We start from the raw sequence: 56,529 nt of genomic DNA, 5'->3' as shown, positions 1-56,529 counted from the left end.
TGATGCGCCTGGGGTTCTGAAGACCCACAACTGAATAGTCCATCCATCCACCCACGATCACCATCCACTCCGGCCGCACGGGCGGCCGGCCACCCGAGGAGGGGACCATGCTCCACCACCACGCCATCACCGTCCTGGCCGCCCTGCGCGCCCTCATCCACGACGACGTCCGCGACGAGCGCGGCGACGTCCCCGGCTGGGTGATGATCACCCTCATGTCCGCCGTGCTCGTGGCCGGCCTGCTGGCCCTCGCCCTGCCGGCGCTCCAGGGACTGTTCAACCAGGCCATCTCCCAGGTGTCCCAGGGCGGCTGAGCATGCCCCGGGGTGCTGCCCACGGCGCGCAGGCGCCCCGTGGCGGCCACACGGGTGTCCGCTGGCGGGACGACCGGGGCGCCGCGGTGGCCGAGTCCACCATGGTGATGACCCTGGTCGTCCTGCTCTTCGCGGCGCTGCTCCAGGCCGGCGTCGTGATCCACACGCGCAACGTGATGATCGACGCCGCCTCCGCCGGCGCCCGGTACGGGGCGCTCGCGGACCGGAGCCCCGAGGACGGCGTCCAGCGGGCTCGGGAGCTGCTCTCGGCCGGCGTGCCCGGCCAGTCCGGGGCCGACGTCGCCGCGGAGCTCACCAGCCAGGACGGGGTCCCGGTCCTGCGCGTCACGGTCTCGAGCTCGCTGCCCGGCCTGGGGTTCCTGCCGGGCCCGATCCCCGTGGAGGTGAGCGGTCATGCGTTCCGTCAATGACGTCCGCGACGAGCGGGGAGCGGCCACGGTCGAATTCCTGGGCCTCACCCTCGTCCTGTTGATCCCCGTGGTGTACCTGATGATCTACGTCTCCCAGGTCCAGGCCGCGGCGTTCGCCTCGGTCGCCGCCGCTGACCAGGCCGTCAAGGCCGTGGTCGCCGAGGCTGATCACCCCAGCGCAGGCGCCGCCCACGCCACCGTCGAGCTCACGCTGGCCGACTACGGCGTGGGCGCCGGCCAGTACGACCTGACCGTCGGCTGCGATCAGGGCGGCTGTGGCACGCTCGAACCGGGCGAGGTCGTCGCCGTGCGGGTGGACGTGGGGGTGCCCGTCCCTCTCACGCCGGCAGCGTGGTCGCTGACCCCCGTGACGGTGGGTTCCGACGCCCGGCAGACTGTGCCGAGGTTCTGATGCGCCGCCGCCTCACCGCTCGCCTGGGTCACGACGACGGGCAGACCACCGTCCTCACCGTCGGCCTGTGCGCCGTGCTCGTGGCCCTCATGCTGGTCATGCTCGCGGTCACCACCGTGCAGTTGCAGCACCGCCGCCTGCAGTCGCTCGCGGACTCGGCCGCCATCGCCGGGGCAGAGGAGCTCGGCTTCCGGCTGGGGGAGGACCCGGGCGTCGTGCTCTCCGACGACGACGTCGCCGCCTCCGCCAGCGCACACCTCGCGGCCGTCGGTGCCCAGGAGGCCGTGCCCGGGCTCGGCGGGATGAACGCCCGCGTGGCCGACGACGGCACCACCGTCGTCGTCACCCTCGACGCCCGGGCCGATCTGTTCGCCATGACCGGCCCGTTCGCGGGGACACTGCCCCTGTCGGTCCCCCTCGAGGCGACGGGCAGCAGTCGCACTAGCCTGGCCCGGTGATCCGCTTCCTCCACGGCATCGGTGGCCGGCCCGCCCACTTCGAGCCCCTTGCTGACGCCCTCGGCGCCGTGGCCGACCTCGCCGCCTCGCCCGCCCTGCCCGGCCACCCGGGCACGGACGCCGGCGGTCAGGGCCGCCCCCGGGCCGCACGGCCGGCGACCGATGCGGACCCCGTCCTCGACGCCGCCCGCACCTGGGCGGCGCAGGCCGGCCCCGTGCCGGGGCTGCTGATCGGCCACAGCACGGGCGGGGTCATCGCGCTGCGCGCCGTCGCCGACGGGCTGGTGCGGCCCCGCGCCCTCGTGGTCATCGACTCGAACGTCCCGGTGACGGACACCGCCCTGGCCGCCCGGGCGGCCAAGGCCCGCCTCGCCGCCCGCCCGGACTGGCGGAGCGTGCTCCGCGCCTCGCTCGCGCGGGACCTCCTCGTCCCGGAGCCGTGGCGCGAGCGGATCCTGACCGACCTGGACGCCACGCCGGACCATCCGATGCGCGAGCTCTGGGCCGCCGTCCTCGCCGCGGACACCCGTGCCCTCTGGGCCGGCATCACCGTCCCGACGCTATACGTGCGCAGCACCCGGGACGTCCACCAACGGGACCTGGACGCGGTCACGCAGCACGCCACCGTCGTCGATGTCAGCACGGGCCACTGGCCGCACGTCACGGAGCCCGAGGCCGTCGCGGCGGCGATCCGCCGCTGGCACACGACCGGCGTCCACCCCACGCGGTAGGCTGGCCGAATCATGGCTGACACTGACTTCTCCGCGGAGATCGACTCCCTGCGCCACACCCTGGCCTCCATCGAGCAGGTCTCGGACCTCGACCGCATCAAGGCGGACATCGCCGAACTGGAGCAGCAGGCCTCCGCACCGGACCTCTGGGACGACCCGGAGGAGGCCCAGAAGGTCACCTCCAAGCTCTCCCACCGTCAGACGGACCTCAAGCGCATCACCTCCCTGGAGAGCCGCATCGAGGACCTGGAGACCATGGTCGAGCTCGCCGCGGAGGAGGACGAGCCCTCCCTCCTCGACGACGCGAACCAGGAGCTGACCTCCATCCGCAAGGCCCTGGAGGAACTCGAGGTCGTCACGCTGCTCAGCGGCGAGTACGACCAGCGCGACGCCGTCGTGACCATCCGCGCGGGCGCCGGCGGCGTGGACGCGGCCGACTTCGCCGAGACCCTCATGCGCATGTACCTGCGCTGGGCTGAGCAGCGCGGCTGGTCCACCAAGGTCATGGACACCTCCTACGCGGAGGAGGCCGGCCTGAAGTCCGTCACCTTCGAGGTCAACGCGCCCTTCGCGTTCGGCACCCTCTCCGTGGAGGCCGGCACGCACCGCCTCGTGCGCATCAGCCCCTTCGACAACCAGGGCCGCCGCCAGACGTCCTTCGCGGCGGTCGAGGTGGTGCCGCTGATCGAGTCGGACGACTCCATCGAGATCCCCGAGTCCGAGATCAAGGTGGACGTGTTCCGCTCCTCGGGCCCCGGCGGCCAGTCCGTGAACACCACGGACTCCGCCGTCCGCATGACGCACCTGCCCACCGGCATCGTCGTGTCCATGCAGAACGAGAAGTCGCAGATCCAGAACCGTGCCGCCGCCCTGCGCGTGCTCCAGTCTCGCCTGCTGCTGCTGCGCAAGGCCGAGGAGGACGCGAAGAAGAAGGAGATGGCCGGCGACGTCAAGGCGTCCTGGGGCGACCAGATGCGCTCCTACGTGCTGAACCCGTACCAGATGGTCAAGGACCTGCGCACGGGCCACGAGGAGGGCAACCCCTCCTCCGTGTTCGACGGCCACATCGACGATTTCGTGGACGCCGGGATCCGCTGGCGCGCCGAGCAGGTCAAGGCCGCCCAGGAGGACTGAGCCCCGCGGCACGGCCCCGTCGCCCGGGCCACCACGACGCCGGCCCGCACCTCCGCAGTGAGGCGCAGGCAGGCGTCGCCGTTCAAGCCCCCGCAGGGGCCTCGGGCCTGGCCCGGGAGACCGGCCCGGTGGGATGCTCGAAGCACCGGGCAGGCGCCCCCGCGCGCCGGTCCGGCACCAGACTCCATTCCCACCCAGGAGGTCGACCAGCATGACCATGCGCGCCGCCCGTTGGCACGGCAAGAAGGACATCCGCATCGAGGAGATCGACTCGCCCACGGCCGGTCCGGGGCAGGTCCTCGTGGACGTCGCGTGGTGCGGCATCTGCGGCACGGACCTGCACGAGTACCTCGAGGGCCCGATCTTCATCCCGCCGGCCGGGCACCCGCACCCGATCTCCGGTGACGCCGCCCCCGTCACGCTCGGCCACGAGATGTCCGGCACCGTCGCCGCCCTGGGCGAGGGCGTCACGGACCTCGAGGTCGGCCAGAAGGTCGTCGTGGAGCCGTACATCGTGCGCGAGGAGGACCGGGACCGACCGGACTACAACCTCGCGCCGGACATGAACTTCATCGGTCTGGGCGGCGACGGCGGCGGACTGGCCGAGCAGATCGCGGTGCAGCGCCGCTGGGTCCACCCGGTGGCCGACTCCGTGCCCCTCGACCAGGCCGCGCTCATCGAGCCGCTCTCCGTGGCCCACCACGCGTGGGCGCGGGCCGGCTCGCCGACATCGGGCGTGGCCGTGATCGGCGGCGCCGGCCCCATCGGCGCGCTCACCGCGGCCGTGCTCAAGGGCAAGGGCCTGACGGTGTACGTCTCCGAGCTCTCGGAGCTGCGGCGGCAGAAGGTGCTCGAGGCCGGCGTGGTGGACGAGGCCTTCGACCCGCGCGAGGTGGACGTGCCCGCCAAGATCCGCGAACTGCACGACGGCCAGGGCGCGGACGTGGGCTTCGAGTGCACCTCGGTGGATGTGGTGCTGGACATGCTGCTGGACGCGGTGCGTCCCGGCGGCGTCATCGTCAACGAGTCCATCTGGGGTCACGAGCCCGCCGTGGCCCTGCACAAGCTGGTGATGAAGGAGATCGACCTGCGCGGCACGATCGCGTACGCGAACGACCACGCAGACACCATCCGCATGGTCGAGGACGGCGCCGTGGACCTCGCGCCGTTCATCACCGGCAAGATCGGCCTCGACGACCTGGTCGACCGGGGCTTCGAGACCCTCATCCACCACAACGAGACGGCCGTGAAGATCCTCGTCTCGCCGACCGGCCAGGGTCTCTGAGGCTCCGGCCCGACCCCCGGACGTCCCGACGACGGCCCGCGCCCGCAGCCGGCGGGTGCGGGCCGTCGTGGTCCCTGCGCCGCGGCGCGCCGTCACAGACGCGTCGCTCCCTGGCGCGCCTGTGACCGGGGTCATAGACTGCATTTGAGTGAATCGTGATGAACCGAGTTGAACGTCCCAGGAGGACCGCATGACCGCCGAGCTGCCCCAGCCTCAGCCCACCGATGCCGTGATCGTGGGCGGTGCCCGCACGCCCTTCACCCGGCTGCTCTCGCAGCAGGCCGACCTGCGCGCCGTGGACCTGGGCGCCCACGCGATCACGCACGCGCTCGAGCGCGCCGGCGTGGCCCCCGAGGACGTGGACATGGTCTACATGGGCCAGGTCGTGCAGGCCGGCGCGGGCCAGAACCCGGCCCGCCAGTCCGCGCTCGCCGCGGGCATCCCGTTGAACGTCCCGGCCATGACGATCAACAAGGTGTGCCTGTCCGGCCTCACCGCCGTGATCGACGCCGCCCGTCTCATCCGCCTCGGCGAGGCGGACGTGGTGGTGGCCGGCGGTCAGGAGTCCATGACCAACGCCCCGCACCTGCTGCCCGGCGCGCGCAAGGGCTTCAAGTACGGCCCGGCCACCATGCTCGACGCCGTCGCGTGGGACGGCCTCACCGACTCCCTGAGCCACGAGGCCATGGGCGAGCTGACCGAGTCCGGCAACGGCGAGCGGAACATCGCCCGCGCCGAGCAGGACGAGGTCGCCGCGGCCTCGCACCAGCGGGCCGCCCGGGCCCAGTCCGAGGGCGTCTTCGAGGGCGAGATCGCCCCGGTGGAGATCCCGCAGCGCAAGGGCGACCCGCTGGTCGTCTCCCAGGACGAAGGGGTCCGCCCGGACACGACCGCCGAGTCGCTGGGCGCCCTGCGCCCGGCGTTCGCGAAGGACGGCACCATCACGGCCGGCAACTCCTCGCCCCTGTCCGACGGCGCCGCCGCCCTCGTGGTGACCTCGCGGGCCTTCGCCGAGGAGAAGGGCCTGACGATCCTCGCCACGGTGGGCGCACCCGGCCAGACCGCCGGCCCGGACAGCTCGCAGCTGCACTCGCAGCCTTCGGACGCGATCGCCGCGGCGGTGCGGAAGCAGGGCTGGGACGTGGCCGACCTTGACTTCATCGAGATCAACGAGGCGTTCGGCGCGGTGGCCGTGCAGTCCCTGCGCGACCTCGGCTACCCGCACGAGAAGACCAACATCCACGGCGGCGCCATCGCCCTGGGCCACCCGATCGGCGCCTCCGGCGCCCGGCTGGCCCTGCACGCCGCCCTCGAGCTCGACCGGCGCGACGGCGGCCGCGCGGCCGTCTCGCTCTGCGGCGGCGGCGGCCAGGGCGAGGCCCTGATCCTCTTCCGCTGACAGACCGCCCCTGACAGAAAGGACCCCGGACATGGCTCTCGACAAGACCGTGGCCACGCCCGCCGAGGCGGTGGCGGACGTGCCGGACGGCGCGTCCCTGGCCGTCGGCGGCTTCGGGCTCTCCGGCAACCCCGTGCAGCTCATCGAGGCCCTGCTCGAGCAGGGCGCCACGGACCTGTCCGTCGTCTCCAACAACTGCGGCGTGGACGGCTGGGGCCTGGGCATCCTGCTCGGCGCGCGCCGGCTGCGGAAGATGACCTCCTCCTATGTGGGGGAGAACAAGGAGTTCGCCCGCCAGTACCTCAAGGGCGAGCTCGAGGTGGAGCTCGTCCCGCAGGGCACCCTCGCGGAGAAGCTCCGCGCCGGCGGCGCCGGCATCCCGGCGTTCTACACCCGCTCCGGCGTCGGCACCCAGGTGGCCGAAGGCGGCCTGCCCATGCGCTACGACGCGGACGGCACCGTGGTGAAGTCCTCGCAGGCCAAGCCCACGGACACGTTCGTGCTCGGCGAGGGCTACCTCAGCCAGACCCCGGACGAGCCCGAGACCTATGTGCTCGAACGCTCCATCGTCACCGACTTCTCCCTCGTGCACGCGTGGAAGGGCGACCGCCACGGCAACCTCGTGTTCCGCAAGGCCACCCGCCAGTTCGGCCCGCCCGCGGCCATGGCCGGCCGCGTGTGCATCGCGCAGGTGGAGGAGCTCGTCGAGCCCGGCGAGATCGACCCGGATGACGTGCACCTGCCCGGTGTCTTCGTGCACCGGATCGTGGAGGTCGGCACGGACATCGAGAAGCGGATCGAGAAGCGCACCGTGCGCGCGTCGGGGGAGGGGCGGGCATGAGCGAGCAGACCACCGGGCGTCCCCAGGGCCTGAGCCGCGACCAGATGGCGGCCCGCGCCGCGCAGGAGCTGCCGGACGGCGCCTACGTCAACCTCGGCATCGGCATGCCCACGCTGATCCCCAACCACATCCCCGCCGGGCGGTCCGTGGTGCTGCAGTCCGAGAACGGCATCCTCGGCACGGGCCCGTACCCCACGGAGGACGCCGTGGACCCGGACCTGATCAACGCGGGCAAGGAGACCGTCACCGTGAACCCGGGGGCGTCCTTCTTCGACTCCGCGCTGAGCTTCGGCATGATCCGCGGCGGCAAGATCGACGTCGCCGTCCTGGGCGGCATGGAGGTCTCCGCCGCGGGCGACCTGGCCAACTGGATGGTGCCCGGCAAGATGGTCAAGGGCATGGGCGGTGCGATGGACCTCGTCCACGGCGCCGGCCGCGTGATCGTCATGATGGACCACGTGTCCAAGGACGGCACCCCCAAGATCGTCGACCAGTGCACCCTGCCGCTGACCGGCCGCGCCGTCGTCGACCGCATCATCACGGACCTGGCCGTGATCGACGTCGTCGGCACCCCGGAACAGCCCCGCCTGGCGCTCGTGGAGACCGCGCCCGGCATCACCGAGGAGCAGGTCCGCGCGCTCACCGGCGCGCCGCTGGACTGAGCCGACGACGCCGCCCCGCGGCCCCGGCGCACCGCCTCGGCGGGCATCGGGCCGGCACGGGATAGACTGGACGGCCGCGCCCTGATCGGGGCGCGGCCGTCGCCGTGGACGCTGGAAGGACGTGAGGCCATGGGCAAGAACAGCAAGGGCAAGGCCGCCAAGCAGCCGGCCCCCGGCGAGCGCCAGGTGATCGCCAACAACAAGAAGGCGCGCCACGACTACACCATCCTCGACACGTACGAGGCCGGCATGGTGCTCACCGGCACCGAGGTGAAGTCGCTGCGCGAGGGCAAGGCCTCGCTCGTGGACGGCTTCGCGGTCTTCTACCGGGACGAGCTGTGGCTCGAGCAGGTCTACATCCCGGAGTACCTCAACGGCTCGTGGACCAACCACGCCGCCCGCCGCCGCCGCAAGCTGCTGCTGCACCGCGCCGAGCTGACGAAGATCTCCCGCCAGATCCAGGATCCGGGCCTGACCATCGTGCCGCTGTCCCTGTACTTCCTGAACGGGCGCGTGAAGGTGGAGATCGGCGTCGCGCGCGGCAACCGCGAATACGACAAGCGGCACAAGCTGCGCGAGCAGCAGGACAACCGCGAGGCCCAGCGGGCCATGCGGATGCGCAACCGGCGCGCCGGCGTGGCCTGAGCGCGGTGGACCCCTTGGGAATGCCTCGGGGGCGTGCTACGTTGTATCTCTCGCAGGGCCGGTTTCAGGACCGGCGGGCCTCGCGCCCTCCGCCTGCAGTGGTGATTGACAACCTCATAGAGGAGTCGCCCCCATGGGGCCGATCGGTTTCGACGGTGTGTGTCGCGTCGGGAGAAGCGGGCCGAGGATGCAGAGTCATCTCGTCAAACGCTCTCTGCAAACCAATAAGTGCCGAATCCAAGCGCACTGACTTCGCTCTCGCTGCCTGATCAGTGATCGAGTCCGTCACCCCGAGGTCGCTGTCGCCTCGGATCGTGGCGTCAGCTAGATAGCCACTGGGCGTCACCCTCGCCGGGGGTCGTGACGCCGACATCAATCCGGCTGGGTCCGGGTTGGCCGCCCGTCTGCGGGACGGCCAGGACCGAGCAACACCCACAGCAGACTGCGCCCGGAGAAGACCTGGCAACACCTCATCGGACGCGGGTTCAATTCCCGCCGGCTCCACTCACCACCACGGGAAGGCCCCGGAATCACCCCGATTCCGGGGCCTTCGTCGTGTCCATGCCGGTGTGCGGCGGCCCGCCCCTCAGCCGGCCAGGACGGCGTGCAGGCCCAGGCCGGCGCCCCAGCCGACGACGACGGCCACCAGCCCCAGCCCCAGATGCGCGGTCCACAGGCGGGCGGCTGTGCCCCATCGACGGGCGAGCGCGGCGTCAGCCGCCTCAGCGGCCACGGTGGACCACGTCCCCAGGGCGAGGCAGAACCCGGACACCACGGCGGACACCGCCGCGACGAGCACGAGCCCCTGCCCGTCGCCCCAGCTCTCGGAGGCGTACACCAGCTCCGGCACGGCCAGGCCGACGGTGACGCCGAGGAGCAGGGCCGCCGTCGTGTTGGCGGTGAGCAGACCCCGGGGGCCGAGCCGGTCGGTCAGGCGCCGGCGCACCAGGGCGCCGAGCGCCCCGCCCGCCGCGAGGCAGGCCAGGAGGGCCACCTGGAGGAGAGCGAAGACCTCGTATCCCGCGCCGCTCATGCGTCCTCCGCCGAACGATCCGTCCCGACCGCGCGCGACCCCGGGGCGCCACCGGCGCGCAGGCCGAGCACGGCCGCCGCCGTCGAGAGTGCAGCCATCAGCGCGAGCACCAGCAGCACCGCTACCGCCGCGGCGAGGACGCCACCCGCCCCGGACGCCGCGGCGCCCAGCCGCACCGGCCACAGCACCAGGGCGACGGCGCTGGAGATGGTGGTGAACGCACCGAGGAAGCCGGTTCCCAGCCCCGCCACCAGGCGTGGACGCCAGTCCGGCCCGCGGCGTCGCGAGGCCGCCCACAGCAGGCCGAGCAGGAACGAGCCGAGCACGTTCACCACGAACAGCGGCAGGGCCTGGACCAGCACGTCGACCGCCCCGAACGCGGCGCCGAACGTGCCGCGGAAGTTGGGCGCCCCGGCCAGCGCGGTCACCGCGTTCATCACCCCCGCACCGCACAGCACGCCCGCGGCACCGCCGAGGGCCACCGCACCCGCAGTGCCGGGCCGGCGATCTGTCCCGCGCCCGCCCCTCCGGTCGGCCGTCGTCTCCCCCCGCACTGCTATCAGGCGCCGCCCTCGGTCTCGTCACCCGCGCGGAGGCGGGCGAGGACGTCGTCGTGGAGCAGGCCGTTCGTGGCCAGCGCGTGCCCGCCGAACGGGCCGTCCTCGCCGTCCAGCGAGGTGAAGCGGCCGCCGGCCTCGCGCACGATCGGCACCAGAGCGGCCATGTCATGCAGCTCGAGCTCGGGCTCGGCCGCGATGTCCACGGCGCCCTCGGCGACGAGCATGTAGGACCAGAAGTCGCCGAAGCCGCGCACGCGCCACACGTCCGAGGTGAGCTGCAGGAACGCGCGGATCGAGCCGCGTTCGCGCCAGCCCTCGATCGAGGAGAAGGACAGCGACGCGTCCTCGACCCGGTCCACGCCGGACACGGTGATCCGCTGAGCACGCGTGAGCGAGGTGCCCGCGAAGGCGCCCTGGCCGGCCGCGGCCCACCAGCGACGGTGCAGGGCGGGGGCGGAGACGACGCCGACGACGGGCTCGCCGTCGATCAGCAGCGCGATGAGGGTGGCCCACACGGGCACGCCGCGCACGAAGTTCTTGGTGCCGTCGATGGGGTCGACCACCCACTGCCGGCCGGAGCGGCTCAGAGATCCGCCGAACTCCTCGCCCACGATGCCGTCGCGCGCCCGGGCACGGGACAGGGTCGAGCGGATGGACTCCTCGGCGGCGCGGTCCGCATCCGTGACAGGGGTGAGATCCGGCTTGGTGCTGACCTCGAGGTCCTGGGCCTTGAACCGGGACATCGTGATCGAGTCCACGTTGTCCGCCAGCATGTGGGCCAGCCGCAGGTCCTCCGTGAGGTCGCGGCCGCGGGTCGCAGGGTTCTCAGGTCGCTCCATGCCGCCCACGCTATACCGCGCGGGCCGCCTCAGTCCTCGGACGACGCCGCGTCCTCCGCCCCCGAGGGGGCCAGCCGGTTGCCGAGCAGACGCCGCAGCGAGGCCAGGCGTGCCGCTCCCGAGGGGCCGGCGTGGCCCGCGGCCACCCATGCGTCCAGGCCGCAGCCGGGGGAGTCGGCGGTGTGGGTGCAGCCGCGCGGGCAGTCCGCCAGCCCGCCGGCGAGGTCGTCGAACGCCTCCACCACGCGGTCCGGCTCGACCCAGCCCAGCCCGAAGGACCGGATGCCGGGGGTGTCCACCACCCAGGTGTCCGGCAGGGGGGCGCCGTCGTCGCCCGTCAGCGGCAGTGCGAGCGCGGACGAGGAGGTGTGCCGGCCCCGGCCGGTGACGGCGTTGACGTGGCCGGTGGCCCGTTCCGCGCCGGTGAGCGCGTTCAGCAGCGTGGACTTGCCGACGCCGGAGGGCCCCACGAACGCGCTGGTGTGCCCGATCAGCCGCTCGGCCACCCGGGCCACGAGCGAGGCGTCCAGGGCGGTGTCCCCGGTCTCGGCCTCGAAGGTCGCCGCACCGGAGGTCATCACCTCCAGGTCCAGGGCCTCGTAGTGCGCCACCAGCGCGGCCGGATCACGCAGGTCGGTCTTCGTGATGAGCAGCACCGGGTGGATGCCGGCGTCGTAGCAGGCGACCAGGGCGCGGTCGATGAAGCCGGTCCGGGGCTCCGGATTGGCCGCGGCCACCATGATCACCAGCAGGTCGGCGTTGGCCACCACCACCCGCTCGACCTCGTCCGAGTCGTCCGCCGACCGGCGCAGGACCGTGCTGCGCTCCTCGACACGGACGATGCGTGCGAGCGTGCCCTCGTCCCCGGAGAGGTCCCCGACGACGGCCACCCGGTCGCCCGTGGCGATCGGCGTGCGGCGCAGCTCGCGGGCGCGCATCGCCGTGATCCGCTCGTCCAGGCGATCCGGCAGCACCACGGCGTACCGGCCGCGGTCCACCGTGGTGACCATGCCGACCTGCGCATCCTCGTGCTTGGGCCGCTCCTTGGTGCGCGGGCGGGTGCCGCGTTTGGACGGGCGCACCCGGACATCGGACTCGTCCCACGCGGAGGGATCGAGGCGCCGGGCCATCAGCGGGCCTCCTCGGCCGCATCGCCGGGTGCCACGAGCGCGGTCCACAGTGCGGGGAAGTCCGGCATCGTCTTCGCGGTGGTCGCCACGTCCACGATGCCGGTCCCCGGCACGCGCAGGCCGACGACGGCGGCGAAGGTCGCCATCCGGTGGTCGTGGTAGGTCTCGAGGGCGGCGGGCGACAGCGGCCCCGACGCGTCCGTCCCCGGGAAGCCGAGCGACGTCTCGTCCTCGTCCACGGTGATCCCCAGGCGGGCGGCCTCGGCGGTGAGCGCGGCGAGCCGGTCCGTCTCATGGCCCCGCAGATGGCCGATCCCCGTCAGGCGGGTGGGCCCGGAGGCCAGCAGGGCGAGCGCGGCCGCGGTGGGGGCGAGCTCGGCCGTGTCCGCGATCTCACCGGCGCCGGTGATGCGGGGCGCGCCGTCGTCGTGGACCGCCCCCGTCACCGTGAGCCGGCCGCGGGAGCGGTCCGTGCGGTCGACCGTGAGGGCCACGCTCGCCCCGAACTGCGGCAGGATCCGCCGCCAGCGGTCGCCGATCTGCGTCGTGCGGGTGGGCCAGTCCGGCACCGTCACGGAGCCGCCCGTGGCCACGGCGGCGGCCAGGAAGGGGCCTGCGTTGGACAGGTCCGGCTCGACGGTCGCCTCGTGTGCCGGGATGCGCCCCGGGGCCACGGTCCACGCCCCGGGACCCGTCTCGGCGACGTCCACCTCGAGCGCGCGCAGCACCCCGACGGTCATCGCGACGTGCTCCGGGCTCGGCACGGTCTCCCCGGTGTGCCGCAGCCGAAGACCGCGCGGCATCCCCGCGGCCGCCAGCAGCGCGGCGGACAGGAACTGGGAGGAGCCGGAGGCGTCGACCGCGACCTCCGGCACGTCGCCGTCGGGGGCCACCGTGGCCGCGTCCGCGCGGGTCGTCGTCGTGAAGGGCAGGCGACCGGGCTCACCCTCCTCGACGACGGCCACCCCGAGCTGGCGCAGCGCGTCCAGGACCGGGGCCATCGGGCGCAGGCGCGCGCCGGTGTCGCCGTCGAAGCGGACCCGGCCGGGCCGCAGCGCGGCGACGAACGGGACGAAGCGCATGACCGTCCCCGCCAGTCCGCAGTCCACGGCGACATCCCCGGCCAGCGGCGCGCCGACCGGCATCGGATGCACCCGCAGTCCGCCGTCGGACAGGGGCTCGAACCGGGCCCCGAGCGCTGTGAGCGCCGTGCGCATCAATGCCGTGTCCCGCGACTCGAGGACGCCGTGCAGGACGCACGGACCGTCGGCGAGCGCGGCGAGCACGAGATGCCGGTTCGTCAGCGACTTCGATCCCGGCAGCCGCACCTCTCCGCGCACCGGGCCGCGCGCCACGGGCGCGGGCCAGGTCTCGGCGGCGTCGGGACGGGGGGCGGGGGAGTGCGCGGCGGCACGCGTGGGGCGGGTCACCGGACCAGCCTATCCGGCGGCTGTCGGCCGGGGTCGGCCTGTCGCGGGGGAATACCTGGAACGCTCCTGGCGCTCCACTGGACGACCCCGTACCCGTGTCGGCGCACCGGTCCCGCTCGCCGCGGACCGCAGCCGGAGAGGAGCCCCGCATGAGCGCCGCCCTGCTGACGCATCCCTCCCGGACCGTAGACTGGCCCGCGATGAGCACTGACAACAGCCGGCCGGAATTCGCCCGGCCCGAGGACGCCCCCGAGCACGACCGCGCCGACATCGACGTCGCCGCCGAGTCCGAACAGCAGCGCCGTGCCCGGTTCGAGCGTGACGCCCTCGAGTTCGTGGACCAGTTGTACTCCGCTGCGCTGCGCATGACGCGCAACCCGCAGGACGCCGAGGACCTGGTCCAGGAGGCGTACACGAAGGCCTACTCCTCGTTCCACCAGTACCGGCCCGGCACCAACCTCAAGGCCTGGCTCTACCGGATCCTCACGAACACGTACATCAACCTCTACCGCAAGCGGCAGCGCCAGCCCCTCGAGGCGGACAACCCTGAGGTGGAGGACTGGCAGATGGCCCGGGCCGCCGAGCACACCTCCGGTGGCCTGCGCTCGGCCGAGACGGAGGCCCTCGACCGGCTGCCCGACTCCCAGGTGAAGGACGCCCTGCAGGCGATCCCGGAGGAGTTCCGGCTCGCCGTCTACTTCGCGGACGTGGAGGGCTTCGCCTACAAGGAGATCGCCGAGATCCTCGACGTGCCGATCGGCACCGTCATGTCGCGGCTGCACCGCGGCCGCAAGCAGCTGCGCGAGCGCCTCGCGGACTACGCGGCCGCGCGCGGCATCAAGGCCCAGCCGAAGAAGAAGACCGGGCGCGGCGGCACGAAGCAGACCGAGACGAGCACGAAGGAGGCCACGCGATGACCGCGGACCAGCACGGCCATGAGTGCCGCGACGCCCAGGACGCCTCCCTGGAGCGGCTGTACCAGTACCTGGACGGCGCCCTGACGCCCGAGGACATCGAGCAGGTGCGCGCCCACGTGGCGGAGTGTCCGGACTGCCGGCACCAGAAGGAGCTCGAAGAGCTCATCCGCTCGGCGGTGCGTCGGTGCTGCCAGGAGAAGGCGCCCGCGCAGCTGCGGGCCACCATCATGACCCGCATCACCCAGATCTCGACGACGACCGTCACCTGGGGCTGACACCGCGACATGCGGACCCGTGGGCACCCGATCGGGCGCCCCGACGATGACGAAGGGCCGTCCCCTGAGGGGACGGCCCTTCGTGGTCTGCGGTCGCCGGGTGGCACCCGGCCGGTCCGCGACGCCGATCAGCGGATCAGGCGTTGGGACGCTTGCCGTGGTTGGCGCCGTTCCTGCGGCGGTCGCGACGCTTGCGTGCACGCTTGCTCATGACGTCTCCCTTCAACGAGTCGGTCGGTGGTCCATTCTGTCACATCAGGCCGTGGGCTCAGGCAGACCGAGCCACTGGTACCAGCCCCGGTGCAGCACGAGCCACGCGATGAGCCCGTGGCCCGCCTGGCCCGGCCGGCCCTGGCCGGAGGCGAGGTCCGCGCGCCACTGCTCGTGTCCCACCAGCGGGGTGAACGTGTCCACGTACACGTGGTTGCGCCGGTCGGCCACATCCAGGTAGGCGGCGTTGAGCTCGGCGAGCCGGGCGTTGCGCTGCTCGTCCAGGGTGGGCGTGGGGCCCACCACGAGCACCGGGATGTTCCGCTGCGAGGCGGTGTCCAGGACGTTGGCCAGGTTCAGCCGCGAGCGGGCGGTCGAGGTGGCCTCCAGGTCCAGGTCCGCGTCGGACAGGGCCACGACGAGGCGGTTCTCCGTCTCCTCGGAGAAGCGCCGCGAGGCCTCGCCCCACCAGCGCTCGTTGAGGTCCTCGGTGGTCTCGTGCGGCACGGCCAGCACGTAGTTCTCCAGCTCCACGTCGGGGGCCTGGGTGCGGGCGAGCACGCGGCCCCACCAGCCGATGGCGCGGGCGTCGCCCGCACCGGCCAGCAGCTGGTCGCCGACGGCGGCGATCCGGATCCGGCGGTTGTGCACAGTGTGTCCTTTCGTCGGCCGATCCGGCGCCGCCGCCGCACCGGAGGGTGCGGCGGCGGCGCAGGGTCGGTCCGGGTCAGCGGCCGAAGGCGGCGTCCAGCAGCGTGCTGAGCTCCTGGTCGTGGCGGCCCTTGGTGCCCGCGGAGGTCGCGGCCGAGGCCGGGCGGGACACGAGGGTCACGGGGCCGTCGAGCTGCGGCACGAGGTTCAGTGCCATGAACGGCCACGGGCCCTGGTTCGCGGGCTCGTCCTGCACCCAGGTGACGTCGGCGACCGGGTAGGCGCGGAGCGCCTTGCGGATCTCGTCGAGCGGCAGCGGGTAGAGCTGCTCCACCCGCACGATCGCGGTGGACGTGTCACCGGACTTCTCGCGGCGGGCGAGCAGGTCGTAGTACAGCCGGCCGGAGACCAGCACCACGCGCGTGACGTCCTTGGCGTCCACCCCGGCGTCCGGGATGACCGGCTGGAAGCCGCCCTCGGTGAAGTCCTCCACCGAGTTCGCGGCGGCCTTGAGGCGCAGCAGCTGCTTCGGGGTGAACACGATGAGGGGCCGACGCGGGCGGGCGTAGGCGTGCTCGCGCAGCAGGTGGAAGTGGTTCGCGCCCGTGGAGGGGTTGACCACGCGCATGTTGTCCTCGGCGCACATCTGCAGGAAGCGCTCGATGCGGGCGGAGGAGTGGTCCGGCCCCTGTCCCTCGTAGCCGTGGGGGAGGAGCAGGACCACGGACGAGGTCTGCGACCACTTCTGATCGGCCGAGGAGATGAACTCGTCGATGATCGTCTGCGCGCCGTTCACGAAGTCGCCGAACTGGGCCTCCCACAGCACGAGGGCGTCGGAGCGCTCCACGGAGTAGCCGTACTCGAAGCCGAGGGCGGCGTACTCGGACAGCAGCGAGTTGTAGACCCAGAACTTCGCCTGGTCCTCGGAGAGGTGCCTCAGCGGCGCCCACGTGTCGCCGGTGATCCGGTCGTGGAACACCGAGTGGCGCTGCGTGAAGGTGCCGCGCTGGGAGTCCTGGCCCGCCAGGCGGACCGGCACGCCCTCCATGAGCAGCGAGCCGAAGGCCGCCAGCTCGGCGAAGCCCCAGTCGATGCCGCCGTCGACGGCCATCTTGGCGCGGCGCTCGAGCAGGGCCGCGAGCTTGGGGTGGACCGTAAAGCCCTCGGGCACGTCGATGTGCGCCTGCCCGATGGCCCGCAGCGTCTCGGCCGAGATGGCCGTGGACGCCGGCGCCTCCGGGGCCGCGTCCCGGTCCTCGGCCGGGCGGAGGCCCTCGTCGCCGGAGGTGGGCGCGTCCTCGTGGGTCTCCGCGAAGACCCGCTCCAGCTGCTGCTGGTAGTCCTTCAGGGCGCTGTCCGCCTCCTCCTGCGTGATGTCGCCGCGGCCCACGAGGGACTCGACGTACAGCTTGCGGGTGGAGCGCTTCTGCTCGATGAGGTTGTACATGCGCGGCTGCGTCATCGACGGGTTGTCGCCCTCGTTGTGGCCGCGGCGGCGGTAGCAGACGAGGTCGATGACGACGTCCTTGTTGAACCGCTGGCGGTACTCGAAGGCGAGCTGGGCCACGTGCACCACGGACTCCGGCTCGTCGCCGTTGACGTGGAAGATCGGGGCCTGGATGGTCTTGGCCACGTCGGTGGAGTACACCGCGGAGCGCGCCTGGGTCGGCGGCGTGGTGAAGCCCACCTGGTTGTTCACGATCACGTGGATCGTGCCGCCGGTGCGGTAGCCGGGCAGCTGCGAGAGCTGCAGGACCTCGGTCACGACGCCCTGGCCCGCGAAGGCCGCGTCGCCGTGCACGAGGATCGGCAGCACGGAGAAGGAGTCCGGGCGCTGGCCACCCAGATCGAGGCGGTCCTGCTTGGCGCGCACGACGCCCTCGAGGACCGGGTCCACAGCCTCCAGATGCGAGGGGTTCGCGGCGAGATACACGCGGGTGCTGTTGCCGGCGTCGGACACGAAGGTGCCCTCGGTGCCCATGTGGTACTTCACGTCGCCCGAGCCCGAGGCGCCGCCCGGGGTGGCCCCCTCGAACTCGCGGAAGACCTGGCTGTAGGTCTTGCCGGCGATGTTGGTGAGCACGTTCAGGCGACCGCGGTGCGCCATGCCGATGGCGACCTCGTCCAGTCCGGCGTCGGCGGCGTCGCCGAGGATGCCGTCCAGCAGCGGGATGAGGGACTCGCCGCCCTCCAGGGAGAAGCGCTTCTGGCCGATGTACTTGGTCTGCAGGAACGTCTCGAACGCCTCCGCGGCGTTGAGGCGGCCCAGGATGCGCAGCTGCTCCTCGCGGGTGGGCTTGGCGTACGGCTGCTCGAGCTTCTCCTGCAACCAGGCGCGCTCGGCCGGGTCCTGGATGTGCATGTACTCGACGCCGATGGCGCGGCAGTACGCGTCACGCAGCACGCCGAGGATCTTGCGCAGGGTCAGGCTGCTCGCCCCGCCGAAGCCGCCGGTGGGCCACTCGCGGTCCAGGTCCCACAGGGTGAGCCCGTGCTCGCGGATGTCGAGGTCCGGGTGGTAGGCCATCGAGTACTCGAGCGGGTCCACGTTGGCCAGCAGGTGGCCGCGGTCCCGGTATGCGTGGATGAGCTGCTGGATGCGGGCGACCTTGCCGACCTGCTCCTCCGGGTTCACCTGCACGTCCTGGGCCCAGCGGACGGGCTCGTAGGGGATGCGCAGGGAGTGGAAGACCTCGTCGTAGAAGCCGTCCTCGCCCAGCAGGAGGCCGTGCACGATCTTCAGGAACTCGCCCGAGCCGGCGCCCTGGATCACGCGGTGGTCGTACGTGGAGGTGAGGGTGATCGTCTTGGAGATCGCCAGGTCGTGCAGCGTGGACTCGGCGGCGCCCTGGAAGGCGGCCGGATAGGTCAGCGCGCCGACGCCGATGATGGCGGCCTGGCCCTGGGACAGGCGGGGCACCGAGTGCACGGTGCCGATGCCGCCCGGGTTGGTCAGGGAGACCGTGGTGCCGGCGTAGTCGTCCATCGTCAGCTTGTTCTTGCGGGCGCGCTGGACGAGGTTGTCGTACGCCTTCCAGAAGCCGCGGAAGTCGAGGGTCTCGGCGGCCTTCACGTTCGGGACCACGAGCGCGCGGGTGCCGTCCGGGCGGGGCAGGTCGATGGCCAGGCCGAAGTTCACGTGGGCCGGCTCCACCATGGTGGGCTTGCCGTCGCGCTCCTCGTAGGTCACGTTCATCGAGGGCATGGCCGCGAGCGCGCGGACCACGGCGTAGCCGATGAGGTGGGTGAAGGAGACCTTGCCGCCGCGGGTGCGGGCCAGGTGGCTGTTGATGACCACGCGGTTGTCGATCAGCACCTTGGCCGGCAGGTCGCGCACGGTGGTGGCGGTGGGCATGGATAGGGAGGCGTCCATGTTCGTGGCCACGGCCTTGGCCATGCCCTTGAGGACGGTGGCCTTCTCCTGCTTCTCGTCCGCGGTGGTGGCGGTGTCGGCGGGCTCGGAGGGCACGGCCTGGGCCGCCGGGGTCTTCTTGGGCTTGGGGCCGGTGCTGACCGAGGTCTCCTTGGGCTGCGCACCCCGGGCCGGGGCGGTCGCCGCCTTCGGCTCGGTCACCTTGGCGGTGGCCTTCGGCTCGGCCTTGGCGGCGGTCTTCGGCTCGGTCTTGGCGGCGGCCTTCGGCTCGGCCTCGGCGGCGGGGGCGCTGGCCTCGAGACGGGCGAAGATCTGTGCCCACTGCCGGTCCACGGAACCGGAGTCCTCGCGGTACTTCCGGTAGATCTCGGCCACCAGCCGTTCGTTCCCCGGGAACTCCTGTGCGAGCCGGTCCGACGTGAGTTCTGGCACTGTGTAACGCCTCTTCCTGAGCCTTGGGATGCGATGTGCTGCGCCGGGCCACCCGCGCGGCGCGCGTGGGGCCGGGAACGCCTCGAGACATCATAGTTCTTCGACGCCCCCGGTCGGAATGCCGCGGCCTCGGCTCGACTCCGCTCCCGGCGGACGCGCGGGGGCCTCACGGCGTCCGCCTCGTCTGGGAGACTGACGCCATGCGCTTCCTCACCGACCCGGCCGTCGACCTGACGTACAACGACGTCTTCCTCGTGCCCTCACACTCGGACGTCGCCAGTCGCATGGACGTGGACATCGCCCCGGATGACGGCACGGGCGCCACCATCCCCCTGGTCTCCGCCAACATGACCGCCGTCACCGGGCGCCGGATGGTCGAGACCATGGCCCGGCGCGGCGGTCTCGGGATCCTGCCGCAGGACATCCCGGCGGACGTGATCCGGGACGTCGTGCGTCGGGTGAAGGCGGCCCACCCCGTGGCGGACACCGCCCTGACCGTCGGCCCGCAGGACACGGTGCTGGACCTGCTCCACCTCGTGGACCGCCGCAACCACGGGGCCGTCTGCGTGGTGGACGCGCACGGCGGGCTGCTCGGCGTGGTCCGCCCCCAGGACTGCGAGGACGTGGACCGCTTCACCTCGGCCGCCTCCGTCATGCACCCTCCGGTGGTGACCCTCACGCTCGCCGAGCTCGGCGGCACGGACGGCGCCCCGGACAAGGACGCGCTGCGGGCGGCCTTCGAGCGCCTGCACGCCGCGCACCAGGAGATGGCCCCCGTCGTGGACCCGGCGGTGGGCACCGCCGCCCCCGTGCTGCGCGGGGTCGTCACCGCGGCGGGCCTGCTGCGCTCGTCCTTGTTCACGCCCGGTCTCGACGACGGCGGACGGCTCCGGGTCGGCGCCGCCGTCGGCATCAACGGGGCGGTGGGGGAGAAGGCCGCCGCCCTGGTCGAGGCCGGCGTCGACGTGCTCGTCGTGGACACCGCGCACGGTCATCAGCAGACCATGCTGGATGCGCTCGCCGCCGTGCGGGCCCTCGACCCCGGTGTGCCCGTGGTGGCCGGCAACGTCGTCTCCGGCGACGGCGTCCGGGACCTGGTCGCGGCGGGCGCGGACATCGTCAAGGTGGGCGTGGGCCCGGGCGCGATGTGCACCACGCGCATGCAGACCGCGGTGGGCCGACCGCAGTTCTCGGCGGTCCTGGAGTGCGCCGCCGCGGCCCGCGAGCTCGGGGCACGCGTGTGGGCGGACGGCGGGGTGAAGCACCCGCGGGACGTGGCGCTCGCGCTGGCCGCCGGAGCCAGCTCGGTGATGATCGGCTCGTGGTTCGCGGGGACGCTCGAGTCTCCGGGCGACCTCGTGCACGGTCCGGACGGTCGGCGGTACAAGGAGAGCTTCGGCATGGCCTCGGCCCGCGCGGTCCAGCACCGCACCCGCCACGAGGACGCCTTCACCAAGGCCCGCAAGGCGATGTTCGAGGAGGGCATCTCCTCCTCGCGCATGTACGTGGACCCGCGCCGCCCCTCGGTGGAGGACCTGCTGGACACCATCACGTCCGGTGTGCGCTCGTCGCTGACCTACGCCGGCGCCCACGACCTGGCGGAGTTCCGTGAGCGCGCCGTCGTCGGCCTGCAGTCCGCGGCGGGCTACGAGGAGGGCCTGCCGGTCGCCTCGTCGTGGTGAGGCGGCCGCATGCCCCTGCTCGTTCCGCCGGGGCCTGACGCCCCTATACTGGGCGGACTATGGATCACCCTGACACCTGTGTGCCAGACCGCTCGTCCGCCCACGCGGACGCGGCCGGATCGGAGCCTTCCAGTCCCGGTGCCCCGCACCGCCGCCCGGCCCGCCGTCGAGGGGGTGAGGTCGGGTGGAGTGGCTCCTGCTGATCCTCGGCCTGGCCCTGATCGTGGGCACCGGGTTCTTCGTGGCCGTCGAGTTCGCCATGATCGCGATCGACGTGCCCACCGTGCAGCGCATGGTGGACGCGGGTGACCGCGGCGCCGAGCCCCTGCTGCGCTGTCTCAAGTCACTCTCGACCCAGCTCTCCGCGTGCCAGCTGGGCATCACCCTGACCACACTGCTCACCGGCTACGTGATGGACCCGGCGATCAGCCGGCTCATCGACCCGCTGCTGCTCCAGGTGGGGCTGCCGGCCGGCGTGGTGGGCACCGTCTCGCTCGTCGTCGCGATGGTCGTGGCGACCCTGCTCTCGATGCTCCTCGGCGAGCTGATCCCCAAGAACATGTCCATCGCCGAGCCCATGGCGATCGGCCGCGCACTCGCCCGGCCCCAGCTCGTGTTCAGCACCGTGTTCAAGCCGGCGATCCTGGTCCTGAACGGGTTCTCCAACGGCGTGCTGGCCCGCGTGGGCATCGAGGCCAAGGAGGAGATCTCCGGCGCCCGCAGCCCCGAGGAGCTCTCCTCGCTGGTCCGCCGCTCGGCCCAGCTGGGCACGCTCGACGCGCAGACCGCCACGTTCCTGGACCGGACGCTGCGCTTCGCGGACCGCACCGCCGCGGACGTGATGACCCCGCGCATCCGCGTGGAGACGGTGAGGGAGGACCAGGCTCTGCCCGAGGTCCTGGACCTGGCCCGCAGCACCGGCTACTCGCGGTTCCCCGTGATCGGCGACTCCTCGGACGACATCCGCGGCGTGGTGCACGTGAAGAAGGTCGTGGCCGTGCCGCGGGAGCGCCGCGCCGACCTCGAGGCCGGTGCACTGATGACGGAGGTCATCCGCGTGCCGGAGACCGTGCACCTGGACCAGCTGCTGGCCGAGCTGCGCGACGCGAACCTGCAGATGGCCGTCGTCGTGGACGAGTACGGGGGCACCGCAGGGGTGGTCACGCTCGAGGACGTGGTGGAGGAGATCGTCGGCGAGGTCGCGGACGAGCACGACCGCGTCACCCCGGGGGTCCTCCAGACGGCCTCCGGCCGCTGGTACTTCCCGGCGGAGCTGCGGCCCGACGAGGTGCGGACCCAGATCCCGGCCCTCGTGGTGCCGGAGGACGGGGCCTACGAGACCGTCGGCGGGTACATCCTGGCCCGACTGGGGCGCCTGGCGGAGGTCGGGGACGTGGTGGACGTGGACGGCGGCACCCTGACGGTCGAGCGGATGGACGGCCGCCGCATCGAGCGCGTGCGCTTCGACCCGGCCGCTGAGGACGAGGAGACGCGCGCATGAACGGGGACGTCGTCGGACTGCTGTGGCTGGTGGTCCTGTTGGCCGCCAACGCCTTCTTCGTGGCGGGCGAGTTCGCCGTCATGGGCGCCCGCCGGGCGCAGATCGAGCCGCGGGCCGAGGCCGGCTCCCGCCAGGCCCAGGTGGCGCTCTACGCGATGGAGCACGTCTCCCAGATGCTGGCCGTCTGCCAGCTCGGCATCACGGTGTGCTCCCTGCTCATCCTCAACGTGTCCGAGCCGGCGCTGCACCACCTGCTCGTCGTCCCGATGGCCGCCCTCGGGGTCCCGTCCGCGGCGGCGGACGTGACCGCCTTCGTGCTCGCGCTGCTGGTGGTCACCTTCCTGCACGTGACCCTGGGCGAGATGGTGCCCAAGAACGCCGCCGTCTCGTTCGCGGACCGCGCCGTGATGCTGCTGGCCCAGCCGCTCGTGTGGCTCTCGAAGCTGCTGCATCCCGTCGTGGCCGCGCTGAACTGGACGGCCAACCTCGTGCTGCACGCCCTGCGCATCGAGCCGAAGGACGAGGTGGCCTCCTCCTACACGCTCGAGGAGGTGCAGTCGATCGTGGCCGAGTCCACCCGCTCGGGCACCCTGGAGGACGAGTCCGGCGTGCTGCACTCGGCCCTCGAGTTCTCGGACCACCGGGCCGGGGACGTGATGGTGCCGCTCGAGCGGGTCGTCACCGTCCCCGAGGGGATCACGCCGCACGACTTCGAGTGGACCGTGGGCCGCGTGGGCTTCTCCCGGTTCGTGGTCGAGGACCCCGACGGCGGCTACACCGGCTACCTGCACCTGAAGGACGTCCTCACCGTGGGCCCGTCGGGACACGACGAGCCGATCCCGCTCACGCGCGTGCGCTCGCTGGCCAACGTGCGGCTCGAGGACGAGGTCGAGGACGCACTCGCGCTCATGCAGCGCACGGGCTCCCACCTCGCCCGGGTCATCACGCCCGAGGGCGAGACCGCGGGCATCCTCTTCCTCGAGGACGTGCTCGAGGAGCTCGTCGGGGAGATCAACGACGTGACGCAGTCGCCACGTCGGTTCCGGCCCGCGTGAGCGTCGCGCGGGCGGCGCGGTGCTACTGTTGAGAACCGATTTCACACATCCTCCCGACACGAACGAGGTCGCCCCATGCTCCGCCGCCGTCGTCTGCCCGCCCTGACCGGGGCCCTCACCGCGCTCACCCTGAGCCTCGCCGCGTGCGGCGGGACCAGCGGCGACTCCGCGGGCGAGCAGGCCGCGGGCGCCTCTGCTGCCGCCGGGTCCGGCTCGGCCGCGGGCGCGCCCGTGGCCGTCGCCACGACGACGCAGCTCGGCTCCGTGCTCGACCGCGTGGTCGCGTGCGCCGACGCCCGCAGCGTCACGGTGATGGGCCCGGGGGATGATCCGCACAACTTCTCCGCCTCGTCCGCGCAGGTGAAGGACATGGTCTCCTCCGGCCTCGTGTTCTCCAACGGCCTCGGCCTCGAGGGCGGCATGGAGTCCGCCCTCGCCAACGCCGAGGCGGACGGCGCGACCGTCGTCGAGGTGGCGCCCCAGCTGGATCCGCTGCCCTTCGGCGGCCATGACCACGCCGAGGAGGGGGCGGGCCACGAGGGCCATGACCACGGGTCCGAGGACCCGCACGTCTGGATGGACGTCGCCCGCATGGCGAGGGCCGCCGAGCTGATGGGCGACACGCTCGCCCAGGAGCGGGGTGACGAGAGGTTCGCCGAGTGCGGCGCGACCGTGCGCGGGGAGCTCGAGCAGACGGACACGCAGGTCCGGGAGATCCTCGCCGGGGTCCCGGAGGACCGCCGCACGCTGGTCACGGACCACGACGCCTACGGCTACTTCAGCGAGGCCTACGACTTCACCGTGTCCGGCGTCGTCGTCCCGGGCGGCTCCACCGACGGCGAGCCCTCCTCCCAGGAGATCGCCGAGCTCGCCCGGTCCATCCGCGACGGCGGCGCAGACGCCGTGATCACGTCCGTGGGCGCGCGCAACAGCCTCGTGGACACCGTGGCCGAGGAGGCCGGCGACCTGCCGGTCATCGAGGTCTACGAGGGCGGCGTCGGCCCGAAGGACACCCCGGAGGCGGACTACGCCGAGGCCATGCTCCTCAACGCCCGCACCCTCGCCGACGCGCTGGAGGGCTGAGGATGGACTGGCTGCTCGAGCCCTTCCAGATGGGATTCCAGCAGCGCGCCCTCGTCGGCGGACTCATCGCCGTGGTGATGTGCTCGGTCGTGGGCACGTGGCTGGTGCTGCGCGGGATGAGCTTCTTCGGGGACGCGTTCGTGCACGGTGTCCTGCCGGGCATCGCCCTGGCGGTCGTCACCGGTGGCAGCCCCCACCTCGGTGCGGCGGTGGCCGCCGTCGTCATGATGGCGGGCATCTCGCTGGTGCACCGGGCCACCACCCTCAAGGAGGACACCGCCATCGGCCTGCTCTTCGTGGGGATGATGGCCCTGGGCGTGGTGATCATCTCCAAGTCGGACTCCTACACGGGATCGCTCACGTCGATCCTGTTCGGCGATGTGCTGGGGGTCAGCGTGGACGGCATCGTGACCCAGGCGGTCATCGCCGTCGTGGTGATCGCCCTGGCCCTGCTGCTCTACCGGCCCCTGCTGGCACTGAGCTTCTCCGAGGTCAAGGCGCGCTCGCTGGGCATGCGACCGGGGCTGACGCACACGCTGCTGCTGGTGATGATCGGCGCGGCCGTGATCGGTTCGTTCCAGGCGGTGGGCACGGTGCTCGTGTTCGGCCTCCTCGTGGGACCGCCCGCGACGGCGGCGCTGCTGACGCGCAGCGTGCCCCAGATGATGCTCGTCTCCGTCGTGATCGGCGCGGCGTGCGTCGTCACCGGGCTCACCCTCAGCTACCGGCTGGGCACGGCGGGTTCGGCCACCATGGCGCTCATGCCGATCCTGCTGTTCTTCGTGGTGCTCGCCGTCCGCGCCGCCGTGCTGGCGCTCCTGGGCCGGCACGTGCGCTCGCGCGCGCAGCGTGAGCAGGAGGCGCCGGTCGTGGCCCTGCCCGGAGCGGAGGCCCCCCGATGAACGCGTCCTTCCCCGCGGGCGCCGCGGCGACCCCGCCTCCCCTCGCGGTCGCCCGGGCGCTCGAACTGCGCCACGGCTCGCACGTGGCCGTCCGACCCTCCGACTTCACCCTGCCGGCCCGGCGGCTGATCGCGGTGATCGGGCCCAACGGCTCCGGCAAGTCCACGCTGCTGACCGCCCTGGCGGGCCTGAGCGACCCGGCCTCCGGTGCGCTGGAGGTGCTCGGCGAGAACCCGCGGCGGCGCTCGCAGCGCACCTCCTTCGTGATGCAGTCCATCGGCGTGCCCCAGGGAGTGCCGGTGACGGTGCGCGACGTCGTCGGGATGGGCCGGTACCCCACGCTCGGGTGGTTCCGCCCGTTCCGGAAGCAGGACCGGGACATCGTGCGGGCCGCCATGGAGCGCATGCAGGTCGCGGACCTGGCACGGCGGCACCTCGACCAGCTCTCCGGCGGCCAGCGCCAGCGCGCCTACGTGGCCCAGGGCCTCGCCCAGGACCACGACGTGCTGCTGCTCGACGAGCCGATGACGGGCCTCGACATCGTCTCCGCCCGCACGATCGACGACCTCCTCCACGAGGAGCCGACGCGCGGGGTGTCCGTGGTCTACACGACCCACGATCTCGACGAGGCCGCGGAGGCGGACCATGTGGTCCTGATGGGCGGGCGTGTCGTGGCCTCCGGCCCGCCGCGGAACGTGCTCACGGTCGAGAACCTGGACATCGCCTACGGCCGGGGCGCCCTGCACGGGCCCTCCACGGCGGTCGAGGACCCGGCGGACTTCCTGGACGACCCCGCGGGCGGCATCCGCCACTGACCGGGGCCCGGCCCGGGGTCAGGCCGCGCGGGTGCGCCCCTCGGCCCGGCAGCGGGCACACACACCGGTGATCTCCACCGTGTGGTCCGCGTCCGTGAAGCCGTGCTCCGCGGCGACGGCGGTGGCCCATGCCTCGACGTGGGGGGCGGTGACCTCGACGGTGGTCCAGCAGATCCGGCACACCAGGTGGTGATGGTGGCCCTCGTCCTCGCACCGGCGGTACACGGACTCGCCGTCGTCGCGGCGGAGCATGTCCACGAGCCCGTCGTCGAGCTGCTGCTGCAGGGTCCGGTACACGGTGGCCAGCGAGACGCGTTCGCCCTGGTCCTGGAGGCGGGCATGGAGCTCCTGCGCGCTCACGAAGTCCGGGATGCGGTCCAGGGCTCGGTCGACGGCGGCCTTCTGCCGGGTCGCCCGGGGACGGGCGGCACGGGGGCTGGGCTCGGGGGCGCTCACGGTGCTCACGACTCCTTCTGCGGCGGCTGCCGCCTCCTCCGCGCGGTCCGGAACAGGTCCGCGCGGGCCATCCTCCAGGTTATCAGCGACGCCGAAGGGGGCGTGGAGTAGGGTGTCCGGGTGCACAGCGAGACCCCGGACCCATCCCCTGTCCCGGACCGCGACGGCGCCGCCCCCGATCGACCCGACCCGCTGATCGTCGTCGACGAGGGGCAGGGCCGCGTCGTCCCGGCGCCCACGGCGGCCCCGTCCTCGCCCCATGACGCCGGCGGCGACCCCGACGCGGACGCCGACGGCGTCGATCCCGAGGCTGCCGTGCCGCCCACCCTGGTGACGGTGGACGTGCTGGCCGGCTGGCTCGGCCTGGCCCCCGTCGAGGACCTGCCGCCGGTGCCCGAGGGCCCGGCCTACGCCCAGCCGGGACGATGCCGCCCGAACCGGGTGATCCTGCTCGACGTCCGGTTCCGGGCCACGGCGGGCGGGCCCGACCACGCCGCCTATCTCCAGGGCCATCTGCCGGGCGCCGTCTACGTCTCCCTGCCCAGCCAGCTCGCCGGCCACGCCGGCCCGGCGGCGGGGCGTCACCCCCTGCCGGACGCGCGCCAGTTCGCGGAGACCGTGCGGATGTGGGGGATCGACGAGGGCGACACCATCGTGGTCTACGACGACGACCACGGCCTGTCCGCCGCGCGCGCCTGGTGGCTGCTGCGCCACGCGGGGCTGCGGGACTCCATGCTCCTGGACGGCGGCCTCGAGGCGTGGCGCGCCGCGGGCCTGCCCCTGCAGCCCGGCGAGGTCATCCCGGTGCCCGGCACCGCCCGGCCGTCGTGGGGCCGCATGCCCGTCGTGGACACGGCCGGCGCGGAGGCGATGGCCTCCGGCGGTCTGCTCCTCGACGCGCGGGCGGCCGAGCGGTACCGCGGGGAGGTCGAGCCCTTCGACCCCGTGGCCGGTCACATCCCCGGGGCGCGGAACGTGTCCACGGCGGAGAGCATCGCCGAGGACGGCCGCCTGCGGCCCGCCGCGGAGCTGGCGGAGCGGTTCGACGCCGTCGGCGTGGACGACGCCACTCCCGTGGCCGTGTACTGCGGCTCGGGCATCACCGCGGCGCACGCCGTGCTCACCCTGGCCGTCGCGGGGCGACCCGGAGTGGCGCTCTACCCGGGTTCGTGGTCAGCATGGGTCCAGGACCCGTCCAACGCCGTCGCGGTCGGCCCCGAGCCCGACGGCGCGTCCGGCCGGGACTGACGAGCCCCGGGGCCCCGCCCCGCCGACCCCCAGGAGGACCCTCCATGGCCACCGTCTTCAGCAGGATCATCGCCGGCGAGCTGCCCGCCCGCTTCGTGTGGCAGGACCAGACGTGCGTCGCGTTCCTGTCCGCCGCGCCGCTCCAGCCGGGGCACGCGCTCGTGGTGCCCCGTGCGGAGGTGGACGAATGGGTGGAGGTCGACCCGGCGCTGGTCACGCACCTGACGACGGTCGCCCAGCAGATCGGCAAGGCGCAGGTGGCGGCGTTCTCCGCCCGCCGGGCCGGGCTCATGATCGCCGGCTATGAGATCCCGCACCTGCACGTGCACGTGTGGCCCTCCACCTCGCTGGCCGACTTCGACCTGGCCCGCGTGGACAACGCCCCCGATCCGGCGGACCTGGACGCCGCCGCCGCCCGCCTCCGCGCGGCCCTGCGGGACCTGGGCCACGGCGAGGTCGTCCCGCAGGACTGACGGCCCGCGCCGCCCGGGCCCGACTCAGGCGCGCGTGGCCCGGGCGAGCGCCTGACGCACCCGCTTCTCGGAGACCGAGACCGCCGTGCCCAGCTCCTGGGCGAAGAACGAGACGCGCAGCTCCTCGATGAGCCAGCGCACCCGCTCCAGCTCCGCGGGCACGGGCGTGCCCGCGAACCGGGCGCGATGGGCCGCGACGGCGGCGTCGAACTCGTCCTCGAGCCCCTGCACCACCGCCATGTGCTGCCCGTCGCGCTGCAGGTGGCCGCCGGCGTCCAGCCGGTCCAGGCGCGTCAGCATGCCCTGCAGGTAGCGCGGCAGGTGCTGCAGCCGCTCCCAGCCCGTGGCGGCCACGAAGCCGGGGAACACGAGCTGCTCGAGGTGTGCCTTCACGTCCGACAGCGCCGGTGCGAGGGCGAGCGAGACCGAGCCCTTGAGCCGGCGTCGCACCTGCGCGGCCCGGGAGAGCACCTGCTCCACCAGGGACGTGACGGCGAAGACCGTGTCGATCAGGTCGGCCCGCACCCGGTCGAACAGGGCGCGGAACGCGGCCTCGTCGAACGGCAGCTCGTCCCCGACGAGACGGTCCACGGCGGCCTGGGTGCAGTCCGCGACGAGGGAGTCCACCGAGCCGTGCGGGTTCTGGGTGAAGGTGAGCTTCTCCCTGTTGTCCAGGTGGTCCAGCACGTAGCGCTGGGGGCTGGGCAGGGTGGCCAGCAGCAGCCGGATCACCCCGGCCCGGTGCCAGGCCGCCTGGTCCTCCGCGGACCGGGCCACGGTCAGGCCGGCCGCGGGGCCGCCGTCGGGCGTGGTCTCGGGCACCAGGCTCGGGTAGCCCGTGATGGCGGGGCCGCGCGCCCCGGCCGCGGTGGAGACGGTCTTCGGCACCGTGCCGATGCTCCACGAGGTCAGCCCGTGCCGCTCCTCGAAGGCCGGCGTCGCGCCGGACCGCCCGGGGCCCTCCGGGCGACGGCGTCCCTCGGCCCCGGCCCGCGCGTCGGCCTGGGCACGGCCGCCGCGGCCCTTGCCGCGCGGCCCCGGCCGGGCCGAGGCGGGGTCGTCGGTGCCGGCGAGCCGGGCGGCGATCGCGGAGCGGTTGGCCTGCGCGAGCCGGGCCTGCAGCGCGGGCAGGTCCTGGCCGGCGCCCATCACGGCGCCGCGGGCGTCCACGACGCGGTAGTCCATCCGCAGGTGCAGGGGCACCGCGTCCGGGGCCCACAGTCCGGGCTCCACCACCACGCCGCGCACCCGACGCACGGCCGCGGACAGCGCCTCCGGCAGCTCGTCCCGCAGCGGGTCGGCGTGGGCCTCGAGGTCCGCCACGAGCTGCTGGGCCACGTCCGGGGCGGGCACGAGGTTCTTGCGCACCGCCTTGGGCAACGCCTTGATGAGGGCGGTGACGAGCTCGACCCGCAGGCCGGGGACCAGCCATGCGAAGGGACCGGGGGAGACCTGGTTGAGCAGCAGGATCGGCACGGCCACGGTCACGCCGTCGGTGCCGGCCGCGCCGGTCGGGTCGAACGTGTACTCGAGGTCGAGCTCCACGTCGCCGCCGGGCATCGGATACGAGAACGTGGTGGGGAACGCGTCGGTGTCCAGGTCCTCGGCGTCGGCGGTGAGCAGGGCGGCGACGTCGAGGTCTAGCAGGTCCGGCTGCTCCTGGCGCGCCTTCTTCCACCACGCGTCGAAGTGCCGCTCGGAGACGACGTTCGCCGGGATCCGCGCGTCGTAGAAGGCGAACAGGTCCTCGTCCCCGATCCGCAGGTCGCGGCGGCGCAGGCGCGTCTCGAGGGCGTCGACCTCCTCGAGCGCGGCCCGGTTGCGGGCGAAGAACCGGTGGCGCGTGCGCCAGTCGCCCTCCACGAGGGCGTGCCGGATGAACAGCTCGCGGGAGAGCTCCGGGTCGATGCGGCCGTACCGGACCGAGCGGTCCGGGATCAGGGTGACGCCGAACAGCGTCACCTTCTCGCGCGCGACGACGGAGCCCGCCCGCCGCGACCAGTGCGGCTCGTTGTAGGCCCGCTTGACGAGGTGGCCGGCGACCTCCTCGGCCCACTCCGGCTCGATCCGGGCCACCGTGCGCGCCCACAGCCGTGAGGTCTCCACGAGCTCGGCGGCCATGACGAACGGGTGGCGCTTCTTGAACAGGGCGGAGCCGGGGAACACGGCGAAACGGGTGCCGCGGGCGCCCGCGTACTCGCGACGGCGCTCGTCGTAGGCGCCGATCTGCGCGAGCAGGCCGGTGAGCAGGGACTTGTGCACCGCCTCGTGCCGGCCCACCGGGTCCACGGGTCCGGCCTCGACGGTGAGGCCCACGTCCTTGGCGAGCTGGCGCAGCTGGCGCACCAGGTCCTGCCACTCCTGCACGCGCAGCCAGTTGATGTGCTCGCGGCGGCACAGCTTCCGGAACTGGGAGCCGGAGAGCTCCTGCTGCCGTTCGCGCAGGTAGGCCCACAGGTTCAGGATCGCGGAGAAGTCCGAGTTCTCGTCCGCGAACCGGCGGTGCAGCTCGTCCGCGGCCTCACGCTGCTCCGTGGGGCGCTCGCGGGGATCCTGGATGGTCAGGGCCGCGGCGATCACCATGACCTCCCGGACGCAGCCGCGCTCACCGGCCTCGAGGATCATGCGACCCAGCCGCGGGTCCACCGGCAGTCGGGCCAGGCGGCGTCCGACCCGGGTGATGGTGCCCGCGCGGGCGCCGCCGGCCTCGAGCGCGCCGAGCTCGGTGAGCGTGGTGGCGCCGTCGGTGACCTGGCGGCCGTCCGGCGGCTGGACGAAGGGGAACTCCTGGACGTCGCCCGGGGTGCGGGCCACGCCGAGGGAGAGCATCTGCAGGATCACCGAGGCCAGGGAGGTGCGCAGGATCTCCGGGTCCGTGAACTCGGGGCGGGAGAGGTAGTCCTCCTCCGAGTACAGGCGGATCGCGATGCCGTCCGAGGTGCGGCCGGACCGGCCCGAGCGCTGGTTCGCGCTGGCCTGGGAGACGCGCTCGATCGGCAGGCGCTGCACCTTGGTGCGGTTCGAGTACCGCGAGATGCGCGCGGTGCCCGTGTCGATCACGTACTTGATGCCCGGCACGGTCAGGGACGTCTCGGCGACGTTCGTGGCCAGCACGATCCGCCGGCGCACCCCGGCCCCGGCGCGGCCGAACACGCGGTGCTGCTCCGCCATGGACAGGCGGCCGAACAGCGGCAGGATCTCCGTGCCGGCCAGGCGCGTGGTGCCGGCGACGACGCCGGTCAGGTGGTCCGCGGCCTCGCGGATCTCCCGCTCGCCCGGCAGGAACACGAGGATGTCGCCCGGCGGCTCGGCGGCCAGCTCGAGGACGGCGTCGCCGATCGCGTCGAGGGGGTCGCGGGTCTCGGCGGCGTCGTCCGCGTCGTCCTCGGGGTCGTCCGGGGAGGGCTCGTCGGTCAGCGGCCGGTAGCGGATCTCGACGGGGTAGGTACGCCCCGAGACCTCGATGATCGGCGCCGGGACCACGTGTCCGCCGTCGTCGGCCTCCACCGCGTCCGCATGGTCCTCGCCCTCGGCCAGCGGCCGGCCGAAGTGGCGGGCGAAGCGCTCCGGGTCGATGGTGGCCGAGGTGATGATCACCTTCAGGTCCGGGCGCTGGGGCAGCAGGTTGCGCAGGTAGCCCAGGAGGAAGTCGATGTTGAGGCTGCGCTCGTGGGCCTCGTCCACGATGATCACGGAGTAGCGGCGCAGCTGCGGGTCATGGGGGATCTCGGCCAGCAGGATGCCGTCCGTCATGACCTTGACCCGGGTGGCCTTCGAGGTCTGGGCCGTGAAGCGGACCTGGTAGCCGACCGTCTGCCCGATCTCCTCGCCCAGCTCCTGCGCGATGCGCTCGGCCACGGAGCGGGCGGCGATGCGCCGGGGCTGGGTGTGGCCGATCGAGCCGACCTCCCCGAGCCCGAGGGCCAGGCACATCTTCGGCAGCTGCGTCGTCTTGCCCGAGCCGGTCTCACCCGCGACGATCACCACCTGGTGGTCGCGGATCGCGGCCATGATCTCCTCGCGACGCTCCGCCACCGGCAGGTGTTCGGGGAACGTGATCGCGGCGGCGTCGTGGGGTGTCGCCGACGGCTGCGCGGCGGGCGTGGAGGGCGGGGGAGTCTGCGTCATGACGGCCTCCATCCTAGGCGCGCGGGGGCCCGGGCCGACCCGGACGGGGACGAATCGGGGCGGATCTGGGACTGGGGCTGAGAGTTCGAATGTGATTCTCTGGAGCCCATGGACACGAACACCGTCTCCCTGTTAGCGGCGATCGGCCTCTATTTCCTCGCGATGATCGCGATCGGCCTGTACGCCTCCCGCAAGAACACCGACCTCGACGACTACATGCTCGCCGGACGCGACATGAAGCCGTCCGTCGCGGCGCTCTCCGCGGGTGCGTCCGACATGTCCGGCTGGCTCCTGATGGGCCTGCCCGGCGCGATCTACGCCGCGGGCCTGGTCGAGGGCTGGATGGCGGTCGGCCTGACCGTGGGCGCGTGGGTGAACTGGCGCGTGGTCGCCCCCCGCCTGCGCTCCTACACCGAGGTGGCCGGGAACTCGATCACGATCCCGTCCTTCCTCGAGAACCGGTTCAAGGACCGCACGCACATCCTGCGGATCGTGGCCGGCCTGATCATCCTCGTGTTCTTCACCTTCTACGTCTCCTCGGGCATGGTGGCCGGCGGCAAGTTCGTCGAGTCGACCTTCGGCCCCGAGTCCTTCTACGCCCAGGGCATCAGCATCAACTACCTCACCGGCATGCTCGTGGTCGCGGGCATCACGGTGCTCTACACCCTGTTCGGCGGCTTCCTCGGCGCCTCGCTGACGGACGTGGCCCAGGGCGTCCTCATGTTCCTCTCGCTGCTGGCCGTCCCCATCGTCGTGATCCTGACCATGGGAGGCTGGGACGCCGTCGTCGAGGGCATCCGCGCCGCCGACGCCGCCGGCGGCGGAGTGAACCACTTCTCGATGTTCGAGAACGCCACGCTGATCGGCGTCCTGTCCTCCCTCGCCTGGGGCCTGGGCTACTTCGGCCAGCCGCACATCATCGTCCGCTTCATGGCCCTGCGCACCCCGCACGACGCGGCCGTCGCCCGGCGCGTCGGCATCGGCTGGATGGCGCTGTCCGTGTTCGGCGCCGTGATGGTCGCCCTCGTCGGCATCGCCTACTTCCAGGCCAACCCCGGCACCACGCTCGAGGACCCGGAGACCGTGTTCCTGGTGCTGGCCTCGATCATGTTCCACCCGTTCGTGGCCGGCCTGGTGCTGGCCGCCGTCCTCGCCGCGATCATGTCCACGCTCTCCTCGCAGCTGATCGTGTGCTCCTCCGCCCTGGTGGAGGACCTCTACATGCTGCGCGGGCGCACCGGTTCCCCGACGTTCACCCTGTGGCTCGGCCGCATCGGCGTGCTGGTGGTGGCGCTCGTGGCGGGTCTGCTCGCCCTCAACCCGGACTCCTCCGTGCTCGAGCTCGTCTCCTTCGCGTGGGCCGGCTTCGGCGCCGCCTTCGGCCCTGTGATCTTGCTCGCCCTGTACTGGCCGCGGTTCACCTCGTGGGGGGCGATGGCCGCCATGGTCACCGGCGCCGCCGTCGCCTGGGTGTGGTCCGAGGCCAGTGCCGAGACGTGGGAGTGGTTCGGCCTGTACGAGCTGCTGCCGGGCTTCGTCGCCGCCTTCGTGGTGGGTGTGGTGGTGTCCCTCGTGACCCAGCGCTCGCGCCGGGTGCAGCGGCGGATCGACGCCGAGTTCACCGGCGCGATCGACATCGTGGCCGGCCGCGAGCCGCACCCGGACGTGGCCCCGGCCGCCATGACGCGCGACGCCGCCGGGGGCTCGACCGCAGCCGCCACGGATCCGCGCGCGCAGGCGTGAGGCTCTTCCTCGCGATCCGTCCGCCGAGGGCCGTGCTCGACCACCTCGAGCCGGCCCTCGACGGCGTCCGGGACCGGGCCGGGGGTCTGCCACCGCACGCTCTGGGTGGGCGGGCCCCGACGAACAGAGTGGTCACGACGTGCCGTCACCGGACTCCGGTGACGGCATGTCGTGACCACTCTGTGTGCCTCAGGCGGCCGACGGGCCGGCCGGAGCGGTGGACCCGCCCGGCCGACCCGGCCCGGGGTCAGCCCTCTAGGGGGCCCTGCACCGCGTACAGGCGCTTGTTGGCGAACTCGTCCACGGCCATGGGGCCGAGCTCGCGGCCGAAGCCCGAGCGCTTCACGCCGCCGAAGGGCAGGTTCGCGCCGGCGGCGGAGGCGAGGTTCACGTTCGCCATCCCCACCTCGAGCTGGTCGGCCACGCGCTTGGCCTCGTCCAGGTCCGTGGAGAACACGGCGCCGCCGAGACCGTACTGGGAGTCGTTGGCCAGCGCCACGGCCTCCTCGGCCGAGGACACCTTGTAGACCACGGCGGCCATGCCGAACAGCTCCTGCGTGTAGGCGGGGTTCTCCTGGTCCACGTCCGTGATCACGGCCGGGGAGACGTAGAAGCCCTCGCCCTCCGGGCCGGAGACGCGCTCGCCGCCCACGTGGACGGTGGCGCCGGCCTCCTTGGCCGCGGCGATCTGCTCGGTGAGCCCGTCGGCCGCGGACTCGGAGGACAGCGGGCCGTAGACGTCGGCGTCGCGCGAGGTCGGGTCGCCGGGCTTCATCGCCGAGGAGCGCTGGACCAGCTTCATCCACGAAGTCGTCGTAGATGTCCTCCATGACGATCATGCGCTTGTTCGAGTTGCAGGCCTGGCCCCAGTTGCCCATCCGGGTGGCCAGTGCGTCGCGGGCGGCGGCGCGGGCGTCCGGCGCGGAGAGCACGATGTACGGATCGGAGCCGCCGAGCTCGAGCACAACCTTCTTGAGGTGCAGGCCGGCCTGCTCGGCGACGGTGGCGCCGGCCCGCTCCGAACCGGTGAGGGACACGCCCTGCACGCGCGGATCGGCGATGATCGTGGAGATCTGGTCGTGGGTGGCGAACACGTTCTGGTACACGCCCTCCGGGAGCCCGGCTTCGGTGAAGAGCTCTTCCAGCAGCTGCGCCACCTGCGGGTTGATCTCGGCGTGCTTGAGCAGGATGGTGTTGCCCAGCACGAGGTTCGGCGCCACGAAACGGGCCACCTGGTACACCGGGAAGTTCCACGGCATGATCCCCAGCAGCGGGCCGAGCGGCAGCCGCTGGATGAACGCCTCCTGCCCGGAGAACTGCTTGATCCGCTGGTCCGCGAGCAGCTCCTCGGCCTCGTCCGCGTAGTACCCGAAGATCTGGGCGCCGTAGCGCACCTCGCCGACTGCCGCGCCGAGGGACTTGCCCATCTCCGTGGTGATCAGCGCGGCGATGTCCTTGGAGCGCTCGGCCAGCAGCTCGGAGATCCGCTTCACGACGGCGGCGCGCTCGGCCACCGACTTCCGGGACCACTGCTCGTACGCGGCCTGCGAGGCGTCGAGGGCGTCGGCGATCTGCTGATCCGTGGCGTTGTCGAAGGACTTCAGCAGCTCCCCGGTGGCCGGGTTGATCGTGCGGTAGCCCTGAGAGGCGGAGGTGGTGGTCATCAGTCGTCACCCTTTCGTGTGGACGTCCTGCGTTGAGCTCCCCATCCTGCCGGAGGCCCCCGCTCACTCCCAGATCCCGGACGCCCCTCTTCGCCAGGAGCCGAGAAGGTGGGTGTCCACGATCCCGGCGGCCTCCATCAGGGCGAAGCACGTGGTCGGCCCCACGAATCGGCAGCCGTGCGCCTTCAGCGCCCTCGCGAGCGCGCGCGACTCGTCCGAGGTCGAGGGGACCTGCGCCACCGTCTCCGGCCGTGGGGTCGCGGCAGGCTGGTGCGCCCAGACCAGCCCCGGCAGACCGCGGACCGGCCGGTCGCCGTCGCCGTGCCAGGCGGGGCCCGCGCCGGGGGAGCCCGGGTGCAGCGGGGCGAACCGCTCACCGCGCATCCCGACGACGGCCTGCGCGTTCGCGATCGCCGCCTCGATCTTGCGCCGGTTCCGGATGATGCCGGGGTCCGCCAGCAGCGCCTCGACCTCCGCGTCCCCGAACGCCGCGACGGCGTCCGCGTCGAAGCCCGCGAACACCTCCCGGAACCGGGGCCGCTTGGCCAGGACGGTCCGCCAGCTCAGGCCCGACTGGAACGCCTCGAGGACGAGGCGCTCGAACAGGCCCCGCTCGTCCGTGACGGGCAGGCCCCACTCCGTGTCGTAGTACTCCCGCAGCAGCGGATCCCGTGCCGCCCACGGCGGGCGGGCCCGCCCGTCCTCACCCACGACGACGCCACTCGGCGGCGCCTGTCGCCCGTCGGCCGGTGGATCCTCGGCGAGGGTGGAGACGGGGGCGGGGAGGCCGTCGTCGGCGTGGTGCGCGCTCATGCATCCGAGCCTAGGAGCGGCCCCGGACATCCGGAACCGGAACGCGACGCCCGGGGACGCCACGCCGTCTGCGGACACCTGTGCAGGAGGCACGGCCGGACCTCGTCACTCGAGCCGCCCGGCCCGCAGCCGCCACGTGTGGTCGCACCGGGCCGCCACGGCGGGGTCATGCGTCACGATCACGATCGCCCGCTCCGGCTGGGACATGGAGCGGAAGAGCCCCATCACCTCGTCGGTGCGCTCCTCGTCCAGGGCGCCCGTCGGCTCGTCGGCGAGCAGCAGGGAGGGCCCCATGATCACGGCCCGGGCGATGGCCACGCGCTGGCGCTCGCCGCCGGAGAGTCGGCCGACGGGGTGGTGGAGACGGTCTCCGAGCCCGAGCCGCGTCAGAAGCTCGGCGGCCATGTCGCGACGCTCGCGCTTCGCCGGGCGCGGCCGCGCGTAGAGCAGCGGCAGGGCCGCGTTGTCCATGGCGGTCGCCCGATCGATGAGCAGATGGTCCTGGAGCACGATGCCGCACGTCCGGTTCCGGTAGGCGTCGCCGTCGGACGACCACGGTGCCGGCAGGCTCCGCCCAGCCACACGGATGCTGCCGGCGTCCGGTGTGTCAAGGCAGGCGAGGAGCCGCAGCAGGGTGGACTTGCCGGACCCGGAGGGTCCCATGATCGCGTGGACGCCGCCCTCGGGGACCTGGAGTGAGACGCCTCGGAGCACGGGGACATCCCCGGCGGGGCCGCGGTAGGAGCGGTGCACGTCGTGCACGGTGAGCAGGGACATCACACGGTCCTTTCGACGAGTGCCGCCGTGCGGACGGCCCGGTGCAGCCGGCGGAGGGGATGACGGGTGCACGCAGCGGCGATCGCCAAGACGACCGCCAGCCCGACCACGACGACGGCAGGCGCCGGACGCAGTCCGCCCGCTTCCGAGGCGATGCCGAGGCCGAGCAACGATCCGAGCACGGCCGGAATGCCCCATACCGCGGCCACGGATGTGGCGATCCGGAGCCGGATCAGTCGTCTGGGCGCCCCGACCGTCAGGTGCGCCAGCCACGCGGGCGTGAGTCGACGGGTCATGGTCGTCAGGAGGCTCACCACCGTCACGACGGCGCTGGCAAGCCCGGCGGTGTAGGCGGTGACCATGAGCGCGGCACCGCGGGCTTCTCGGGCGATCGGAGACCTGGCCGAGGCGATCGGGGCCAACTCGGCGACCACGCCCGTCTCGTCCTCGAGGACGTCGAGTGCCGCTCTCACCTCGGAGGCCGCGTCCTGGCGTGCCACGACGGAACCGTAGACCGCCGCGAGCTGGGCCGGTTCGATCAGGCCGGCCATGGTCGTGGTGCTGGTGACGATGACGGGCGACTCACCCAGGGGCCAGAGGGATCCGTCGGCCCGCGGCGCGGCCGCGTCCCCGGGGAGTGGGCCGGCATAGCTGTGGGGTGTGGACCCCACATACACGGTGCCGCCCGGCCCCCCGGAGGTGATCGCGGCGGGAGCGAAGTACACGCCCTCGGCGGGACTGACGGCAGCGGCAGCGCCGAACTCCCGGGCCAGACCAGGCGTGGCGATGACCGCCCCCTGCAGCCGGGGGTCCTCGATTCCGATGGCGTCCGTCACGAGAAAGGCACGGGGGTCGACTCCGTCGACATGGGCGGCGAACGCCCGGGAGACGGTGTCGACGGCGCGGGGGCGGAGGTCGGTCGTGACGGCGGGGTCCAGAATCCTGGCTGTCACCAGGCCCGACGACTCGGCGTCCTCGAGCACCTCGAGCGCCGTGGTCACCCCGCCGGCGACGCCCAGGGCCAGTCCGAACACGACCGACGCCACGGTCGTGTGCAGCAGGGACAGGAACAGCAGTCCGGGCGTGTCGAACAGGTCGCGGAGGCCGTCCGCAACGGCCCGCATGGCTGCCATCATGCGTGTGCCCTTCGGACCCAGAGGGTGGACAGGGTCGTGCTGAGGATGAGGATGGCGTCCACGACGAGCACGGCGGACCAGAGGAGAGCGGTGCCCCCCGTGAGCCCGATCTCCGCGTCCCACCGGGGCCATGCCACGAGCCAGACTCCGCCGGCACTCGCGGCGGCGGTCGCCCAGGCGAGCATGGCGGGCCGGACACCGAGCCGGGCCGCTCGCAGCGGGGAGGCACCGACGAGGCGGTGCGAGGTGACGGCAGGGAGCAGTCGACTGCGCAGGGTCGTGCGCCAGACGACCTGTGCGCCCAGCAGGGCGAAGCCGGCGATCACGGCGAGCAGGGGCACGTGGACACTGCGTCGCATCGCTGCCTCCCACGGCGGCGGGAGCGGGACGACGTCGACGACGACACCGGCCCGCCGCAGCGATTGGACGAGCTCGTCGACCTGGGCCGGTGAGCCGCCGATCACGCCGGCAAGGGACGAACTGTCGGTGGAGAGGAACGGGACCAGGAGGTCTGCTTCGGTGGCGCGATCCGGCGCGGAGGAGAGGTCTCGGACGACGACCCGATCGACGTCCGGCCAGCTCAGTTCGCCCGCAGCGGCACGTGCGGCAAAGGGGGAGGTGCTGGGGACGACCGCGGTCGGGGCGACGCCATCCGGGAGCACGTCCAGAGCAGGTCGGCCGGCGAGGGCAGTCACGTGGGGGCTCGTGGACGTGGCCGCAGAGCCGGAGTCCGGTCCCGTCAGCGACGTCCGGATCATGGGCCAGGCCTCGCCAGCGGGGAATGCCGAGATCTCGTACACCGTGCCGTCCATGCGCCAGCGTTCCTCCTTCTCCACCCCGACGTAGGACGCGAGGAGCGCTGCTGTTCCGAGCGTGATCAGGAGAAGGAGGAATCTCGAGACGAGCATCCGGGTCATCACGGCTGGCCCGAGGAGAGCTGAGCGGCTGGATGATGCCTCACCTGGGAAGCGCCCCTGGGGTGCGGACCGGCGGGGTCATGTCGACTTTCACGTCATATTCCATCCACTCAATTCCTGTGGGCGAATGGGACACGCATCACAGGGGCCTGACGGAATAGTGAGCCCAGTGTGTGTGTGAGTCAAGAGGCATCACCACTCGATCGACCACCGAGCGCACTGCCCCGTCCGTGGGGCCGCGCCTTCGCCGTCCCGGAGGGCCTTGTCCTGGCGATCGCGTCATGACCTGGTGGCGGCCCTCAGGTCATGACGCGATCGTCAGGTGGCGCAGGGGCGGGCCATCCCGCCCCACCTCACCCCGCGTCCGGCCTCAGGCGTCCGAGGCGGTGCGGATCGTCGGCTCGGGCAGGTACACGGACCCGCCGGCGGCCCGGAACTCCGCGGACTTCGCGGCCATGCCGGCCTCGGCGATCCGCGCCTGCTCGGACGCGCCGCCGAACTCGCTGCGGATGTCCTGGCTGATGCGCATGGAGCAGAACTTCGGCCCGCACATCGAGCAGAAGTGGGCGGTCTTGGCGGGCTCGGCCGGCAGCGTCTCGTCGTGGTACTCCTCGGCGAGCTGCGGATCCAGGCCGAGGCCGAACTGGTCGCGCCAGCGGAACTCGAAGCGCGCCTTGGACAGCGCGTCATCGCGGTCGCGGGCGCCGGGGTGGCCCTTGGCGACGTCGGCGGCGTGCGCGGCGATCTTGTAGGTGATCACGCCCGTCTTCACGTCGTCCCGGTCCGGCAGGCCCAGGTGCTCCTTGGGCGTGACATAGCAGAGCATCGCGGTGCCGTAGCGGGCGATCTCGGTGGCGCCGATGGCCGAGGTGATGTGGTCGTACGCCGGGGCGATGTCCGTGACGAGGGGGCCGAGCGTGTAGAACGGGGCGCCCTTGCACAGCTCCTGCTGGCGCTCCACGTTCTCCCGCACCAGGTGCAGCGGGATGTGGCCGGGGCCCTCCACCATGACCTGGACGTCGTACGCCCACGCCCGCTCCGTCAGCTCGGCGAGCGTGTCGAGCTCGGCGAACTGGGCGGCGTCGTTGGCGTCCGCCACGGAGCCCGGCCGCAGGCCGTCGCCCAGGGAGAACGCGACGTCGTAGCGCGCGAAGATCTCGCAGAGCTCGTCGTAGTTCTCGTAGAGGAAGTTCTCCTTGTGGTGGCCCAGGCACCAGCCGGCCATGATCGAGCCGCCGCGGGAGACGATGCCGGTCACGCGGTCCGCGGACAGCGGCACGTGGCGCAGCAGCACGCCGGCGTGCACGGTCATGTAGTCCACGCCCTGCTCGCACTGCTCGATCACGGTGTCGCGGAAGATCTCCCAGGTCAGGGCCTGGTGGTCGCCGCCGACCTTCTCGAGGGCCTGGTAGATCGGCACGGTGCCGATCGGCACGGGGGAGTTGCGCAGGATCCACTCGCGGGTGGTGTGGATGTCGTCGCCCGTGGACAGGTCCATCACGGTGTCCGCGCCCCAGCGGGTGGCCCACTGCAGCTTCGAGACCTCCTCGGCGATCGACGACGTCACCGCCGAGTTGCCGATGTTCGCGTTGACCTTCACGGCGAACGCCTTGCCGATGATCATCGGCTCCGACTCGGGGTGGTTCACGTTCGCCGGGATGATGGCGCGGCCGGCCGCGACCTCGGAGCGCACCAGCTCCACGTCCACGCCCTCGCGCAGGGCGACGTAGCGCATCTCCGGGGTGATCTCGCCGCGCCGGGCGTAGTGCATCTGGGTGACGCGCGCGCCCTCCTTGGCGCGCAGCGGGGGGCGGCGCTCGCCGGCCCACTCCTGTGAGGCGGCGCCGCGGCGCACGGCCGAGCGGCCGTCGTCGAGCAGGTCGCGCTCGCGGCCCTCGTACTCCTCGACGTCGCCGCGGGCGCGGATCCACTCGGCGCGCTGGGCCGGCAGGCCGCGCTCGGGCACGGAGCCCGGGCCCATGGTGCGGTAGACGGTCAGGGGCGCGTTGGGCGTGCCGTCGGGGGAGTCGTCCTGGTGGACCTCGGTGACGGGCACGCGGATGCCGTGCTCGGCGTCCTCGAGCCATCCCAGACGGTGCGTGGGGTAGTTCTCCTCGGCGACGACCTCGGCCGTCGACTCGGCTGCGGGCAGGGGGGTGCGCTCGGAAACGGACATGGCCGCGGCTCCTTCTTCCTTCGCCGGAATGACCCGGACAGGTTCAGACGGTCTCCGGGCGGCGTCAGCCCGGTCTCAGCCCCGTGCCGTGGGGCTCCCGTGGGATGCGAGCGACCCTAGCACGTCCCCCGCGGCGCCTCACCGTCCGCCGTCCGGCCATGCGGCGGGACGTTCAGGCGCGCGCCGCGCGGGCCGCCCGGCGGCGCACCGTGGTGCGCTCGACGATCCACGTCACGACCAGCATCACGATGATGACAATGCCGGCGTAGCCGAGGACGGGGTAGACGGTGCCCACGAGGTCGGAGAAGCCGACGCTCGAGAGCAGGGTGGCGGCCAGGGCCGTGACGACGGCGATGACCCAGCCCGGCACGCGGCGCATCGAGGACAGCAGGGCGATGCGCTCCACCCCGCCGTACAGGCACGAGACCGCCGTCGTGAACTGCGCCAGCAGCAGGACGACCGTGTACAGCAGGGCGGCCCAGCCGCCGATCATCGCGGCCAGCTCGACCATGGGCAGCTCGGCGCGGCCGATCAGCTGGGCGTGGGCGGTCATCGCGGCCATCACCGCGCCGGCCATCACCACGAGGCCCAGGGCCCCGAGCCCGGCCCCGGCGACGAGGGAGCGGCCCGACGAGGAGCTCTCCTCGCCGATCGGGGCGAGCACCGCGTAGGCCAGCTGGATGTTGAAGGCCACGTACAGCACACCCGAGAGCCACCACTGGTTGATCAGCGGGGACGAGGTCACGAGCGCGGCGACGTCGTCCACCGCGGCCCCCGGGTTCACCAACCCCCACACCGCGACGCCGACGGCGACCACGATGATCAGGGGGACCACCACGGCCTGGACGCGCACGAGGCCCGTGATGCCGGCCAGCACCGAGACCACGCAGACGGCGGCCATCACCAGCGAGCCCACGAGCGAGGGCAGCCCGAACGCGGTGTGCACCGCCGCCCCGGCCCCGGCCAGCATGATCACCAGCGTCCCCAGCAGGGACGTGGTGATGCACAGGTCCGCGAACCAGGTGGGCACGCGCGAGGTCGTGGGGTTCACGATCCGGTGGATGTCCGTGGTCCGCAGCTTCTGCGCCAGCCGCAGCACGATCACCGCGAGCAGGAAGAACAGCGCGCCGGCGATCACGAGCGCCCCCGTGCCGCCCCAGAGGCCGAAGCTCACGAAGTACTGCAGGATCTCGTTGCCCGAGGCGTACCCGGCGCCGATGGTGGTGCCGATGAACGTGGCGGCGATCCCGAACGGGGAGGTCGGCCGCAGCGGCGCCGACTCCTCGGCTCGGCCGGGGTGCGCGGGGGAGCTCTCTGTGACGTGGGACATGCGACTACATTCTCATGGGCGGGATCGGCCCGGCCCGGGCGGCCGATCCGCCCCGACCCGAAGGAGCCCCCGCATGACCCCCGCCGTCCCCCGTGTGCTCAGCATCGCCGGCTCCGACTCCGGCGGCGGCGCCGGTGTCCAGGCCGACCTGAAGACCATCGCCGCGTGGAGCGGCTACGGGATGACCGCGATCACCGCGATCACCGCCCAGAACACGCAGGGCGTGCAGGCCGTCCACCCGCTGCCGGTGGACGTGGTGCGCGCCCAGCTCGACTCGGTCGCCGCCGACATCGCCGTGGACGCCGTGAAGATCGGCATGCTCGGCACGGTGGAGCTCATGCGGGCTGTCGCCGGCTGGCTCGAGGAGACCCGACCCGCCGTCGTCGTGCTGGACCCGGTCATGGTGGCCTCGAGCGGTGACGCCCTCACCGCGGTGGGCGACGACGACGGGCGCGCCGCGTGGGCCCGGCTGCTGCGGGTGGCGCACCTGGTGACACCCAACCTGCCCGAGCTGGCCCGGCTGACCGGGCGGGACGCGACGGACTGGGACGCCGCCCTCGACGCGGCGCGGGGCCTGGCCGCCGAGCACGGGGTGACGGTGCTGCTCAAGGGCGGGCACCTGGACGAGACCGAGGCGCCCGAGGCCGCAGCGGCGGAGGTGCCGGACGCCGTCGTGCGCGTGGGCGGGGCCGTGCACGAGGTGCGCGGCCCGCGCGTGACGACCCGCGCCTCGCACGGCACCGGCTGCACCCTCTCCTCGGCCCTGGCCACGCTGGCCGGGGCGGGCCTGAGCTGGGACGACGCACTCGAGCGGGCCAAGCCGTGGCTGGCCGACGCGATGCGGGCGGGGGAGGCGCTCGCGGTCGGGGACGCCTCGCGGCCGACGTGGCACGGGCCCGTCGACCACGGTCATGCGCAGCGGGGCTGAGGGCGGGACCTCCGGGCTTCGACACGTTCGAGGCGGGAAATCCGGCGAATACGCACCTCGGGACGTCCTATGAGGTCGATTTCCCGCCTCGAATGCCGGTGACCCGGACCTCCCGCTCCGCTCGAGCGTCCGGGTCCGCAGAACGCAGAAGAGCCGGACCACCGTGTCGCCACGGGGGTCCGGCTCTGTTCGCTCGTGCCCCCGGCAGGATTCGAACCTGCGGCCTTCTGCTCCGGAGGCAGACGCTCTATCCCCTGAGCTACGGAGGCGGGGGTCGCGACGCGTCGAGCGCGTTGCGGACTCGTCGACTCTACACCATCAGGACGGCCCGTCCGTGACCTCCCCGCGGGGCGCGTCAGCCGGGCAGGCCCGCGCGCAGGGTCCGGGCCGCGGCCTCGGGGTCCTCGGCCTGCGTCACGGCGCGGACCACCACGATCCGTTCCGCCCCGGCCGCGCGGACCTCGGGCAGCCGGTCCGCGTCGACGCCGCCGATGGCGAACCACGGCCGCGCCCCCGCCGGGTCCTCCGCGTCCAGGCGTGCGGCGAGGGTCGGCAGTTCCAGTCCGACGGCGGCCCGGCCCGGCTTCGTGGGCGTCGCCCACACCGGCCCCGTGCAGAAGTAGTCCAGGCCGTCCTCCGCGCGGGCGCCGCGCACCTGCGCCTCGGTGTGGCACGAGCGGCCGAGCACCACGTCCGGGCCCAGCAGGGCGCGGCACTGCGCGGTGGTCAGGTCGGTCTGGCCCGTGTGGAACACGTCCACCCCGGCCAGGGCGGCGACGTCGGCGCGGTCGTTGGCGGCCGAGAGCGCCCCGTGCTCCCGGGCCAGCGGGACGAGCGTGGCGAACGCGGCCAGCTCGACCGCCACGTCCACGGCCTTGTCCCGCACCTGGATCACGTCTACTCCGCCGCGGAACGCCGCCGCGCAGAAGTCGGCGAACGCGGCCGTGTCGAGCGTGCCGTCCGGGCGCAGGAACCGCTGCAGGTCGGTGCAGACGTACAGCCGGGAGGCGGCGAGGCGGGCGCGGCGGCGCGCGCCGGGGCCGGTGCCGCCGTCGTCGCGGCCGGCCGCGGTCATCAGGAGCGGATCGGGGGAGTGCATGCGCCCACTGTGGCAGACTGGCCGCTGTTCCATGGGAGCCCGGGCCGCACACGCCGGGCTGAGAGGGCCGCAGGGGCGCACCGCGCCGGCGCGGCCGACCATCACCACTCGATGCGGGTCATGCCGCCGTGAGGAGGACCGGTCCGTGCACGTGGCCGTCGTCGGGGCCGGGATCATCGGCCTCACCGCCGCCGTGCGTCTGCGTGCCGCAGGCCACGCCGTCACCCTGATCGCCCCCGAGCTGGACGCCGCCGGGCGCCCGCACGCCGTGGCCGGGGCCACCCACGCCGCGGCGGGGATGCTCGCGCCGCTCGCCGAGACCCAGTTCAGCCAGGACGACCTCGCCCCGCTGCTGCAGGCCGGCTGGGAGGCCTACCCGGCCCTCGTGGACCTGCTCGCCGCCTTCACCGATGTGGAGACGGGCTTCCTCGCACAGGGCGCCTGGATCGTGGCCGCGGACCCCTCGGACGCCCGCGCCTGGGACCACGTGCTCGAGCACGCCTCGATCCTCGGTCGCCGGGTCGAGCCCGTCTCCGTCCGCGCGCTGCGCCGCGCCGAGCCCGCCCTGGCCCCGGGCCTGGCCGCCGGCTTCGACGCCCCGGACAACCATCAGGTGGACCCGCGACGGCTCGCCGCCGCCTGCGTCGCCGCCCTGCGCGCCGAGACCGGACCCGACGGCGGCCCGCTCCCGGTCGGCGCCGGACCCGCCGCCCGGTTCGTGGCCGGACGCGTCACCGCCGCCGGCCCGGAGGGCGAGGGGGTGCGCCTCACGCTGGCCGACGGGGGCGTCCTCACCGCCGACGGCGCGGTCCTCGCCGCGGGCCTGGGCCACCGCGGGATCGGCGGCGCGGCCACCGCCGTCGAGGTCCCGCTGCGCCCCGTCCACGGCGACGTGCTGCGTCTGCGGGTGCGCCCCGAGCAGCTGCTGCCGGGGGAGTCGCACCTGATCACCCGCACCGTCCGCGGCCTCGTCCACGGGCGCCAGGTCTACCTCGTGCCCCGCGCGGACGGCACCCTCGTGGTCGGCGCCTCGGCCCGCGAGGACGGCCTGGCCGGCACCTCCGCCGGGGCCGTGCTGGACCTGCTCGCCGACGCCGCCGCGATCCTGCCCGCCGTCCGCGAGTGCGAGCTGGTCGAGATCACCACCGCCGCCCGCCCCGGCACCCCCGACGACGCCCCGCGCGTGCTCGCCGTGCCCGAGGCTCCGGGCGCCGTCGTCGCCACCGGCTTCCACCGTCACGGGATCCTGCTCGCCCCCTGGGCGGCCGGGCGGATCCTCGAGCTGCTGCACGCCCGCCTGAAGGAGATCGCATGAGCACCCTCCCCCTGACCCTCAACGGAGAGCCCGCCGAGCTGGCCGTGGCCACCGTCCGCGACGTCGTCGCGCACGTCACCGGGCGCGCGATCGGCGAGGACGGCGCCGCCGCGGATGGGCGGCGGCTCGGCGTGGCCGTGGCGGTCGGCGGCGAGGTCGTGCCCCGGTCGGCCTGGGCCACCCGGGAGCTGGCCGCCGGGGACGAGGTCGACGTCGTCACCGCGGTGCAGGGGGGCTGAGCGATGGCCGAGCACCGCACCCCGCCCGCCGCCCCCGCGATCCCGCCGCTGCGGATCGGCGGCTACAACCTGGCCTCCCGGCTCATCATGGGCACGGGCGGCATCACCGACCTGACCGCCCTCGAGGGCGCCCTCGTCGCCTCCGGCACCACGCTCACCACCGTGGCGCTGCGCCGCTGGTCCGCGGACACCCGTGACGGCCTGGTCGCGCTGCTGGACCGCCTCGGCATCGACGTGCTGCCCAACACCGCCGGCTGCTACACCGCCCGGGACGCCGTGCTCACCGCCCGGCTCGGCCGGGAGGCGCTCGAGACCGACCTCGTGAAGGTCGAGGTCATCGCCGATGAGCGCACCCTGCTGCCCGACGTCGTCGAGACCCTCGAGGCCACCGAGCGGCTCGCCGCCGACGGCTTCACCGTCCTGGCCTACACCTCGGACAACCCCGCCATGGCGCTGCGCCTCGAGCAGGCCGGCGCCGCCGCCGTCATGCCGCTGGGCTCGCCGATCGGCTCGGGGCTGGGCATCCTCAACCGCGCACACCTGGAGCTGATCGTCTCCCGCGCCTCCGTGCCGATCGTGCTCGACGCCGGCGTGGGCACCGCCTCGGACGTCGCCCTGGCGATGGAGGCCGGCTGCGACGCCGTGCTCGCCGCCTCGGCGATCACGCGCGCCGCCGAGCCCGCCCGCATGGCCCACGCGTGCCGGCTCGCGCTCGAGGCGGGCTTCCACGCCCGCCGTGCCGGGCGCATCCCGCGCCGCGAGCACGCCCTGGCCTCCTCGCCGATGGCCGGGCGGGTCACGGCCGAGGAGGACGAGCGGTGACCGCCGCCCTGGACCCCGCCGCCCGCGAGCCCCGCGACCTCACCGCGCTGTCCGACACCCAGCTGGAGCGCTTCGCCCGCCACCTGAGCCTGGACGGCTTCGGCCCCGAGGCCCAGCTGGCGCTGCTGCGCTCCCGCGTCCTCGTGGTCGGCGCCGGCGGCCTCGGGGCGCCCGTGCTGACCTACCTCGCCGCCGCGGGCGTGGGGGAGGTCCACGTGATCGACGACGACATGGTGGACCGCTCCAACCTGCACCGCCAGGTGATCCACGCCGAGGCGGACCTCGGCCGCCCCAAGACCGCCTCCGCCGCCGCGACGATGCGCGGCCTGCACCCCGAGGTGCGCGTGGTCGAGCACCGCGAACGCCTGACCGCGGCCAACGCGCTCGAGCGGGTCGGTGCCGTGGACCTCGTGCTCGACGGCACGGACAACTACGCGACCCGCTACCTCGTGGCCGACGCGTGCGAGATCGCGGGCGTGCCCGTGGTGTGGGGCGCGATCCTGCGGTTCGCGGGGCAGGTGAGCGTGTTCGCCCCGGGCGGGCCGCTGTACCGGGACGTGTTCCCGGAGCGGCCCGAACCCGGCGAGGTGCCCTCGTGCGCGCAGGCCGGGGTGCTCGGGGTGCTGCCCGGGATCATCGGCTCCCTCATGGCGGCGGAGGCGATCAAGCTGCTCTCCGGGGTGGGCGAGCCCCTGGTCGGGCGGCTGCTCTCCGTGGACGCCCTGACGATGCGCTTCCGTGAGCTGCGGCTCGTGGCCGACCCCGAGCGGACCCCCGTGACGGACCTGTCCGCCCACGCGGCCCAGGCCCCCCGCCCGGACGACGCCGGCGCCCCCGGCTCGGTGGTGGCCTGCGGCGCCGCGGGCGGGGAGATCGACCCCGCCGCGCTGGCCGCCCTGCTCGCCGACCCCGCCCGGGCCGCGTCCCTCACCCTGCTCGACGTCCGCGAGGACTTGGAGCGCCCGGCTGCGCCGGGTCGAGGCCCCCGCGGCGGTGGCCGATCGGCACGTCCCGCTCGAGGCCGTCCTCGCGGAGCCGGCGGCCCACGCGCCCGGGCCGGACCGCGTCCTGGTGGTCTACTGCGCCGCCGGAGCCCGCTCGGCCCGGGCGCGGGACGCCGTCGTCGGGGCCGACCCGAGCGCAGGCGGGCGCGTCCTGTCCCTCGCCGGCGGCCTCGCCGCCTGGCCCGCCTGACCCCCCCACCCCGACGAACCCTGCGAGATGGCCCCCACCGCGGGCCGGAGGGGGCCATCTCGCAGGGTTCGTTCGCACGCGCACGGGCGCGGCGGCCCTTCCGTAGACTTGCGCGGGTGAAGCCCGAAGACCTCTCCGCCCTGCTGTCCGCTGTCCTCACCGACGCCGTCGATGCCGGTGACCTCCCCGCCGCGCTGCGGGAGGAGATCACCCCCGCGCGCGTGAAGGTGGAGCGACCCCGCAGCCGCGAGCACGGCGACTGGGCCACCAACGTCGCCCTCCAGCTGGGCAAGAAGGCCGGGATGGCCCCGCGCGACCTCGCCGGGCTCGTGGCCGAGCGCCTGACCGACAAGCCGGGCATCGCCGCCGTCGACGTCGCCGGCCCCGGCTTCCTCAACGTCACCCTGGACGCGGCCTCGGCCGGCGCCCTGGCCCGCGAGATCGTCGAGGCCGGCCCGGAGTACGGCCGCAACGACGCCCTGGCCGGGCACACCGTGAACATGGAGTTCGTCTCCGCCAACCCCACCGGCCCGCTGCACATCGGCCACACCCGCTGGGCCGCGCTGGGCGATGCGATCGCCCGCCTGCTGCGCGCCTCGGGGGCGGACGTCACCGCCGAGTACTACGTCAACGACGCCGGCAACCAGATGAACGTGTTCGCCGACTCGGTCCTCGCCCGCCTGCACGGCCGCGACGTCCCCGCGGGCGGCTACCCGGGCGCGTACGTGCAGGAGCTGGCCGACGCCGTCGCCCTCGAGCACCCGGACGTGCGCGAGCTGACGGACGAGGCCGCCCGCCCGGTGGTCCGCGAGGCCGCGTACCGGCTCCAGATGCAGGACATCAAGGACACGCTCGCCGCCTTCGACGTGCACTTCGACGTGTTCACCTCGGAGCAGACGCTCCACGACTCCGGCGCGATCGAACAGGCCGTGCAGCGGCTGCGCGAACAGGGCCACATCGAGGACCGCGAGGGCGCCGTGTGGCTCAAGACCACCGACTTCGGCGACGACAAGGACCGCGTGCTCATCCGCGCCAACGGCGAGCCCACCTACTTCGCCGCCGACGCCGCCTACTACCTCCACAAGCGCGACCGCGGCTTCGAGGAGAAGGTGTACCTGCTCGGCGCCGACCACCACGGCTACGTGAACCGCCTCAAGGCGATCGCCGCCGCCGCCGGCGACAACCCGGCGACGAACATCGAGATTCTCATCGGCCAGCTCATCTCGGTCAACGGCGCGAAGCTCTCCAAGCGCGCCGGCAACATCATCGAGCTCAAGGACCTCGTGGAGTGGCTCGGCCGCGACGCCCTGCGCTACGACCTGGCCCGCTACCCCGCGGACTCGCCCCTGACGATCGACCCCGAGCTGCTGCGCTCCGCCACGAACGACAACCCCGTCTACTACGTGCAGTACGCCCACGCCCGCGCCTCGGGCGCGGCGCGCACCGCGCAGGCCCACGGCGTGGACCGCTCCGAGTTCGACGCCGCCCTGCTCGCCCACGCCACCGAGTCGGAGCTGCTGGCCCAGCTGGCGGAGTTCCCGGCCGTCGTCGGCGCGGCGGCGCGCCTGCGCGAGCCGCACCGCGTGGCCCGCCACCTCGAGGTGATCGCCGGGGCCTACCACTCCTGGTACGCCGCCTGCCGCATCGTGCCCATGCCCACCGACGACGGCACGCCGCGTCCCGTCGAGACCCTCAACCGCACCCGCCTGTGGCTCAACGACGCCACCGCCCAGGTGCTGGCCAACGGTCTCGGCCTGCTCGGCGTGACCGCCCCGGAGAAGATGTGAGCGCCCGGATGACGACGCCGCAGCCCGCCCCCGCCTCCCCGCTCGCCCCCGCCTGGCTCCCCGCGCCGGGGGACCCGGACGCGCTCGTGCCCGGCCTGTGGGCCGCCGGCGTGGGCCGTGCCGCCGACGGCGAGCTCACCGTCCAGGGCCTGCGCGCGAGCGCGCTCGCCGCGGAGTTCGGCACGCCGCTGCTCGTGGTGGACGAGGACGACTTCCGCGCCCGCGCCCGCGCGTTCCGCGAGGGCTTCGACGCCGCGTTCGCCGACCTGTGCGGGGGAGCGGACGTCTACTACGCGGGCAAGTCCATGCTCACCCTCTCCACCGCCCGCTGGGCGGCCGAGGAGGGCCTGCGCGTGGACACCGCCTCCGGCGGCGAGCTGGCGATCGCGCTGGCCGCCGGCGTCGACCCGGCCCACATCGGCCTGCACGGCAACAACAAGTCGGACGCCGAGCTGCGCACCGCCCTCGAGGCGGGCGTGGGCCGGATCATCGTGGACTCGCTCGACGAGCTCGCCCACCTGGCCGCGCTCGCGGCCAAGGCCGGCCGCCGCGCCTCCGTGATGCTCCGGCTGACCCCGGGCGTGCACGCGCACACCCACGACTTCATCGCCACCGCGCACGAGGACCAGAAGTTCGGCCTCTCCCTGGCCCCGGCGTCCACCGACCGGGACGGCAACGTGGCCGGCCGCTCGCCGGCCGCCGTCGCCGTGGCCGCGGCCCTGGCGGCCGAGTCGATCGACCTGCTGGGCGTGCACTGCCACATCGGGTCCCAGATCTTCGAGGCCGAGGGCTTCGGGCTGGCGGCCGGACGCGTGCTCGAGTTCCTCGCCGAGGTCAAGGCCGAGCACGGGGTGGAGCTGGCTGAGCTCGACCTCGGCGGCGGCCACGGCATCGCCTACACGGCCGTGGACGAGCCGCGTCCGGCCGCGGAGATCGCCGACGCCCTCGCCGACGACGTCCAGAAGACCGTCGAGCGCCTCGGCCTGAGGTGTCCGCGGGTCTCGCTCGAGCCGGGGCGGGCCATCTCGGGCCCCGCGGGGCTGACCCTCTACACGGTCGGGGTGACCAAGACCGTGGACGCGGACGCCCCCGACGGCGGCACGGCGGCCCGCCGCTACGTCGCCGTGGACGGCGGCATGTCCGACAACCCGCGTCCCGTCCTCTACGACGCCGACTACACCGCCGTCTCCGCGCGCCGCACCTCGGAGGCCGAGCCGGTGCTCTCCCGCGTGGTGGGCAAGCACTGCGAGTCCGGCGACATCCTCGTCCGCGACGTGTACCTGCCGGCCGACCTGGGCCGCGGCGACCTGCTGGCCGTGCCGGCCACGGGCGCGTACACGCACGTGATGTCCTCGAACTACAACGCGCTGGCCCGCCCGGCCGTTGTCGCGGTCTCCGGCGGGCAGGCGCGGGTGATCATCCGTCGCGAGACGCAGGAGGACCTGTTCGCCCGCGAGGCCGATCCGCGCCTCGCCCGCTGAGGACGCGGGCGCGGCGCACCCGGCCGCCGGCCTCGAGCCCGGGTGGGTCCGTCCCGCTCTGCGGACACCGAGTGTCGCGCGGTGGGACGGGCCGGGGCGCCGCGCTAGATTCGAGGCCAGCCGGGCCGCGCGGTCGCGCGGGCCCGACCCCACCCTGGATCACGGAGGACCATGCCCCAGCACACCGACGCCCCCACCGCCCTCAAGGTCGCCCTGCTGGGCGGCGGGACCGTGGGGTCCCAGACCGCCCGGATCCTCACCGAGGACGCCGACATCCTGCGGGACCGCGTGGGCGCCGACCTCGAGCTCACGGGCATCGCGGTGCGGGACACGGGCGCGACGCGCGACTGGCAGGCGGACCCGGCGCTCTACACGACCGACGCCGAGGCGCTCGTGGATGGCGCGGACGTCGTCATCGAGCTGATGGGCGGCATCGAGCCGGCCCGCACCCTGATCCTGCGCGCCCTGGCCGCCGGCACGTCCGTGGTGACGGGCAACAAGGCGCTGCTGGCCCAGTACGGCGAGGAGCTGTACGCCGCGGCCGCCGCCACCGGCGCGCAGCTCAGCTTCGAGGCCGCCGTCGCCGGCGCCATCCCGATCCTGCGCCCGCTGCGCGACTCTCTGGGCGGCGACCGCGTCACCCGCGTGATGGGCATCGCCAACGGCACCACCAACTTCATCCTCGACCGGATGGACTCCGAGGGGGCGGACTTCGACGACGCCCTCGCCGAGGCCCAGCGGCTCGGCTACGCCGAGGCCGACCCGACCGCCGACGTCGAGGGCCACGACGCCGCCGCGAAGGCCGCGATCCTGGCGACCATCGCGTTCGGCGCGCCGTACACCCTGGACCAGGTGGCCGTCGCGGGCATCACCGCGATCACGGCCGAGGACAACGCCGCCGCCGCGGAGGCGGGCTACGTCATCAAGCTGCTGGCGATCGCCGAGCGCGGCCGCGCCGCCGACGGTGCCGAGGGCGCGGTCCTGCGCGTGCACCCCACCCTGCTGCCGCGGGAGCACCCGCTGGCCTCCGTGCGCGGGGCGTTCAACGCCGTCTTCGTGGAGGCCGACAACGCCGGCGAGCTCATGTTCTACGGTCCCGGCGCCGGCGGCGCCCCCACCGCGTCCGCGGTGATGGGCGACGTCGTCTCGATCGCCCAGCGCATCGTGCGCGGCGGCCCGGCGCGCCTGCGCACCCCCGTCACCGCCCTGCCCGCCCTGGACCCGGCCGAGGCCCACACCTCCTTCATGGTCGTGCTGCGCGCGGCGGACCAGCCCGGCGTGCTGCGCCGCGTCGCCGGGGTGTTCGAGGAGCACGGCGTCTCCATCGAGACGTTGCGTCAGGTCCCATCTGAGCGCGAGGACGCCCCCGGTGCGTCCCTGCGGCTGATCACCCACCGTGCGCGGCAGCGCGACCTCGACGCCACCGTCGGGGCGCTCGCCGCCCTGGACGTCGTCCACGAGGTGGCGTCCGTCCTCCGAGTCGAAGGGAACTGACCCATGGCCCACCAGTGGCGCGGCGTCGTCCGCGAGTACGCCGACCGCCTGCCCGTCACCGAGGACACGCGCGTGATCACCCTCGGTGAGGGCGGCACCCCGCTCATCCACGCCCCCCACCTCTCCGAGCTGGTGCAGGGCACCGTGCACGTGAAGTTCGAGGGCATGAACCCGACCGGCTCCTTCAAGGACCGCGGCATGACCATGGCGATCACCGCCGCCGTCGCGGACGGCGCGAAGGCCGTCGTCTGCGCGTCCACCGGCAACACGTCCGCCTCGGCGGCGGCCTACGCCGCGCAGGCCGGGATCACGTGCGCCGTGCTCGTGCCCGAGGGGAAGATCTCGATGGGCAAGATGTCCCAGGCCGTGGCCCACGGCGCGGAGATCCTCCAGGTGCAGGGCAACTTCGACGACTGCCTCGAGGTGGCCCGCAAGCTGGCCGAGAACTACCCCGTGTTCCTCGTGAACTCCGTCAACCCGGCCCGCATCGAGGGGCAGAAGACCGGCGCGTTCGAGGTCGTGGACACCCTCGGCGACGCCCCGGACTACCACCTGCTGCCCGTGGGCAACGCGGGCAACATCACCGCGTACTGGAAGGGCTACCGCGAGTACGCCGCCCCCTACGTGAACCCGCACGAGGGCGCCTCGGACGCCGAGCTGCCCGCGGTGGCCACGAAGACCCCCGTGATGTGGGGCTTCCAGGCCGCGGGCGCCGCCCCGATCGTCCAGGGCCACCCCGTGACCGACCCGGACACGATCGCCACCGCCATCCGGATCGGCAACCCGGCCTCGTGGGAGCAGGCCGAGGCCGCCCGCGACGAGTCCGGCGGGATGATCGACTCCGTCACGGACGAGGAGATCCTCGAGGCCCATCGCTGGCTCTCCGCGAAGGAGGGCGTGTTCGTCGAGCCCGCCTCCGCCGCCGGCGTCGCCGGGCTGCTCAAGCACCACGCCGCCGGGGACGTGCCGGCCGGCAAGAGCTGGGTCATCACCGTCACCGGCCACGGCCTCAAGGACCCGCAGTGGGCCCTGCGCGGCGCCGACGGCGCCGACGTGACCCCGCGCTCGGTGCCGTTCGACGTGGTCACCGTCGCCCAGGCGCTCGGCCTGAGCTGAGCCATGGCCGCACCGCAGTCGCTGGCGCCCGGGACCGCCGCGTCCGTCTCCGTCCCCGCCACCTCCGCCAATCTCGGCCCCGGCTTCGACTCGATGGGCCTGGCCCTGGCGCTGCGCGACGAGGTGACGCTCACGGTCGTGGCGGGCCCCGACGTCGCGGAGGTCGTGGGGGAGGGGGAGGCCACCCTGCCGCGGGACGGCGCGCACCTGATCCTGCGCCTGGCGCACGAGCACCTGCGGGACCGCGGGTTCACCGCGCCGGGGCTGCACCTGCGCGCCGTGAACCGGATCCCGCACGCCCGCGGGCTCGGCTCGTCCGCGGCCGCCGTCGTCGCGGCCTACGCCGCGGCCGAGGCCCTGCTGCCGGCCGCGCTGCGCCGGGCGCCCGCGGACCTGCTCGAGGCGGCCACCCGCTTCGAGGGGCACCCGGACAACGTCGCCCCCGCGCTCGTGGGTGGGGCCACCGTCTCCTGGACCCGTGACGACGTCCCCGGCCCGGCCACGGCGCGGCTGCGGCTGCACGAGCGCGTGGTGCCGGTGGTCGCGATCCCGGACACCGAGCTGTCCACCCACGTCGCCCGGGGCGTGCTGCCCGCCGAGGTGCCCCACGCCGTGGCGGCGGCCCAGGCCGGCCGTGCCGCGCTGCTCGTCCACGCGCTGGCGGAGGACCCCGCGCTGCTGCTGGCCGCCACGCGGGACTGGCTGCATCAGGAGCCGCGCGCCGTGGCCATGCCGGCCAGCGCCGCACTGGTCGCGGGGCTGCGCGAGCGCGGCCATGCCGCCGTCGTCTCCGGCGCGGGTCCCACGGTGCTCGCGCTGTGCGACGGCGTCCAGGCGGCCGAGCACGCCGCGGAGGCGGCGCGTGCTCTGACGGTGGACGGGGCGGCCGCCTGGCGCGTGCTGGTGCCGTGCGTGGCCGTGGACGGTGTTAGGGTGGAATCACTCCACCACGGCTGACCCCACCGCCTCGCGCGGCCCGGGTCTCCGGTGCCCGGGCCTGTGACGGCCGGACGCACCGTGCGCCGTCGGCCGGAACCCCGCCGCGATCCATCCCGTGCTACGCACGGCCGGCGTGCGGGATCCGCTCCGGCTCGGTCGAGTCCGGACGCCTCCGCCCCGTCACGCAGCGACTGCGCACGATCAGGGGAGGCGCCACTGCTGAGTTCACACCATGAAACCCGGTTTTCTGGGGCGCCGCTGCGCGGCCCGACCGGATGCACACCGCAGCCCGACGCGCCACGCGCCGCCGGGCCGCATTCGAGGGAGAAGGAACCTTCGTGACCGAATCCACGGAACAGACCACGCCGACGAACGGCGGTGGCCTGGCCTCGCTCAAGCTCGCCCAGCTCCAGGCCCTGGCCTCCCAGCTCGGCATCGCCGGCGGCTCGCGCATGCGCAAGGCCGACCTGGTGACCGCGATCTCCGACCACCAGCGCGGCGGCTCCGTGGCGGACCGCGACGCCGCCGAGCGCGCGGCCCAGGCCCCCGCCGAGCGCACGGCCCAGGCCCCCGCCGCCGAGGCCGCCCCGGCCGCCGCGCCCTCTCAGGACGCCGCCCCGGCCGCCGGGCGCCCGGCCCGACGCCGCTCGCGCCGCGCCGACGCCGACACCTCCGCTCCGGCCGCCACCCAGGACGGGCAGCCCCAGGCCGAGGCCCGGGAGGCCCAGACCGAGCAGGCCCCCCGGGAGACCGCCTCGGACCAGGATCGGTCCGGGGGGTCCGAGGCCCGCGACGAGGGCGAGGACCGCCCGCAGTCCGAGCGTCGCTCCCGCGGCCGCCGCCGCGCCGGCGACGACGACGCCCAGCAGGGTCAGGACCGTCGCTCCGACGGCGCCCAGGGCGAGGACGTCGCCGGCGCGGACCGCCGCGGCGACCGGGAGGACCGTGACGACAACGGGCGCGAGAACGGCCGCGGCCGCAACGGCCGCAACGGGCGGGACCGCGACAACGGCCGCGAACGCGAGAACGGCCGCGACAACAACCGGGACCGTGA

50 protein-coding genes, 1 tRNA gene, 1 other RNA gene, 2 pseudogenes and 2 riboswitches (2 of these 56 cut by a window edge) are annotated in these 56,529 nt (G+C 73.7%); of the genes and pseudogenes, 35 read left to right on the top strand and 19 right to left on the bottom strand.

Annotation, left to right across the window (positions count from 1 at the left end):
• The 13 genes from SOY78_RS08850 to ssrA all read left to right on the top strand — a co-directional run.
• Nucleotides 1-20 carry the end of a type II secretion system F family protein gene (locus SOY78_RS08850; RefSeq protein ID WP_041104286.1) on the top strand. The gene continues 922 nt to the left of window position 1, outside the view, so only the last 20 of its 942 coding nucleotides appear in the window; the start codon falls outside the window, past its left edge; it ends in the stop codon at nt 18-20.
• A gap of 87 nt (nt 21-107) precedes the next feature.
• Nucleotides 108-314 carry a hypothetical protein gene (locus SOY78_RS08845; RefSeq protein ID WP_010079078.1) on the top strand — a complete coding sequence of 69 codons (207 nt, stop codon included), beginning with the start codon at nt 108-110 and terminating at the stop codon, nt 312-314.
• 2 nt (nt 315-316) lie between these two features.
• Nucleotides 317-745: a TadE/TadG family type IV pilus assembly protein gene (locus tag SOY78_RS08840; RefSeq protein WP_036381779.1), complete on the top strand. Its 429-nt coding sequence runs from the start codon at nt 317-319 to the stop codon at nt 743-745.
• Nucleotides 729-1,157: a hypothetical protein gene (locus tag SOY78_RS08835; protein ID WP_036313982.1), complete on the top strand. Its 429-nt coding sequence runs from the start codon at nt 729-731 to the stop codon at nt 1,155-1,157. Before SOY78_RS08840 ends, SOY78_RS08835 begins: the two co-directional genes overlap by 17 nt.
• Entirely contained in the window at nt 1,157-1,615 is a 459-nt protein-coding gene (locus SOY78_RS08830; protein ID WP_036381775.1) for a Tad domain-containing protein, read from the top strand. The genes SOY78_RS08835 and SOY78_RS08830 overlap by 1 nt, the downstream gene beginning before the upstream one ends.
• Nucleotides 1,612-2,346: an alpha/beta fold hydrolase gene (locus SOY78_RS08825; RefSeq protein WP_049147203.1), complete on the top strand. Its 735-nt coding sequence runs from the start codon at nt 1,612-1,614 to the stop codon at nt 2,344-2,346. Before SOY78_RS08830 ends, SOY78_RS08825 begins: the two co-directional genes overlap by 4 nt.
• Nucleotides 2,347-2,358: 12 nt before the next feature.
• On the top strand, nt 2,359-3,480 hold the full coding sequence (gene prfB / locus SOY78_RS08820) for a peptide chain release factor 2 (protein ID WP_012750800.1): 1,122 nt from the start codon (nt 2,359-2,361) through the stop codon (nt 3,478-3,480).
• Between the two features lie 217 nt (nt 3,481-3,697).
• Nucleotides 3,698-4,765, top strand: coding sequence for a 2,3-butanediol dehydrogenase (locus SOY78_RS08815; RefSeq protein WP_324701934.1), 1,068 nt, complete (start codon nt 3,698-3,700; stop codon nt 4,763-4,765).
• A 190-nt stretch (nt 4,766-4,955) separates the two neighbouring features.
• Entirely contained in the window at nt 4,956-6,164 is a 1,209-nt protein-coding gene (locus tag SOY78_RS08810; protein WP_041104293.1) for an acetyl-CoA C-acetyltransferase, read from the top strand.
• 31 nt (nt 6,165-6,195) lie between these two features.
• Nucleotides 6,196-7,005: a CoA transferase subunit A gene (locus SOY78_RS08805; RefSeq protein ID WP_041104295.1), complete on the top strand. Its 810-nt coding sequence runs from the start codon at nt 6,196-6,198 to the stop codon at nt 7,003-7,005.
• Nucleotides 7,002-7,667 (top strand): CoA transferase subunit B, encoded by a 666-nt coding sequence (locus SOY78_RS08800; protein ID WP_044659239.1) that lies wholly within the window; start codon nt 7,002-7,004, stop codon nt 7,665-7,667. The genes SOY78_RS08805 and SOY78_RS08800 overlap by 4 nt, the downstream gene beginning before the upstream one ends.
• Nucleotides 7,668-7,796: 129 nt before the next feature.
• Entirely contained in the window at nt 7,797-8,312 is a 516-nt protein-coding gene (gene smpB / locus SOY78_RS08795) for an SsrA-binding protein SmpB (RefSeq protein ID WP_044659238.1), read from the top strand.
• 135 nt (nt 8,313-8,447) lie between these two features.
• Nucleotides 8,448-8,819: a transfer-messenger RNA gene (gene ssrA, locus SOY78_RS08790) on the top strand.
• Nucleotides 8,820-8,898: 79 nt separating this feature from the next.
• On the opposite strand, the gene SOY78_RS08785 is transcribed toward ssrA, so the two are convergent.
• The 5 genes from SOY78_RS08785 to aroA all read right to left on the bottom strand — a co-directional run bounded on the left by SOY78_RS08785 (nt 8,899) and on the right by aroA (nt 13,304).
• Nucleotides 8,899-9,345: a CrcB family protein gene (locus SOY78_RS08785; RefSeq protein WP_041104299.1), complete on the bottom strand. Its 447-nt coding sequence runs from the start codon at nt 9,343-9,345 to the stop codon at nt 8,899-8,901.
• Nucleotides 9,342-9,803, bottom strand: a complete 462-nt coding sequence (locus SOY78_RS08780; RefSeq protein WP_414467875.1) for a FluC/FEX family fluoride channel — start codon at nt 9,801-9,803, stop codon at nt 9,342-9,344. The genes SOY78_RS08785 and SOY78_RS08780 overlap by 4 nt, the downstream gene beginning before the upstream one ends.
• A 101-nt stretch (nt 9,804-9,904) precedes the next feature.
• Nucleotides 9,905-10,744 (bottom strand): histidinol-phosphatase, encoded by an 840-nt coding sequence (gene hisN, locus SOY78_RS08775; RefSeq protein ID WP_041104303.1) that lies wholly within the window; start codon nt 10,742-10,744, stop codon nt 9,905-9,907.
• A 29-nt stretch (nt 10,745-10,773) separates the two neighbouring features.
• Entirely contained in the window at nt 10,774-11,874 is a 1,101-nt protein-coding gene (gene rsgA, locus SOY78_RS08770) for a ribosome small subunit-dependent GTPase A (RefSeq protein WP_044659234.1), read from the bottom strand.
• Complete coding sequence (gene aroA / locus SOY78_RS08765; RefSeq protein WP_324701444.1) at nt 11,874-13,304, bottom strand: 3-phosphoshikimate 1-carboxyvinyltransferase; 1,431 nt, start codon at nt 13,302-13,304, stop codon at nt 11,874-11,876. Before aroA ends, rsgA begins: the two co-directional genes overlap by 1 nt.
• Nucleotides 13,305-13,504: 200 nt before the next feature.
• Here aroA and SOY78_RS08760 point away from each other — a divergent pair, with 200 nt between their 5' ends.
• Complete coding sequence (locus SOY78_RS08760) at nt 13,505-14,221, top strand: sigma-70 family RNA polymerase sigma factor (protein WP_036314006.1); 717 nt, start codon at nt 13,505-13,507, stop codon at nt 14,219-14,221.
• On the top strand, nt 14,218-14,496 hold the full coding sequence (gene rsrA / locus SOY78_RS08755) for a mycothiol system anti-sigma-R factor (RefSeq protein ID WP_036381745.1): 279 nt from the start codon (nt 14,218-14,220) through the stop codon (nt 14,494-14,496). The genes SOY78_RS08760 and rsrA overlap by 4 nt, the downstream gene beginning before the upstream one ends.
• 136 nt (nt 14,497-14,632) lie before the next feature.
• Here rsrA and SOY78_RS11785 read toward each other — a convergent pair whose 3' ends face one another.
• The 3 genes from SOY78_RS11785 to SOY78_RS08745 form a co-directional block, all read right to left on the bottom strand.
• Nucleotides 14,633-14,707, bottom strand: coding sequence for a 50S ribosomal protein bL37 (locus tag SOY78_RS11785; protein WP_095346645.1), 75 nt, complete (start codon nt 14,705-14,707; stop codon nt 14,633-14,635).
• 44 nt (nt 14,708-14,751) lie between these two features.
• Nucleotides 14,752-15,357: a GDSL-type esterase/lipase family protein gene (locus tag SOY78_RS08750; protein ID WP_041104309.1), complete on the bottom strand. Its 606-nt coding sequence runs from the start codon at nt 15,355-15,357 to the stop codon at nt 14,752-14,754.
• Nucleotides 15,358-15,433: 76 nt separating this feature from the next.
• Nucleotides 15,434-19,162, bottom strand: coding sequence for a multifunctional oxoglutarate decarboxylase/oxoglutarate dehydrogenase thiamine pyrophosphate-binding subunit/dihydrolipoyllysine-residue succinyltransferase subunit (locus tag SOY78_RS08745; RefSeq protein WP_324701443.1), 3,729 nt, complete (start codon nt 19,160-19,162; stop codon nt 15,434-15,436).
• Nucleotides 19,163-19,362: 200 nt separating this feature from the next.
• On the opposite strand from SOY78_RS08745, the gene SOY78_RS08740 reads away from it, so the two are divergent.
• From SOY78_RS08740 to SOY78_RS08715, 6 genes are all read left to right on the top strand, one after another.
• Complete coding sequence (locus SOY78_RS08740) at nt 19,363-20,844, top strand: GuaB1 family IMP dehydrogenase-related protein (protein ID WP_324701442.1); 1,482 nt, start codon at nt 19,363-19,365, stop codon at nt 20,842-20,844.
• A 184-nt stretch (nt 20,845-21,028) separates the two neighbouring features.
• A complete protein-coding gene (locus SOY78_RS08735; RefSeq protein ID WP_041104315.1) occupies nt 21,029-22,345 on the top strand; it encodes a hemolysin family protein in 1,317 nt (438 codons plus the stop codon).
• A complete protein-coding gene (locus SOY78_RS08730; RefSeq protein WP_041104317.1) occupies nt 22,342-23,400 on the top strand; it encodes a hemolysin family protein in 1,059 nt (352 codons plus the stop codon). Before SOY78_RS08735 ends, SOY78_RS08730 begins: the two co-directional genes overlap by 4 nt.
• 75 nt (nt 23,401-23,475) lie before the next feature.
• Entirely contained in the window at nt 23,476-24,483 is a 1,008-nt protein-coding gene (locus SOY78_RS08725; RefSeq protein WP_324701441.1) for a metal ABC transporter substrate-binding protein, read from the top strand.
• Between the two features lie 2 nt (nt 24,484-24,485).
• Nucleotides 24,486-25,385 carry a metal ABC transporter permease gene (locus SOY78_RS08720; protein ID WP_041104321.1) on the top strand — a complete coding sequence of 300 codons (900 nt, stop codon included), beginning with the start codon at nt 24,486-24,488 and terminating at the stop codon, nt 25,383-25,385.
• The gene (locus SOY78_RS08715) at nt 25,382-26,200 is read left to right on the top strand and encodes a metal ABC transporter ATP-binding protein (RefSeq protein ID WP_141842605.1); all 819 of its coding nucleotides are present in this window, start codon (nt 25,382-25,384) and stop codon (nt 26,198-26,200) included. The genes SOY78_RS08720 and SOY78_RS08715 overlap by 4 nt, the downstream gene beginning before the upstream one ends.
• Before the next feature lie 18 nt (nt 26,201-26,218).
• On the opposite strand, the gene SOY78_RS08710 is transcribed toward SOY78_RS08715, so the two are convergent.
• Complete coding sequence (locus tag SOY78_RS08710) at nt 26,219-26,665, bottom strand: Fur family transcriptional regulator (protein WP_036381728.1); 447 nt, start codon at nt 26,663-26,665, stop codon at nt 26,219-26,221.
• A 111-nt stretch (nt 26,666-26,776) separates the two neighbouring features.
• On the opposite strand from SOY78_RS08710, the gene SOY78_RS08705 reads away from it, so the two are divergent.
• On the top strand, nt 26,777-27,904 hold the full coding sequence (locus tag SOY78_RS08705) for a sulfurtransferase (protein WP_036381724.1): 1,128 nt from the start codon (nt 26,777-26,779) through the stop codon (nt 27,902-27,904).
• Between the two features lie 44 nt (nt 27,905-27,948).
• On the top strand, nt 27,949-28,377 hold the full coding sequence (locus tag SOY78_RS08700; RefSeq protein WP_036381721.1) for an HIT family protein: 429 nt from the start codon (nt 27,949-27,951) through the stop codon (nt 28,375-28,377).
• Between the two features lie 24 nt (nt 28,378-28,401).
• Here the strand turns inward: SOY78_RS08700 and hrpA are convergent, their stop codons facing one another.
• Nucleotides 28,402-32,505, bottom strand: coding sequence for an ATP-dependent RNA helicase HrpA (gene hrpA, locus SOY78_RS08695; protein WP_036381718.1), 4,104 nt, complete (start codon nt 32,503-32,505; stop codon nt 28,402-28,404).
• 108 nt (nt 32,506-32,613) lie between these two features.
• Here hrpA and putP point away from each other — a divergent pair, with 108 nt between their 5' ends.
• Nucleotides 32,614-34,248, top strand: a complete 1,635-nt coding sequence (gene putP, locus SOY78_RS08690) for a sodium/proline symporter PutP (protein WP_036381715.1) — start codon at nt 32,614-32,616, stop codon at nt 34,246-34,248.
• Nucleotides 34,249-34,495: 247 nt separating this feature from the next.
• Here the strand turns inward: putP and SOY78_RS08685 are convergent.
• The 7 genes and pseudogenes from SOY78_RS08685 to SOY78_RS08655 all read right to left on the bottom strand — a co-directional run bounded on the left by SOY78_RS08685 (nt 34,496) and on the right by SOY78_RS08655 (nt 43,061).
• A pseudogene (locus SOY78_RS08685) lies at nt 34,496-35,912 on the bottom strand (NAD-dependent succinate-semialdehyde dehydrogenase).
• A 63-nt stretch (nt 35,913-35,975) separates the two neighbouring features.
• A complete protein-coding gene (locus SOY78_RS08680) occupies nt 35,976-36,725 on the bottom strand; it encodes a DNA-3-methyladenine glycosylase I (RefSeq protein ID WP_141842609.1) in 750 nt (249 codons plus the stop codon).
• 105 nt (nt 36,726-36,830) lie between these two features.
• Nucleotides 36,831-37,502 carry an ABC transporter ATP-binding protein gene (locus SOY78_RS08675; protein ID WP_036381706.1) on the bottom strand — a complete coding sequence of 224 codons (672 nt, stop codon included), beginning with the start codon at nt 37,500-37,502 and terminating at the stop codon, nt 36,831-36,833.
• Nucleotides 37,502-38,626 carry a hypothetical protein gene (locus SOY78_RS08670; protein WP_036381703.1) on the bottom strand — a complete coding sequence of 375 codons (1,125 nt, stop codon included), beginning with the start codon at nt 38,624-38,626 and terminating at the stop codon, nt 37,502-37,504. The genes SOY78_RS08675 and SOY78_RS08670 overlap by 1 nt, the downstream gene beginning before the upstream one ends.
• A gap of 8 nt (nt 38,627-38,634) precedes the next feature.
• The gene (locus SOY78_RS08665; protein WP_036381796.1) at nt 38,635-39,555 is read right to left on the bottom strand and encodes a hypothetical protein; all 921 of its coding nucleotides are present in this window, start codon (nt 39,553-39,555) and stop codon (nt 38,635-38,637) included.
• 370 nt (nt 39,556-39,925) lie between these two features.
• A complete protein-coding gene (thiC, locus tag SOY78_RS08660; protein WP_036341386.1) occupies nt 39,926-41,731 on the bottom strand; it encodes a phosphomethylpyrimidine synthase ThiC in 1,806 nt (601 codons plus the stop codon).
• A riboswitch (TPP riboswitch) is annotated at nt 41,728-41,842 on the bottom strand. Its footprint overlaps the gene before it by 4 nt.
• Nucleotides 41,843-41,903: 61 nt before the next feature.
• Nucleotides 41,904-43,061: a membrane protein gene (locus SOY78_RS08655; RefSeq protein WP_036381700.1), complete on the bottom strand. Its 1,158-nt coding sequence runs from the start codon at nt 43,059-43,061 to the stop codon at nt 41,904-41,906.
• Nucleotides 43,062-43,134: 73 nt separating this feature from the next.
• Here SOY78_RS08655 and thiD point away from each other — a divergent pair, with 73 nt between their 5' ends.
• Nucleotides 43,135-43,989 (top strand): bifunctional hydroxymethylpyrimidine kinase/phosphomethylpyrimidine kinase, encoded by an 855-nt coding sequence (gene thiD / locus SOY78_RS08650; protein WP_324701440.1) that lies wholly within the window; start codon nt 43,135-43,137, stop codon nt 43,987-43,989.
• 196 nt (nt 43,990-44,185) lie between these two features.
• On the opposite strand, the gene SOY78_RS08645 is transcribed toward thiD, so the two are convergent.
• Nucleotides 44,186-44,258 (bottom strand) — tRNA-Arg (locus SOY78_RS08645).
• Between the two features lie 86 nt (nt 44,259-44,344).
• Nucleotides 44,345-45,088 (bottom strand): thiamine phosphate synthase, encoded by a 744-nt coding sequence (thiE, locus tag SOY78_RS08640; protein ID WP_036316591.1) that lies wholly within the window; start codon nt 45,086-45,088, stop codon nt 44,345-44,347.
• Nucleotides 45,089-45,109: 21 nt separating this feature from the next.
• A riboswitch (TPP riboswitch) is annotated at nt 45,110-45,240 on the top strand.
• Here thiE and SOY78_RS08635 point away from each other — a divergent pair.
• From SOY78_RS08635 to rho, 10 genes and pseudogenes are all read left to right on the top strand, one after another.
• Nucleotides 45,234-46,403, top strand: coding sequence for an FAD-dependent oxidoreductase (locus tag SOY78_RS08635; protein ID WP_324701439.1), 1,170 nt, complete (start codon nt 45,234-45,236; stop codon nt 46,401-46,403). (Overlaps the previous riboswitch by 7 nt.)
• On the top strand, nt 46,400-46,642 hold the full coding sequence (thiS, locus tag SOY78_RS08630; RefSeq protein ID WP_041105270.1) for a sulfur carrier protein ThiS: 243 nt from the start codon (nt 46,400-46,402) through the stop codon (nt 46,640-46,642). Before SOY78_RS08635 ends, thiS begins: the two co-directional genes overlap by 4 nt.
• A gap of 3 nt (nt 46,643-46,645) precedes the next feature.
• Entirely contained in the window at nt 46,646-47,464 is an 819-nt protein-coding gene (locus tag SOY78_RS08625; protein ID WP_324701438.1) for a thiazole synthase, read from the top strand.
• A pseudogene (locus SOY78_RS08620) lies at nt 47,461-48,174 on the top strand (HesA/MoeB/ThiF family protein); the annotation flags it as partial. The gene SOY78_RS08625 and the pseudogene SOY78_RS08620, both read left to right, overlap by 4 nt.
• Before the next feature lie 600 nt (nt 48,175-48,774).
• Entirely contained in the window at nt 48,775-50,445 is a 1,671-nt protein-coding gene (argS, locus tag SOY78_RS08615; protein ID WP_324701933.1) for an arginine--tRNA ligase, read from the top strand.
• An 8-nt stretch (nt 50,446-50,453) separates the two neighbouring features.
• Nucleotides 50,454-51,926, top strand: coding sequence for a diaminopimelate decarboxylase (gene lysA / locus SOY78_RS08610; protein WP_324701437.1), 1,473 nt, complete (start codon nt 50,454-50,456; stop codon nt 51,924-51,926).
• A 171-nt stretch (nt 51,927-52,097) separates the two neighbouring features.
• A complete protein-coding gene (locus SOY78_RS08605) occupies nt 52,098-53,420 on the top strand; it encodes a homoserine dehydrogenase (RefSeq protein ID WP_036382199.1) in 1,323 nt (440 codons plus the stop codon).
• A gap of 3 nt (nt 53,421-53,423) precedes the next feature.
• Nucleotides 53,424-54,536: a threonine synthase gene (gene thrC, locus SOY78_RS08600; RefSeq protein ID WP_036382197.1), complete on the top strand. Its 1,113-nt coding sequence runs from the start codon at nt 53,424-53,426 to the stop codon at nt 54,534-54,536.
• 3 nt (nt 54,537-54,539) lie between these two features.
• Nucleotides 54,540-55,493 (top strand): homoserine kinase, encoded by a 954-nt coding sequence (gene thrB / locus SOY78_RS08595; protein ID WP_036382195.1) that lies wholly within the window; start codon nt 54,540-54,542, stop codon nt 55,491-55,493.
• A gap of 320 nt (nt 55,494-55,813) precedes the next feature.
• Nucleotides 55,814-56,529, top strand: partial view of a transcription termination factor Rho gene (gene rho / locus SOY78_RS08590; RefSeq protein WP_036382193.1) — the start only. It continues 1,378 nt past the right edge of the window; only the first 716 of its 2,094 coding nucleotides appear in the window; it begins with the start codon at nt 55,814-55,816; its stop codon lies off the right edge, out of view.

Origin of the sequence: Micrococcus sp. HOU01 (assembly GCF_035609305.1) — a bacterium.
Classification (GTDB): Bacteria; Actinomycetota; Actinomycetes; order Actinomycetales; family Micrococcaceae; genus Micrococcus; species Micrococcus luteus.
This window is presented reverse-complemented; position numbering and strand designations above follow the sequence as displayed.

Excerpts from the sequence above, each read along its gene's own strand:
- SOY78_RS08845 (WP_010079078.1), top strand. The coding sequence starts at position 108 with ATGCTCCACCACCACGCCATCACCGTCCTGGCCGCCCTGCGCGCCCTC.
- SOY78_RS08840 (WP_036381779.1), top strand. The coding sequence starts at position 317 with ATGCCCCGGGGTGCTGCCCACGGCGCGCAGGCGCCCCGTGGCGGCCAC.
- SOY78_RS08835 (WP_036313982.1), top strand. The coding sequence starts at position 729 with ATGCGTTCCGTCAATGACGTCCGCGACGAGCGGGGAGCGGCCACGGTC.
- SOY78_RS08830 (WP_036381775.1), top strand. The coding sequence starts at position 1,157 with ATGCGCCGCCGCCTCACCGCTCGCCTGGGTCACGACGACGGGCAGACC.
- prfB (WP_012750800.1), top strand. The coding sequence starts at position 2,359 with ATGGCTGACACTGACTTCTCCGCGGAGATCGACTCCCTGCGCCACACC.
- SOY78_RS08815 (WP_324701934.1), top strand. The coding sequence starts at position 3,698 with ATGCGCGCCGCCCGTTGGCACGGCAAGAAGGACATCCGCATCGAGGAG.
- SOY78_RS08810 (WP_041104293.1), top strand. The coding sequence starts at position 4,956 with ATGACCGCCGAGCTGCCCCAGCCTCAGCCCACCGATGCCGTGATCGTG.
- SOY78_RS08805 (WP_041104295.1), top strand. The coding sequence starts at position 6,196 with ATGGCTCTCGACAAGACCGTGGCCACGCCCGCCGAGGCGGTGGCGGAC.
- SOY78_RS08800 (WP_044659239.1), top strand. The coding sequence starts at position 7,002 with ATGAGCGAGCAGACCACCGGGCGTCCCCAGGGCCTGAGCCGCGACCAG.
- smpB (WP_044659238.1), top strand. The coding sequence starts at position 7,797 with ATGGGCAAGAACAGCAAGGGCAAGGCCGCCAAGCAGCCGGCCCCCGGC.
- SOY78_RS08785 (WP_041104299.1), bottom strand. The coding sequence starts at position 9,345 with ATGAGCGGCGCGGGATACGAGGTCTTCGCTCTCCTCCAGGTGGCCCTC.
- hisN (WP_041104303.1), bottom strand. The coding sequence starts at position 10,744 with ATGGAGCGACCTGAGAACCCTGCGACCCGCGGCCGCGACCTCACGGAG.
- rsgA (WP_044659234.1), bottom strand. The coding sequence starts at position 11,874 with ATGGCCCGGCGCCTCGATCCCTCCGCGTGGGACGAGTCCGATGTCCGG.
- SOY78_RS08760 (WP_036314006.1), top strand. The coding sequence starts at position 13,505 with ATGAGCACTGACAACAGCCGGCCGGAATTCGCCCGGCCCGAGGACGCC.
- rsrA (WP_036381745.1), top strand. The coding sequence starts at position 14,218 with ATGACCGCGGACCAGCACGGCCATGAGTGCCGCGACGCCCAGGACGCC.
- SOY78_RS08740 (WP_324701442.1), top strand. The coding sequence starts at position 19,363 with ATGCGCTTCCTCACCGACCCGGCCGTCGACCTGACGTACAACGACGTC.
- SOY78_RS08730 (WP_041104317.1), top strand. The coding sequence starts at position 22,342 with ATGAACGGGGACGTCGTCGGACTGCTGTGGCTGGTGGTCCTGTTGGCC.
- SOY78_RS08725 (WP_324701441.1), top strand. The coding sequence starts at position 23,476 with ATGCTCCGCCGCCGTCGTCTGCCCGCCCTGACCGGGGCCCTCACCGCG.
- SOY78_RS08720 (WP_041104321.1), top strand. The coding sequence starts at position 24,486 with ATGGACTGGCTGCTCGAGCCCTTCCAGATGGGATTCCAGCAGCGCGCC.
- SOY78_RS08715 (WP_141842605.1), top strand. The coding sequence starts at position 25,382 with ATGAACGCGTCCTTCCCCGCGGGCGCCGCGGCGACCCCGCCTCCCCTC.
- SOY78_RS08700 (WP_036381721.1), top strand. The coding sequence starts at position 27,949 with ATGGCCACCGTCTTCAGCAGGATCATCGCCGGCGAGCTGCCCGCCCGC.
- hrpA (WP_036381718.1), bottom strand. The coding sequence starts at position 32,505 with ATGACGCAGACTCCCCCGCCCTCCACGCCCGCCGCGCAGCCGTCGGCG.
- putP (WP_036381715.1), top strand. The coding sequence starts at position 32,614 with ATGGACACGAACACCGTCTCCCTGTTAGCGGCGATCGGCCTCTATTTC.
- SOY78_RS08680 (WP_141842609.1), bottom strand. The coding sequence starts at position 36,725 with ATGAGCGCGCACCACGCCGACGACGGCCTCCCCGCCCCCGTCTCCACC.
- SOY78_RS08675 (WP_036381706.1), bottom strand. The coding sequence starts at position 37,502 with ATGTCCCTGCTCACCGTGCACGACGTGCACCGCTCCTACCGCGGCCCC.
- SOY78_RS08670 (WP_036381703.1), bottom strand. The coding sequence starts at position 38,626 with ATGCGGGCCGTTGCGGACGGCCTCCGCGACCTGTTCGACACGCCCGGA.
- SOY78_RS08665 (WP_036381796.1), bottom strand. The coding sequence starts at position 39,555 with ATGACCCGGATGCTCGTCTCGAGATTCCTCCTTCTCCTGATCACGCTC.
- thiC (WP_036341386.1), bottom strand. The coding sequence starts at position 41,731 with ATGTCCGTTTCCGAGCGCACCCCCCTGCCCGCAGCCGAGTCGACGGCC.
- SOY78_RS08655 (WP_036381700.1), bottom strand. The coding sequence starts at position 43,061 with ATGTCCCACGTCACAGAGAGCTCCCCCGCGCACCCCGGCCGAGCCGAG.
- thiD (WP_324701440.1), top strand. The coding sequence starts at position 43,135 with ATGACCCCCGCCGTCCCCCGTGTGCTCAGCATCGCCGGCTCCGACTCC.
- thiE (WP_036316591.1), bottom strand. The coding sequence starts at position 45,088 with ATGCACTCCCCCGATCCGCTCCTGATGACCGCGGCCGGCCGCGACGAC.
- thiS (WP_041105270.1), top strand. The coding sequence starts at position 46,400 with ATGAGCACCCTCCCCCTGACCCTCAACGGAGAGCCCGCCGAGCTGGCC.
- SOY78_RS08625 (WP_324701438.1), top strand. The coding sequence starts at position 46,646 with ATGGCCGAGCACCGCACCCCGCCCGCCGCCCCCGCGATCCCGCCGCTG.
- lysA (WP_324701437.1), top strand. The coding sequence starts at position 50,454 with ATGACGACGCCGCAGCCCGCCCCCGCCTCCCCGCTCGCCCCCGCCTGG.
- SOY78_RS08605 (WP_036382199.1), top strand. The coding sequence starts at position 52,098 with ATGCCCCAGCACACCGACGCCCCCACCGCCCTCAAGGTCGCCCTGCTG.
- thrC (WP_036382197.1), top strand. The coding sequence starts at position 53,424 with ATGGCCCACCAGTGGCGCGGCGTCGTCCGCGAGTACGCCGACCGCCTG.
- thrB (WP_036382195.1), top strand. The coding sequence starts at position 54,540 with ATGGCCGCACCGCAGTCGCTGGCGCCCGGGACCGCCGCGTCCGTCTCC.